The organism is Micromonospora sp. NPDC049051 (assembly GCF_043197575.1).
GTDB lineage: Bacteria > Actinomycetota > Actinomycetes > Mycobacteriales > Micromonosporaceae > Micromonospora.
On the sequence record NZ_JBICTL010000010.1, the window covers coordinates 1 to 57,671 of the forward strand.

Genomic DNA, 57,671 nt, shown 5'->3' on the forward strand with positions numbered 1-57,671 from the left:
CCGCCGCTCTCGCGCCAGGCACTTTTACTACGCTACCCACCGATTTCCGCCGTGTCAAACCGCTCTGCAGCGATCCGCACCACTTCAACCCATTTTCGCGGGCACCCCGACAATGCCGACTCTCGCCGACCATTCTCAGGGAAGTTCGGCAGACCGGCCGCTCCGCGGTAACCCGCGAGCTCGCCCGGCTCCCTGCCGACCGTGAACCTTACCCGGTCGGTTCCGCCTCGCCAAATCCGCCTCGCGGCGAATCCGGGGCACCACCCGGGACCGGGCACCGGCGGGCATGACGCCATCCGGGACCCGATTGCCGCGCCCGGCCTCCCGGAGCAATCGCCCCGTTCGTCCCTTCCGCGCTGGCAGAGAGAAAGTTACGCCCCGCCCCACAAGATCGTCAAATCCGGGGTGGGCGGTCCGCGTCACACCGTCCCGCCGGCGGCCAGCGCGGCGGCCGCGTCCCGGTCCAGGGCGCCGTCGGTGACCACCACCCGGTGCCGCCCGGTGCGGGTCGCACCGGCGGCGATCACCCTCGGCCGGTCGAAGGCGAACGCCACGCAGACGCCCGGGTACATGGCGGTGCGGACGAACCACCGGTCGCCCTCGGCGAGCCCCGCCAGCACGAGCGTGTAGGCGGCCCCGTCCGGCCCGGTGCCGCTGAAGGCCAGCCACGGCGCGGTGCTGCCGTTGACCGCGTCCTCCCCCTCGGCGGTGGCGGTGCACACCCGCGCGGGCGTGGCGCTGACGGCCCGCCAGAAGAAGCCGCCGTAGCCCGCGCCACCCGGGCGCCCGTTGGTGGCGGGGCTGCCCAGATGTACGTCCCGGTCGGCCGGGGCGGTCAGCGCGTACGCGATGTCGAGGGCCCAGGCCCGCTCGCCGACCCGCCGCGCCGCCAGCTCCCGCCGCTCGGTGAGCAGCACCGTAGCGTCCCGGTCGCGCCACTCCAGCCGGTGCGCCAGCCGCTGCGGGTCGCGTACCTCCCAGCGGGTGTGCGCGATCCGGCCGTGGTCGTCGCGCCAGGTGTAGCCGGCGTCGCGGACGTAGGTGCGCCCGCCCCAGAGGTTGGTGCCGTCGACGTCCTGCACGGCCAGGGACGCGCCGAGGTGCCAGAGGTGGTCGGCGGGGAACGCGTCGGTGACCACCGTCCCGCCGAGGGTCCGCACCGGGTGCAGGTACGGGCGGGGGCCGTGCCGGGGGTCGATCGCGGGGTCGACGACGTACCGCGCCACCGGCACGCCGTCGACGCTGAGCTGCCGGTCGTTCTCCGTCACGGCTGGGCCGTCCTTCCCGGTGGGCGGACCGTCGGGGCGAGCACGAGCCGCCGGGCGACCGCGTGCAGGGCGGCGACCGCGTACCCGGCGAGGATGGGCACCACGACCGGGGTGACCATGACGGCGAGCAGCGCGGCGACGGTGCTGACCCCGGCGGCGGCGGCCCAGGTGCCGGGCCGGGCCCGGCAGGCGCCGGCGGCGGCGCGCGCGGAGTCGCGCCAGTCGCGTCCGCCCCGGCGGCCCACCTCGACCACGACCAGCGCGGCGTAGCCGGCCAGGGCGGCGGCCACGGCGACGGTGAGCAGGAGCAGCGGCGCCCCGCCGGGGACCCGGCCGCCGGCCAGCGCGGCGACGTCCAGGGCGAGCAGCCCGAGGGCGGCGAGCGCCAGCAGGCTCACCCCGGCGCCGGGCAGCAGGGCGTGGCCGTACCGGATGAGGTTCTTCCGGATCGGGGGCCAGGATCCGGTGCTGTACCGGTCGTGCACCGCCGCGCTCGCGGCGGCGACGGCCGCCGCCGCGGTGAGCACGGGCAGGGCCGCCAGCGTCAGCACGATGCCGAGCAGCGCCAGGTCCGTGGCGTCGGTGAGCACGTCCCGCCAGTCACGGCGGGCCGGCGCGGCGTCCGGGCCCGGCCCGTCGTCACGCCGCGGCCCGGCCGCCCGGTGCGGCCTCATCCCTTGAGTCCGCTGGTGTTGATGCCCTCCACCAGCATGCGCTGGAAGGCCACGAAGAACAGGAACACCGGTAGCAGCGACAGCACCGACATGGCGAACATCGGGCCGACGGCGCTCTGGCTCGTCGAGTCGATGAACAGGGTCAGCGCCACCGGCACCGTGTAGTCCTCGAGGTCGGAGAGGAAGACGAGCTGGCGGAAGAAGTCGTTCCAGGTCCAGATGAACGAGAAGATCGCGGTGGTGACGAGCGCGGGCCGGCTCAGCGGCAGGATGACGTGCCGGAAGATCCCGAACGCGTTCGCACCGTCGATCTTGGCGGCCTCGTCCAGCTCACGCGGGATGCCCCGCATGAACTGCACCATCAGGAAGACGAAGAACGCCTCGGTGGCCAGGAACTGCGGGATCAGCAGCGGCAGGTACGGCCACTCGCCGCCGACCAGGCCCAGGCTGCGGAAGAGGATGTACTGCGGCACGATCAGCACGTGCCCGGGCAGCAGCAGTGTCCCGATCATGACGGCGAACCAGACGCCGCGCAGCCGGAACCGCAGCCGCGCGAAGGCGTACGCGGCGAGCAGGCAGGAGACCCCGTTGCCGACGACGGTCAGCAGGCTGACCATCGCGCTGTTGAGGAAGAACCGGCCGAAGCTGAGGTCGAAGTTGGTCCACCCGTCGGCGTAGTTGCCGGGGGTGAACTCGTTCGGCAGCAGGCCGATGTTGTTGACGATCTCCTCCTGGCTCTTCAGGGACGTACCGATCATCCAGAAGAGCGGGTAGAGCACGACCGCGACGATCGCGATCAGGACGAGCAGACGCACGGCCTGCCCACCGCCGCCGGCCCGGCGCGGGCCGGTCGCCGTGGCGTCCGCCGCCGGGGTTGCCGTCGCCGTCACCGGTCCTCCCCGTCGGAGTAGTGCACCCAGAACCGCCCGGTGCTGAAGAAGATCGCTGTGATGATCGCGATGGCGATCAGGAAGACCCAGGCCATCGCGGAGGCGTAGCCCATCTCCAGGTCGGTGAAGCCCGTGATGTAGAGGTTCAGCGTGTACATCAGGGTGGAGTCGACCGGGCCGCCGGTGCCGTTGCTGAGCACGAACGCGGCGGTGAAGCCCTGGAAGCCGTTGATGGTCTCCAGCACCAGGTTGAAGAAGATCACCGGCGAGAGCATCGGCAGGGTGACTGCGACGAACTGCCGCCACGTGCCGGCGCCGTCGACGGAGGCCGCCTCGTAGAGCTCGGTGGGCACCTGCTTGAGGCCCGCCAGGAAGATCACCATGGGCGCACCGAACTGCCAGATGGCGAGCACCATCAGGGTCTCCAGGGCCCAGTCGGGGTCGTTGACCCACGGCTTGCCCTCGATGCCGAAGAAGGCCAGCAGCGAGTTGAAGGCGCCCTCGCGATTGAACATGTTGACCCAGACGATGGCCAGCGCGACGCTGCCGCCGAGCAGCGACGGCAGGTAGAACAGGCCGCGGAACAGTCCGACGCCGCGCCAGGCGCGGTTGAGCAGCAGGGCGACCCCGAGCGCGGCGGCGAGCTTCAGCGGCACGGCGATCAGGGCGAAGGTGAGTGTCACCCGCACCGAGTGCCAGTACGACGGGTCGGCGGTGAACATCCGCTCGTAGTTGGCGAGGCCGACCCACTCGATCTCCGAGATGGGGGTGAGGATGTCGTAGTTGGTGAAGCTCAGGTAGAGCGACAGGAGCATGGGGATCGCCGTGACGGCCAGCAGGCCGAGCAGCCAGGGCGACAGGAAGACGTAGCCGGCCAGACCGTCGCCGTGCCGGGCCCGCCCGACCCCGCGCCTGCCGGCGGGGGTCGGGACGGATCCGGTACGTCGTCGGGTCGGGCCGGGCGCCGTGGTCAGGGCCACGAGCCGGTTCCTCTCCGTAGCGTCTCGGGTCAGACGATGGCGGACTTGCAGGCCGCGAGGAACTGCTCCGCCGCCTGGGCGGGGGTGACGCGGCCGTACTGGGCGTTCTCGGCGGCCTTGATCAGCTCAGACTTGACCTTGCTGTGGCCCTTGATCGGCACCTGCGGCGATTCGCCGAACTTCTGCGCCAGGTCGGACTCCACCTGGATCGACTGCTTCATCGCCGGGTCGGTGACGTCGTCGCTGACCACGCGGCGCAGGTCCAGGTTGGACGGCAGGCCCCGGTCGGTGCCGAGCAGCTTGACGGCCTCGGGGTCGTTGGCCAGGAAGTTGATCACATCGACCGCCACGTCCCGGTGCTTGCTGCCCTTGAACACCGACCAGTACATGGAGGCGCGGGCCCACTGGGCGCTCGGGTCACCGGGGTAGGCGATGACGCCCAGCTCGTCCTTTGTGTTCTTCTTCAGCTCCGGCATCTGGTTGACCCAGACCCAGCTGGTGGCGGCCTTGCCGGTCACCACGAGCTGCTTGGTGATGTCGGTGACGTTGCCCTCGTGGATGACGTCGGGAGTCGGGGTGGCGCCCCGGTCCCGGGCGCCCTTCCACAGCTCGAACCACTTCGTCGCGTCCTCGGCGGTGAAGCCGAGTTCCTTGTCCTTGTAGAGGTCCTTGCCCTGCTGACGCAGCCACACCCAGAACGCCTTGTAGTCGGCGCTCGGGTCCTGGGTGCCGGGCACCTTGGTCTTCTTGGCGACCTGCTCGGCCCAGGCGATGTGTTCCTCCCAGGTCATGCCGGTGGTCGGCTCCGGCAGGCCGTTCTTCGTCAGCAGCGTCTTGTTGTAGACCAGGCCCTGGGTGTTCTCCCCCGACGCCACGCCGGCGAGCTTGCCGTCGACCACGCCGTACTGCCAGAGGCTCTTGGGGAACCTCGACACGTCGAGGTCGCCGGCGTCCTTGTAGGACGTCAGGTCGAGGGTGGTGCTGCGGGAGGCGTACTCGGCCAGGTAGTTGTCGTCGATCTGGAAGAGGTCCGGCGGGTTGCCGCCGGCGGTGAGGGTGGCCAGCTTGTCGAAGTAGCCCTGGTTGGCCTGCCACGTCTTCTCGAAGGTGACGTTCGGGTGCTTCTTCGTGTAGAGGGCGAGGGCCTCCTCGGTCAGCTTCGCCCGGGCCTCACCGCCCCACCAGAAGACCGAGAGCTTGACCGGGGCGTTCGGGTCGGTGCTGGCCTGCTCGTCGTCGCCGCAGCCGGCGGCGCCGAGGACCAGGGGCAGGGCGACGACCGCGGCGAGCAGGCCGCGGATCAGGCGCCGTCGGGGGACGGGGGTACGGTGAACGGGCACGACCTTCGTGCCAGTGGTGGGGGGCGTTGCGGGGTGCATGTGCGCTCACTCCTTGGCGTTAGGAGGCGACGACGCCACCGGTGGCCGCGGTCGGGCGACCCGGGCCCGCAAGGCGATGCGGGCCCGGGGTGGCCAACCCGGCGTCGGGGCGGTGCCGACCGTCCGCCGGCGCGGCGGCGGTCGAGTCGCGGATGACCAGTTCGGTCTGGAGCATTACCTGTGCGGTGGTACGACGGTCGTCGCTCGCGACACCCCGACCGCCACGTGAGCCACGGGCGGCGACGGTGTCGTGTTGCAGGAGCATGTCGACGGCCGTCCGGCCGGCGGCCGCGTTGGGCGTGGCCACCGTCGTCAACTTGGGCCGGGTGAGCCGGCTGAGGGCGATGTCGTCGATGCCGACGACGCTCAGGTCCTGCGGGACGCTCAACCCGAGGGCGTCGAGCCCTTCGATCAGGCCGATCGCCATCAGGTCGTTGTAGGCGAGGACGGCCGTGGCCCCGCTGCGGCGGACCTGCTCGGCGAGGGCCGCCCCGCCGGTCTCGGTGGGCTGGTTGGGCCCGAGCACCGTGAACTCGGCCCCACCGGCCCGCGCGGCGGCGCCGGCCGCCCGGCGGATCTCCCGGCTGGTCCACGAGCCGCGCGGCCCGCTGAGCAGCGCGACGTGCCGGTGACCGAGGCCGAGCAGGTGCTCGATGGCCGAGCGTGCGCCCTGCCCGACGTCCATGGTGACGCAGGGCAGGCCGGCGACCTGCCGGTTGATGACCACCAGCGGCACCTCGCGGCTGAGCTGCTCGATCATGCTGTTGCTCATCCGCGGGCTGCACAGCAGCACCCCGTCCACCTGCTTCGCGAGGGCGTGGACCAACTCCTCCTCGGCGATCGGGTCCTCGTTGGTGTCGGCCACGAAGACGTGGTAGTCGCGCTGTCGGGCCTGGCTCTCCGCCGCCTTGATCAGCGGCGGGAAGAACGGGTTGGCGATGTCCGCGATGATCAGCCCCACGTTGTGCGTACGGCCGGTGATCAGGGCGCGGGCGGCGCGGTTGGGCCGGTAGCCGAGCTCCTCGGCACAGGCCAGCACCCGGCCCCGCGTCTCCGGGTTGACCAGGTGCGGGGCCGAGAACGTGCGGGAGACCGTGGAGATGTGCACGCCGGAGGCCCGGGCGACGTCTCGGATGGTGGCTGGCACGGCGGGCCCTTCGTCCAGTGTGGCTGGGGTCACGTCAGGTGTCGCCAATTAATGCAAACGGTTGCGCACGTGTCAACGGTCGATGGTTACAGATACATTTCCGGCGCGCTCCCATCCTATGGACAAATCGCCATCAAGGCGGATCTATGCCACCGGTTTGACATCGATCGTTGACGAATCGGCGCGGCCCGTGATTGGTTCGCTGCAAACCTTTGCAGCAACGCGGGAGGCGGTCGCCATGTCGTCCAGCACCGGTCAGCAGGTCCGCCACGCCGTCGTGGGCACCGGGTCGCGCGCCGAGATGTTCGTCCGGGCGCTGGTGCGCGACCACGCCGACACCGCCGAACTCGTCGCCTTCGCCGACGTCAACCAGGCCCGGATGGACGCGCACAACCGGTGGCTCGGCGAGCTGAGGCACCCGCCGGTGCCGACGTACCGGGCCGACGACCTGGCCGCCATGCTCGGCAAGGAGCGCGTCGACGTGCTGGTGGTGACCAGCGTGGACGACACCCACGCCGCGCACATCGACACGGCGCTGCGGGCCGGCTGCGACGTCATCACCGAGAAGCCGATGACGACCGACGCCGCCGGCTGCCGGCGGATCCTCGACGCGGTCGCCGACACCGGTCGGCAGGTGCGGGTGGCGTTCAACTACCGCTACAACCCGCTGCACGAGAAGCTGCGCGAGCTGCTCGCCGACAGCGCGATCGGCGAGATCGGCTCGGTGCACTTCGAGTGGCTGCTCGACGTGCGGCACGGCGCCGACTACTTCCGCCGCTGGCACCGCGACAAGGCGCACTCCGGCGGGCTGATGGTGCACAAGGCCGGCCACCACTTCGACCTGGTCAACTGGTGGCTCGACGCCACCCCCGTCGAGGTGTACGCCGCCGGCCGGCTGTTCTTCTACGGCGAGGCCGGCCGCCGGCACGGCTACGCCCGCGACTACGAGCGGGCGCACGGGTCCCCCGCCGCCGCCGACGACCCGTTCGCGCTGCGGCTCGACGCGCACCCGAAGCTGCGCGAGCTCTACCTCGACGCCGAGGCCGAGGACGGCTACCACCGCGACCGCAACGTCTTCGCCCCGGGCGTGAGCATCGAGGACGACATGTCGGTGCTGGCCCGCTACTCCACCGGCGCGACGATGACCTACCACCTCACCGCGTACGCCCCCTACGAGGGCTACCGGGTGATGGTCAACGGCAGCAGGGGCCGGCTGGAGCTGGAGGTCGTGGAGAGCGACCACGTCGACCCCGCCTCGGCGGGCGCGCTCAAGGGCGCGGCGCTGCACGGCGACGAGGCCGCCGCCGAGGCCGGCCACGCCACGCTGACCCTGCGGCCGTTCTGGGCGCCGCCGCAGGCCGTACCCGTGTCCGGGCACACCCGGTCCGGGCACGGCGGCGCCGACGCCCGGATGGCCCGGGTCCTGATCGGCGGCGAGACGGACCCGATGGGGCGGGCGGCCACCGCCCGCGACGGCGCCCTCGCCCTGCTCACCGGCCTGGCCGCGAACCGGTCCTTCGCCACCGGCGCCCCGGTGCGGGTCGCCGACCTGCTCGACCTGCCCTGAGCCGAGAACCCTTCCGAGGAGCCCCATCCGTGCCCACGACCGACCTGCTCTTCCCCGCCGACCCCGCGCAGCGGGCGGTGGCCCGACGGCTGTACGCGCTGGCCGCGCCCCAGCCGATCATCTCCCCGCACGGGCACGTCGACCCGGCGATCCTGGCCGAGGACCGACCGTTCCCCGACCCGGCTCGGCTGCTCATCGTGCCCGACCACTACCTCACCCGGATGCTGCTCAGCCAGGGCGTCCCCCCGGCCGAGCTGGGCGTGCCCACCGTCGACGGCAGCCCCACGGAGCCCGACGGGCGCACGATCTGGCGACGCTTCGCCGCGCACTGGCACCTGTTCCGGGGCACCCCCTCCCGGCTCTGGCTGGAGCAGACCTTCGCCGACGTGTTCGGGGTACGCACCCCGCTCTCGCCGACCACCGCCGACGCCGTCTACGACGAACTGGCCGCCCGGCTCGCCGAGCCCGGGTTCCGGCCCCGGGCGCTGTTCGAGCGCTTCGGCATCGAGGTGCTCGCCACCACCGAGTCCCCCCTGGACGACCTCGGGCAGCACGCCAAGCTCGCCGCCGACGGCTGGGGTGGGCCGGGCGGTCGGGTGATCACCACGTTCCGGCCGGACAACGTGGCCGACATGGAGTTCGACGGCTGGGCCGGCAACGTCGCGCGGCTCGGGGAGATCACCGGCGAGGACACCGGCACGTACGCCGGCTACCTGGCGGCGCTGCGCCAGCGGCGGGCGGCGTTCATCGCGGCCGGCGCCACCTCGACCGACCACGGCCACCCCACCGCGCGCACCCTGGCGCTGGACGCCGGCGAGGCGGCCCGCCTCTACGACCGGGGGCTGCGAGGGCTCGCCGACGCGGCCGACGCGGAGACGTTCCGGGCGCACATGCTGCTGGAGTTCGCCCGGATGTCGCTGGACGACGGGCTCGTCATGCAGCTGCACCCCGGCGCGGTGCGCAACCACAACCGCTGGCTGTACGCGCGGCACGGCCGCGACGTCGGCGGCGACCTGCCGCAGGCGACCGAGTACCTGCACGCGCTGACCCCGCTGCTCGACGCGTACGGCAACGACCCGCGGCTGCGGGTGGTGCTCTACACCCTCGACGAGTACACCTTCAGCCGCGAACTCGCCCCGCTGGCCGGCGGGTACGCCGCGCTCTACCTCGGCGCGCCCTGGTGGTTCCTGGACTCGCCGGAGGTGCTGCGCCGCTTCCGCGAGTCCGTCACCGAGTCGGCGGGCTTCTACAACACCGCCGGGTTCGTCGACGACACCCGCGCGTTCTGTTCCATCCCGGTACGCCACGACGTGGCCCGCCGGGTCGACGCCGCCTACCTGGCGCGGCTGGTCACCGAGCACCGCCTCGGCGAGGACGAGGCCGCCGAGACCATCGTCGACCTGGCGTACCGGTTACCGAAGAAGGTCTTCAAGATCGGAGAGAGCCTCCTGTGAGTGTCACCGTCACCGCCGTCGACGTGCACGACGTGCGGTTCCCGACCGCCGCCGCCGGCGACGGCTCGGACGCGATCAACCGGGGCGACTACTCGGCCAGCTACGTCGAGCTGCGTACCGACGCCGGCGTCACCGGGGCCGGGTTCACCTTCACCAACGGCCGGGGCAACGAGCTGACCTGCGCGGCGATCCGCGCCCTCGCCCACCACGTGACCGGCCGGACCGTCGAGGAGATCTTCGCCGACCCGGTGGCGTTCTGGCGCTCGCTCAGCGCCGACGTGCAGCTGCGCTGGCTGGGCCCCGAGAAGGGGGTCATCCACATGGCCACCGGCGCGCTGGTCAACGCGGTGTGGGACCTGCGGGCCAAGCTGGCCGGCAAGCCGATGTGGCGGCTGCTCGCCGAGCTGCCCACCGAGGAGCTGGTGGCCAGCGTCGACTTCCGCCACATCACCGACGCCCTCACCCCCGACGAGGCGGCGGCCATCCTCGACAGGGGACTCGTCGGGCTCGACGAGCGGCGCGCCGTGCTGGAGCGCGACGGCTTCCCGTCGTACACCACGTCCGTGGGGTGGCTGGGCTACCCCGACGACAAGGTCCGGGCGCTGACCCGACAGGCGTACGCCGACGGGTGGCGGGCGATGAAGATGAAGGTCGGCGGTCCGCCGGCCGACGACCTGCGCCGGGCGCGGATCATCCGGGCGGAGATCGGGCCGGACGCGCTGCTGATGATGGACGCCAACCAGGTCTGGGACGTCGACGAGGCGATCGCCAACATGACCGCGCTGGCGGAGGTGGATCCGTACTGGATCGAGGAGCCGACGCACGCCGACGACATCCTCGGGCACGCGCGCATCGCGCGGGCGGTGACCGGGCTGACCGGCGGCCGGTGCCGGGTCGCCACCGGTGAGGTGGCCGCCAACCGGGTCATCTTCAAGCAGCTGCTCCAGGCCGAGGCGATCGGCGTGATGCAGATCGACGCGTGTCGGGTCGGCGGCGTCAACGAGGTCCTCGCCGAGATCCTGTTGGCGGCGAAGTTCGGGGTGCCGATCTGCCCGCACGCCGGCGGCGTGGGCCTGTGCGAGTACGTCCAGCACCTCGCGGTCTTCGACTACCTGCGGGTCGGCACCAGCCTGGAGGGTCGGATGGTGGAGTACGTCGACCACCTGCACGAGCACTTCGTCGACCCGGTGCGCACCCGCGGGGGGCGCTACCTGCTGCCGGAGGCGCCCGGCTACAGCGCCACCATGAAGCCGGAGTCGATCGCCGAGTTCCGCTTCCCGGACGGGCCGGTGTGGCGATGAGCGCCGGCGCCGCCCGGCTCGGCCTCGGGACGCTGCGCCGGCTGCCGACCGACAGCCGCCCGCTGCTGCGTCCGGGCAGCGTGCCGGCGGGGATCGTCCACCTCGGGCTGGGCGCGTTCCACCGCGCCCACCAGGCCGTCTACACCGAGGAGGCGATGGCGCGGGCCGGGGGCGGCTGGGGCATCGTCGGTGTCGCGCCGCGCAACCCCGACGTGGTGACGACGCTGGCCGCGCAGGACAACCTGTTCAGCGTCACCACCAGCAGCGCCGAGGGATGCCACACCCGGGTGGTCGGCGCGCTGGCGGGCACCCGGCACGCCGCCGGTGACCCCGCCGCCGTGGTGGCGCTGCTGGCCGACCCGGCCATCCGGGTGGTCACCCTCACCGTCACGGAGAAGGCGTACCAGCTGGATCCGGTGACCGGGCGGCTGCGGCCGGACCCGGAGGTCGCCGCCGACCTGCGCACCGACCGGGCGCCGGTGACCGTACCGGGCCTGCTGCTGCGGGGGCTGCTCGCCCGCGCCGCCGCGCAGGGCCCACCGCTGGCCCTGGTCAGCTGCGACAACCTGCCCGCGAACGGCCGCCGGCTGCGCGGCCTGGTCGAGCAGTCGGCGGCGTACGCGGGGGTGCCGGAGCCGCTGGCCGGCTGGGTACGCGAGCACGTCAGCTTCCCCGGCACCATGGTCGACCGGATCGTGCCGGCCAGCACGGCGCGGACCCTCGCCGACGCCGAACGGGCCCTGGGGGTGAGCGACCTGGCGGCGGTGGCCGCCGAGCCGTACCGGCAGTGGGTCGTCGAGGACGACTTCCCCGGGGGCCGGCCGGCCTGGGAGCGGGCCGGGGCGGTGCTCACCGCCGACGCGGGCCCCTGGGAGCGGCTGAAGCTGCGTGCCCTCAACGGCGTGCACTCGGCCGCCGCCTACCTGGGCGCGCTCGCCGGCCGGGAGACCATCGCCGACGCGCTGGCCCTGCCGCACCTGACGACGGTGCTGCGTCGGCTGGTCGCCGAGGACGTGGCGGCCAGCTTCGAGCCGCCCGAGGGCGTCTCGGTGGTCGCGTACGGCGAGGAGGTGCTGGCGCGCTTCGCCAACCCGGCGATCCGCTACCGCACCCTCCAGGTGGCGACGGACGGCTCGCAGAAGCTGCCGCAGCGGGTCCTGCACACCGTCGCCGACCTGCGGGCCGCCGGGCGCCCGGCGCACTGGGCCACGCTGGTGGTGGCCGCCTGGCTGCGCTTCGCCCAGGGCCACGCCGACGACGGCAGCCCCCTGCCGCTGGCCGACCCGCTCGCCGAGCAGATCCGCGCGGCGCTCGCCGCCGGGCCACGCACCCCGGCGGGGGCGGTCGACGCGGTGTTCGCGCTGCGCGAGATCTTCCCCGCCGAGGTGGCCGCCGACGACGACGTACGCGCCGAGGTGACCGGGTGGCTGACCGCCCTGGAGCGGCACGGGGTGACCGCGACGCTGGCGGGCGCCCGGTGACGGCCGCCGGGTCCCCTCCGCCCGACGCCGTGCCGCGGGTCGCCGTCGTCGGGGCCAACGGGCACGGGCGCTGGCACCGGCGGGTCGTCGCGCCGCTGCACGACGCCGGGCGGCTGCGGCTGGTCGCCCTGGTCGACGTACGCCCGGTCGAGGACGACCCGGCGGCGCCGGTGCCGGCCGGCACGATGGTCTGCGCCGACCACCGGGAGATGCTGCGGGCGACCCGACCGGACGTGGTGGTGGTGTGCACCCCGCCGCACACCCACCTGCCGATCGCCCTGGACGTGCTCGCCGCGGGCGCCGACCTGCTGCTGGAGAAGCCCCCGGTGCTGTCCACCGCGGAGCACCACCGGCTGGCCGCCGCCCTCGCCACGACGGGCCGGGCGTGCCAGGTGGGCTTCCAGGCGCTCGGCTCGGCGGCGCTGACGCAGCTGACCGGCGCGGTGCGGGCGGGGCGGCTCGGTACCGTCACCGGCATCGCGACGGTGGCGGCCTGGCAGCGTTCCGACGCCTACTACGCGCGGGCGCCGTGGGCCGGCCGGCGTACGCTGCACGGCCGCCCGGTGCTCGACGGCGCCCTGGCCAACCCGCTGGCGCACGCGGTCATGCAGTGCCTCGCGGTCGCCGAGGCCGTCGGGGACGGGCCGGTGGAGCCCGCGCGGATCGAGGTGGAGCGTTACCGGGTCCGGCCGATCGAGGTGGACGACACCGCGACACTGCGGGTGCGGTCCCGCTCGGGGCCACCGATCGTCGCGGCGGTGACCCTGGCCGGCGAGGACTTCGTCGCCGGGGAGGTGCTGGTGACCGGCACCGCCGGCCGGGCCGTGCTGGAGTACCCGACCGACCGGCTGCTGCTGCCCGGCGACGCCGGCCCGCGCGAGGTGCCCGGCCGGCGCGGCCTGCTGGAGAACCTCCTCGCGCACCGGGCGGACCCGGCGGTGCCACTGATCGCGCCGCTGGCGCGGACCGCACCGTTCACCACGGTGCTGGAGGCCGTCACGGATGCCCCCGAGCCGACGTCGCTGGGCGGCGACCTCGTCACCGCCACGGGCGACGGCCCGCAGCGGGTGCTGACGGTACGCGGGATCAACCGGCTGCTGCGCCGGGCGGCCGACGAGGGGGCGCTGCTGTCGGAGCTGGCGGTGCCGTGGGCGGTGGCGCCGCACCGCAGGGACCTGACCGGGCAGGAGGGACCGCAACACGCTGCAACCGGGCCGCCCGCCTGACGCGGGTCCATATCGGACACGGGGGTGCCATCCCGACCGGAGGCGGTGGGGACGATGCCGGCTGATCGGATCAACTGCAACAATCCTGCATATGCTCGTCATTGACGCGCATAAATCGCGAAACCTACCGTTGCCGGTACCGAACCGGCGACGAACAGGTGGTCCGACAGATGTGGGAGAAGACACTGGGCGCGGCGATGGTCGCCGTCACGCTCGCGGCGACATCCACTGGCGCGGCGGAGGCGCTCCGCCCGCCACCGTGGACGGCGCGGCCGACGGGCTCTCCCGGGCCGCCCGACACCTCGGCCGGCAGGCGCTACCGGCCGGGGACGGCTGGGCGGCCGAGGGGGCCGGCACCACCGGCGGCGCGGCGGCCACGCCGGAGCAGGTGCACGTGGTCTCCAGCCGGGCCGGGCTGGTCGCGGCCCTCGGCGGCGACAACGCCACCAACCGGGGCAACGCCACCCCGAAGATCATCTACGTGCGTGGCGTGGTCGACGGCTTCGAGGGGCCCGACGGGACCCCGCTCGACTGCGCCGCCCTCGCCGACCCGGAGTACTCGCTGCCGGCGTACCTCGCGGCGTACGACCCGGCGGTCTGGGGACGGGTGCCGCCGAGCGGGCCCCTGGAGGCGGCACGGGTGCGCTCGGTGACGAACCAGACCCGGCAGACCCAGCTCAACGTCGGCCCGAACACCACCATCGTCGGCCTGCCCGGCGCCCGGTTGACCGGGCTGACGCTGATGCTCGACGGCGCGCACAACACGATCGTGCGGAACCTGACCTTCGACGACGCCCGGGACTGCTTCCCCGCCTGGTCCCCCACCGACGGCGAGGCCGGCAACTGGAACTCCCAGTACGACCAGATCTCGGTACGCCGCAGCGAGCACGTCTGGATCGACCACAACACCTTCACCGACGGCGACAACCCGGACAGCGCCCAGCCGGTGCACCTCGGCCGGCCGTACCAGGTGCACGACGGATCGGTGGACGTCACCCACACCGCGAGCCTGGTGACCATCTCCTACAACCGGTTCGTCGGGCGGGACAAGGTCATGCTGATCGGCTCGTCCAACACCGTCGGCCCGGACGTCGGGCGGCTGAAGGTCAGCCTGCACCACAACCTCTTCGACGGGGTACTCCAACGTTGCCCCGGGTGCGGTTCGGCCAGGTCGACGTGTGGAACAACCACTACCGGCTGGGCGGCGACGGGTTCGAGTACGCGATCGGCGTCGGGGTGCAGTCCGCCGTGGTGGCCGAGCACAACTTCTTCAGCCTCCAGGCCGGCGTCGGGGCCGACGACCTGCTGTACGACTGGGGCGGCACCGCCGTCACCACCCGGGGCAACTGGGTCGGCGCCGCCGGTGAGCGGCCCCGGCCGGTCGACCTGGTGGCCGCGTACAACGCCTCGCACGAGCCGGACCTGGCCCCGGACGCGGGCTGGACGCCGAGCCTGCGCCGCGCTCCGGTGCTGCCGGCGCCCGCGGTGCCGGCGGTCGTGGCGACGCTGGCCGGCGCGGGCCGACTGCCCCTGTAGGGCGTCGGCGGACGGCCCGGCGCGCACCGATGGACAACGTCACCGCGACCTCGACGAAGATGCTGGCCGGCATCGACACGAACTGGGGCGACACCGCCCGGTTCAGCCGGATCACCATCCTCAACGACCCGAACCGCACGACCCGCATCTGCGTCAGGTACAAGGGCGTGCCGAAGGTGGGGGGTCACCCTTTTCGCGGGGGCGTGCGACCGCGACGGTAGCGTGGCGCCTCAGCACAGCGGCGTGAGGCGGATCTCTCGCCGGCGTGGCGCTCGCGATCGTACGGAGGAGGATGCATGTCCCACGGCGACGACCCGTTCGCGGCACGCGAGGACGCGGCCTCGCGGCCGAGCTTCGACCTCGCGCTGCGCGGCTACGACAAACGGCAGGTGGACCGCTACCTCGAACAGGTCGACGGCGAGCGCTCGGCGCTGGCCGCCGAGCGGAACCGGGCCTCGGCCCAGCTGCGCGAGCTGACCGTCGAGGTGCACCGGCTGCGCGCCGAGACGACCGAGCTGCGGGACCGGCCGACGCAGCCGGACCGGGCGTCCTTCCGCGACCTGGGCCCGATGGTCGACCAGATCCTGGCCCTGGCCGAGAAGCAGGCCGACGCCATCACCGACGCCGCCGGGCAGCGGGCCGCCGAACTCGAGGCCGAGGCGGAGCGGCTGCTGACCGAGGCCCGCGAACAGGCCACCACGACGCTGCGGGAGCTGACGGAGGAGGCGGCCGCGCGGCGCGACGAGCACGACCGGGAACATGAGGAACGCCGCGCCAACGCCCAGGCCGAGCTGACCCGGATCCGGGAGGCGGCGGAGCGGTTGCGGGCGGCCGGCGAGGCGGCCCACGACCACGCGGTGCAGGAGGCGAAGCGGGTCGACGAGCAGACCGCCCAGCAGATCGAGGCGGCCCGCGCCGAGTCCGAGACGATCCTCGTGGCGGCCCGCACCCAGATCCAGCAGGAGGTGCAGGCGGCCCGCGCGAAGACCCAGCAGGAGCTGGGCCAGTGGCAGGCCAGCGTGGAACGGGAGATCAACGAGCGGCGGACCGCCGCCGAGCAGGAGATCGCCGAGCAGCTCGCGTCCGCCGAGCGTGAGCTCGGCGCTCAGCGTACGGCGGCGGAGCAGGAGATCGCCACGCTGATCGCCGAGGCCCAGCAGTACGCGGCCAAGGTGCGCCAGCACGTCGACGAGCAGGCCGCGACCCATCAGCAGCAGCTCGCCGCGACGCAGCAGGGCATCCGGGACCGGCGGGAGACGCTGGCCCGGATGCAGTCCGAGCTGGACACCGCGCAGCAGCAGCTGGCCCAGGCCCGGCAGGAGTGCGGAACGATCGAGCGCGAGTTCGCCGAGGTGCAGCAGCGCCTCGCCGAGACCCGGCAGGAGCTGACCGACGAGCTGCACCGCCTCGATGAGGCACGCCGGGCCGGTGACTCCGCCGAGCAGCACGCCAAGGAGGTCCGCGCCCGGGTCAAGCGGGAGGCGAAGCGGGTGGCCGACCTGGCCGCCGCGGCGGTCATGGCAGCCGCCACGGGTGGCGCGGAGACCGCCGAGTACCCGCAGGTCACGGCCCGGCCCCGGACCGCCCGACCGGTACCGGTGGCGGTGGCGGTGGCGGAACCCGCCGCCGGCGAGGCCGTGCCGGCGGAGACCGGCCACCCGGTGCCGGCCCTCACCGGCGACGACGACCAGGCCCCCGCCGGCGGGCCCACGCAGCAGCCGGCGAACCAGGTGGTGGCCGCCGGCTGACCCCCGGCTGTACTCGCCGCGCGGCGGGCCGGACGCCGGTGACACGACGGGGTGGTCGAACCGCGCCGTCGCATGGCTGCTGCTCACCGGGGCCTTGGGGTGCCCGGGCTCGTGGGAGGCGGGACGGGCAGCTCGGTTGCCCTACACTCGCTCGCGGCGGGCGGTAGCGCAGAGGTCGTCGCGCCTCCCTCTCAAGGAGGAGGACGCCGGTTCGAATCCGGCCCGTCCGCCGCCCCCGGGTCGTCCCCGCCTCGTGCGGGCCGTAGCGCAGCGGTCGTCGCGCCCGGTCTCCAAAACCGGGAGGACGCCGGTTCGAATCCGGCCGGCCCGCACCCCCTACACTCGCCGGCGGGCGGGGCGTGGCACCGTGGTCGGCACGCCCGCCGGCAGGATCGGGATGCCGGTCCGGTCCCGGCCGACCCGCTGACGACGGAACGGGGGGCGTCGAGATGCAACGCCGCCGCGAGCGGGAGAAGCGACTGCGGCTCCTGGCGTACGCCTCCCCGCCGGCCATGGTCGCCGCCGCCACCGACCGCCGGCTGGCGGGCGACTGGCGGGGCGCGTGCGCCGCCGCCCGGATCGACGCGCACGTCGACCTGCGGGACATCGCCACCCGGTACGGCACCGACGAGGCCGCCCGCGTCGAGGGCGAGTTGCGCGGCCTCGCCCCGGACCTGCTGCGCCGGTTCCTGCCCCGCACCGGGTCGCTGGCCCTGCTGCCACGGGCCGCCGTCGTGCTCTCCCGACTGCCCGACCCCGTCGCGACCGGCAGCCGGCCCCACCGGGCTGTCCCGCTACTGGTGGCGACGTTGCCGCCCACCGACCGCGCCCCGCAGCGGATCGGGCTGCGGGTCACCGACAGCCGGCACCTGCCGACCCGGTGGCACGACCTGCCCGGCTGGTGCTGGGACGCGGACGCGGTCGCCACCCGCCGCTGGGCCTACGGCGCCTCGGCGGTCCGCCTCGCCTGGCACGCGCCGGACGGCCGGGCGCACCCGCAGGGTGCCACGACCGCGCCCGGCCCCGCCGACGACCGCGCGACGGAGGTGGAGACGGTGGCCGCGCTGCTGGCCGCCCGGCAACCCGTCGCGGCGTACGAGGCGGCCGGGCTCGCCGTCCCCCCGAACGAGCACGGACAGCACTCCGCCTCGTTGGTGCACAGGCTCACCGCTAACGCGCCGACGCTGCCCGTGCTCGCCGGTGAGACCCGGCGACTGGCCCACCGGTACGGGGCGACGACGCAGTTCAGCGAAGACCGCCGGCTCGCCGTCGACGTCCACGCCGACGGCCGGCTGACCGTACGCGCGGCGGCGTGGAACGAGCCCTTCGCCGGGCCGTGCGCCTTCGCGGTGCCCGCGCCGGCCGACGTGGCGCTGCTGCGCTGGGGCGACCTGACCCCGGACGAGCTGCACCCGCTGGTGCACGAGGCACTGTTCCCCGGCCGGAGCCAGGCGTGGCGGGCCCCGCAGCCGGCGCCGCACCCGCCGATCCGGATCCGGTGCGGGCCACACTGGCACACCGTGCGGGTCTCGGCCGGTCGGCTGGTCACGCCACACCACACCGACGAGGAGCTGCGCCGGGAGTTCCTGCTCGCCGGGCTGGGCGGCCCCGTCAGCGGCTGCGCGGCGGCGGTGCGCGCCTGGCGTACCGGGGCGAAGCCGGTGCCGAAGGAGATCCGCAAGCTTCGGCAGGACCTCTTCGCCCGCGCGTTCCACGGCGACGCCGACGGACTGCTCACCCTGCTCGCCGACGGCATCGACCCGGAGCTGCGCGACAACCAGGGCGGCACGCTGGCGCACTGGCTGCCCTGGCTCGACGACCTCCGGGTGCTCCCGGCGCTCACCGCGGCCGGGCTCGACCTCGACGCACCCGACCGGGACGGCCGTACCCCCGCGCACTCCGCCGCCGCCGCGCTGGCTCCCGAGGTGATGGCGGCCCTGCTCGGAGCCGGCGCCGACCCGGACGCCGTGGACGAGCGGGGTCGCACCGCCGCAGAACTGCTCGCCTTCACGCGGACGCTGACCTGACGTAGCCGACCCGTTGTCGGTGCCCTTCGGTATGCTCCCGCGCGGCGAGGCCGTAGCGCAGAGGTCGACGCGCCTTGACAGCAAGCTGGAGGACGCCGGTTCGAATCCGGCCGGTCTCGCCCCCACCCTCCACGAAGGAGCATCGTGTCCGTCGACCGCGCCGAGCTGGCGGCCTGCCTGGCCGTCCTGGCCCGGCTCGACGACGCCGACCTGGACGAGGCGACCCGGCAGGAGTTGGAGCGCGCGGTCGCCGCCGCCCACCGGGGGGTCAAGCGGCGCGCCAAGGCCCGTCGGGACGCCGCGACCCGGGCAGCGGACCGCGCGCTGCTGGCCGCCGCCACCCGCTTCCGCACCGAGATCCCCGACCCCGCACCGCCCGACGTCGGCATCACAGCGCGCGACGCCGCAGCACCCGACGCCGGTCTCGCAGCACCCGACGCCGGTCTCGCGGCGCACGACGCGAACCTCGCACCACACGACGCGGGCAGCGTGGCGCGCGACGCCGCCAGCGCGGCACCCGACGCAGATCTCACGGCGCACGACGCCGGTCTCGGCGCGGCCGGGCGCGGGACGCTCGGCAGGGCGCGGCACTGCTACGTGTGCAAGCGGTCCTACCGGCAGGTGGATGTCGACTACCACCTGATGTGCCCACCGTGCGCGGCGGAGAACCGCGAGCGGCGCCACGCCCGCTGCGAGCTGACCGGCCGCACCGCCGTGGTGACCGGCGGCCGGGTGAAGATCGGCTTCCACACCGCACTCAAACTGCTCCGCGACGGCGCCGACGTGATCGTGACGACCCGGTTTCCCCGCGACGCGGCCCGCCGCTTCGCCGCCGTACCGGACGCCGACGACTGGGCCGGCCGGCTCTACGTGCACGGGTTGGACCTGCTCGACCTGGCCGGCACGCTCGACTTCGTCGCGCTCGTGGGGCGGCGCTTCGCCGGGCTGGACATCCTGGTCAACAACGCCGCACAGACGCTCCATCGGCCGGCGGCGTACCACCGGGAGGTCCGGGCGGCCGAGTCCGCGGCGTTGGAGGGGCCGGCGGCGCGGATCGCGATCGGCGCGGCGCCTCCCGCCGCCCCCTCGGCCGGGCTGCCGGACGCGTTCCTACCCGCCGGGCAGCTGGAGGCGTTCTTCCCGGCCGGGCGGGTCGACGAGACGGGCCAGCCGCTCGACCTGCGCGAGATCAACTCCTGGGTGCTCAGCGACGCCGACGTCAGCCCGCACGAGTGGTTGCAGGTGCACGTGGTGAACGCCTTCGCGCCCTTCCTCCTCACCTCCCGGCTGCGTCCGCTGATGCAGGCGAGCGCCCACCCGCAGCGGCACGTCGTGCAGGTCTCCGCGATGGAGGGCAGCTACTCCCGCGCCGGCAAGACCACCCGGCACCCGCACACCAACATGGCCAAGGCCTCGCTGAACATGCTGGTCCGCACGGTCGCTCCCGACTACCTGGCCAGCGGCATCCACATGAACAGCGTGGACACCGGCTGGGTCACCGACGAGCGGCCGCACCCCGGCAAGGCGGCCCAGCGCGACCTCGGCTTCCGGCCGCCGCTCGACGTCGTCGACGGGGCCGCCCGGGTCTACGACCCGATCGTGCGCGGCGTGCGCGGCACGCCCGTGAGCGGCCAGTTCCTCAAGGACTACCGGAGCGTGCCCTGGTGACCGACCCGACGCCGGTGCGCTGCCCGGCCATCGCCGACCCCGACGCCGGCCTCGCCGACCCCGGCGACTTCGACCCCCTGCTGGTCCGCCTCGCCGCGCCGGGCACGGTCGCCGGCCCCGAGGTGTTCCCACGCGGCACGGTGCAGCCCGACGGCCGGCTGGACCTGTGCAAGCAGGGCGTCGGCCCGGCGCAGACCGCGCGGATCGTGGCCGCCGCGGTCGACTCCCCGCTGGTGCGGCACCTGCTGCTGGGCACCAACGGCCTCGGCGCCGACGGCGCCCGGGCGGTCGCCGAGGCGCTGCGTCCGGGCCACCACCTCCAGACGCTCTACCTGGGCTGCAACCGGATCGGCCCCACCGGGATCGGCGCGCTCGCCGACCGGCTGGCCGGCGACGACACCGTGCGGGCCCTGTGGCTCAAACGCAACCCGGTCGGCGACGAGGGCGTCCGCCGGCTCGCCGACGCGCTCGCGGTGAACTCCGCCATCCGTACGCTCGACCTGGTCAACGTCGGCATGGGCGTACCCGGGCTGACCGCCCTCGCGGAGGCGCTGGCCGCCCGCGAACGCCCCGTGCGTCGGCTCTTCCTCGGCGGCAACGGCTTCGGGCCGGACGCCGTCGGGGTGCTCGGCACGCTGATCCGCTCCGCCGGTGTCCGGGAGCTCTACCTGGCGGCGAACCACCTCGGGGACGCCGGCGCGGCCGCCCTCGCCGAGTTGGCCGACGGGGTGGAGCTGACGCTCGGGCTGGGCGGCAACGGGATCACCCCCGCCGGGGTCGCGGCGCTGGCCCGGCACCTGGGGTCCTGGCGGGCGCTCGACCTGGCCCGGCCGCCGTCGGAGCGGGCCCTCGGGGCGCAGGGCAACGTGGTCGGCGACGAGGGCGCGGCGGTGCTCGCCGACGCGCTGCCCGCCGCCCGGCTGCGCCGGCTGGACCTGCGGCGTACGGAGATCGGCGGGCGGGGCGCCCGGCGGCTCGTCGAGGCCGTGGCGGAGCACCCGACCCTGGAATACCTCGGCATCAACGGCGGCGTGCCACGACGGCAGCGCCGCCTCGCCTCCGCGCTGCTCGCCGAGCGGCCGGTCAGCGCGCCCCACGAGGACATCCGGGCGATCGCGAGCGTCTACCGGTGAGTCCGCCCGTCATCGACGAGATCCGCACCTGGCAGCGCATCCGCCGGTACGCCGTGCCCGCCGAGATGATCGAGGCGTGCGGCGCGGCCCGGGAGGCCGGGGACTGGCGGGCCGCCTGTGCCGCCGGGCGGATCGACGTGGCGTTCGACCTGGCCGGGGTGGCCCGGGAGCACGGCCGGGCCCGGGCGGAATGGATCGAGGCGGACCTCGGCGTACTCGCCCCGGATCTGCTGCGCTGGCACCTGCCGCGCGTACTCGGCGGCCGCACCGGCGTCGCCACCCACCAGCAGCTCCTGCTGTCCACCATGGACGGGCGGTTCGGTGACGACGACGTCGCGCTGGTGGTGGAGACGCCGAAGACCGTGGACGGGTCGCAGCGCCTGCGGCTGACCGTGCGCCCCGTGCGGGCGGAGGACGTCGTCCGGCAGGACCTGCCGCCGGTGTACTGGAGCGCCGCGCACGTCGACGGTCTCGCCGTCGCGTACGGCGGCTCGCCGGCCCGGCTGCCGGGCTTCGAGGCCGACGGCACCCTCCGGCCGGCCGAGGCGTACGCGACGGTGGTCGACCCGGACGACCCGGCGAGCCGGGCCGAGGTCTTCGACCGGCTCATCGCCGCCGGCGAGGTGTCAGCGGCGTGGGGCGCGGCCGGCGTCGACCTGGGCCCGGACGTCGACCCCCTCGATCGCGGGGCCGCGGACGCGGAGCGGGGCCGCCTGGTCCCGCTGGGGCTGGACGCCGAACTCGCCCGGCTCCACGCCCGCTACGGCGCCGACCGGGTCATGATCGGCTCGGCGTGGCAGCTGGTGGCCGAGGTGCACCGGCTGGGCGACGGCACGGTGGGCGCCGCGTTCGTCGGGTACGACCGGGAGCACTACACCCGCCCCCGGTTCCCCACGGTGGTGCACGAGCGGCCCGTCGACCTGGACCTGCTGCGGCACGGCCTGCTCGACCCCGCAGAACTGCACCCCCTGGTGCGCCGGGCCCTGTTCCCCGCGACGCGATCCGGGTCGACGGCCGCAACGGTGGCAGCGGCCGGGCCGGCGCCGACGGCGCCCGGGGTGCGGGTGAGCGTCCCGGTGCGCTGCGGCAGCGAGTGGCACACCCTCCGGCACGGCGACGGCCGCCTCGACCCGGTCTCGCACACCGCCGAGGAGGTCGCCGCGGAGGAGTTGCTGCGCGCCCTCGGCGGGCGGTCGGCGGGCTGCTTCGCCGCCGCCCAGGCCTGGCGGGGCGGGGCCGGTCGGCTGCCCCGGCCGCTGCGCGGGCTGCGGCGCGACGCGCTGCTCCGCATCCAGCACGGCGGCGCGACGGCGCTGGCCGCGCTGCTCGACGCGGGGCTCGACCCGAGGATGGCCGACGGCCGGGGCGGGACCCTGCTGCACCAGATGCGCGCGGTGGAGGACGTCTCGCTGGTCCGGCGACTGTGTGACGCGGGCGTGCCGATCTCGGCGGCGGACCGTCGCGGACGTACCGCGCTGCACGTGGCCGTCGGCGACGGCGGCACCCCGGAACTGGTCCGCGCGCTGCTGGCCGCCGGGGCCGACCCGACCGTCGGGGACCAGGACGACCTCACCGCCCTCGACCTGGCGGAGGAAAAGGCGTACATGTACGAGGACGAGGACGAGGACGACGTGCGGCCGGTCTCCGAGATCCTGCGGGTACTGCGCGAGTGGACGGGTCGATGACGGCGCCCGCCCGGGCGCTGGCCGCCGCCGACGACCTCGTCGCCGCGACCCGCGCGTGGCGGACGGAGCCGGCCGCCGATCCGAAGGTCGAGGCGCTGGCCCTGGCGGTGTCGGCGAACCTGCCGGTGCTGCTGTGGGGCGAGCCGGGAATCGGCAAGTCCGCCACCCTGCAACAGCTCGCCGACGGGCTGGGCCTGCCGCTGGAGACGGTCATCGCCAGCGTGCACGAGCCGTCGGACTTCGCGGGACTGCCGATCGTCGGGGACTCCCCGGCCACCGACGGCGTGCCGATGGCCCCGCCGGACTGGGCGGTCCGGCTGGCGCGTACCGGATCGGGGCTGCTCTTCTTCGACGAGCTCTCCTCGGCGCCGCCGGCGGTGCAGGCCGCGCTGCTGCGGGTGGTGCTGGAACGCCGGGTCGGTAGCCTCCCGCTGCCGCCGACGGTGCGGATCGTGGCGGCCGCGAACCCGCCGACCAGCGCGGCGGACGGCTGGCACCTCGCCCCGCCGTTGGCGAACCGGTTCGTGCACCTGCACTGGACGCACGACGCCCGCACCGTGGCGCGGGGGCTGGCCGGCACCTGGCCGGCGGTGGTGGTGCCGGCGGTCCGGCCCGGTCGGGCCGCCACGGCGCTGTCCCGGGCCCGGGGCGCGGTGGCGGGTTTCCTCACCGCCCGGCCGGGGCTGACCCACCATCTGCCCGCCGACGCCGAGGCCCGCGGCGGCGCCTGGCCGTCCCCGCGCACCTGGGAGATGGTGTTGCGACTGCTCGCCGTCCACCACGCCGCCGGGGCCGGACCGGAGGCGCTGGCGCTGGCCGTGATCGGCGCGGTGGGCGACGGCGCGGGGCTGGAGTTCGTCACCTACCTGGAGAACCTCGACCTGCCCGACCCGGAGCGGGTGCTCGCCGACCCGGAGGCGTTCCGGCTGCCCGAACGCGGCGACCGGCAGTTGGCGTTCCTGACCGCGGTGATCTCGGCCGTGCAGGCGAAGGTCGACCGGTCGCGCTGGGAGGCCGGCTGGGTGGTGCTGGGCAAGGCGGTCGAGGCGGGGGTGCCGGACGTGGCGGCGCGCGCCGCGATGGATCTCGCGGCGCTGCGCGACACCTCCTGGCCGGTGCCGCCGGCCATCCACGCCTTCGCCGAGGTGCTCGGGCTCTCGGGACGCCTGACCGGATGAGTCCCGACGGTCCCCGGCTGGACCGGACGAAGCTGCTCGCGGCCCGGTTCCGGGCGGCGCAGGACCGGCCCTACCTGGCCACCGCGCTGTACAGCCTCACGGTGGTGGAGTCCCGGGACGTGTCCACCATGGGGGTGGACCGGCGGTGGCGCTGCCACGTCTCGCCGGAGTTCGTCGACCGGCTGCCGGTGCCGCAGCTCGCGGCGGTGTGGATCCACGAGGTCGCCCACCTGCTCCGCGACCACCACGGCCGCGCCGACCGTCTCCCGGCGGCGCAGCGGCGCGACCATCACCGGGTCAACGTCGCGCAGGACTGCGAGATCAACGACGACCTGGTGGCGGACCGCCTGCCGCTGCCGGCCGACCGGCTCGAGCCGGCGACCTTCGGGCTGCCGACGGGCCTGCTGTTCGAGGCGTACCTGCCGCTGCTGCCAGCACACGTGCGGGGACACGAGGCGCCGGACTGCGGTTCGGGGGCGCACGGCGTCGACCGGGCGTGGGAGACCGGCGGTACGGGCGGGGTCAGCGCGGTCGAGGCGGGGGCGATCCGTCGGGAGACGGCACACGCCGTCCGCGCCCACGTCCGGTCCCGGGGCACCGTCGCGGCCGGCTGGGAACGGTGGGCCGCCGAGGTGCTCGAGCCGCGGGTGGACTGGCGGCGGGCGTTGGCCGGTGCGGTACGCGAGGCGACGGCGTGGGCCAGTGGCGCGGTCGACTACACGTACCGGCGCCCCTCGCGGCGTTCCGGGGCGACGCGCGGCGTGGTGCTGCCCAGCCTGCGCCGGCCGGTGCCCCGGGTGGCGATCGTGGTGGACACGTCGGGCTCGATGGGCGACGGTCAGCTCGCGGCGGCGCTCGCCGAGGTGGCCGGGGTGCTGCGGGCGGTCGGGGTCGGCGGCAACCGCGTCACGGTGCTCTCCTGCGACGCGGCCGTGCACGTCGTACGGCGGGTGCACACCGTCGGCGAGGTCCGGCTGGCCGGGGGCGGCGGCACCGACATGCGGGTGGGGATCGACGCCGCGCTGCGCGACCGGCCGCACGTCGTGGTGGTGCTGACCGACGGACTGACGCCGTGGCCGGCCGCGCCGTTGGAGTCCGTGCGGGTGATCGCGGGGCTGATCGGCGGCGGCGCGCCACCGCCCCCGTCCTGGATCACCAGCGTCACCATCGACGACTGAGGCAGCCGCTGACCGGCTTACTGGTCCAACCAGTTGACGGGTTGATGTGTGCCGCGCCACACTCCTCGGCATGGCCTTCGCTCCCGTCCCCCGCTCCTCGGTCTCCGACCACGTCTTCGGCCAGATCCGTGACGCGATCGTCAGCGGCGTCTACCAGCCGGACGAGGCGCTGCCCGGCGAGCGGGAACTGGCCGCCACCTTCGGCGTCAACCGGCACGCCGTGCGGGAGGCCCTGCGCCGGTTGCAGCAGCTCGGCCTGGTGCGGGTCAGCCAGGGCGGCGCCACCCGGGTGCTGGACTGGCGGGTGCACGCCGGGCTCGACCTCGCCCTGTCCCTCACCCGCTTCCACGACAGCCTCCCGGTGCACACCCTGGTCCGCGACATGCTGGAGATGCGGGCCTGCGTCGGCGTCGACGCGGCCCGGCTCTGCGCCGAGCGCGGCGATCCCGCGGTCCGGGCCGCGATCCTGCGGGCCGTCGAGGGGTACGCCGACCTGGCACCCGACCTGGACGCGATGGGCGAGGCCACCATCGTGCTCTGGCGGCACATCGTCGCCGGCTCCGGCAACACCGCCTACCTGCTGGCCTTCAACAGCCTCGTGGCCGGCGCGCTCGCCGTCGGCGAGGTGCCGCCGGAGCGGCGCGCCGCGGAACTGCTCGACGTCGCGGGCCACCGCCGGCTCGCCGACGCCGTCGTCACCGGCCGGGCCGCCGACGCCGCCCGCGAGGCACGGGCACTGCTCACCGCCGCCCTCGCCACCCCCGCAGCAGCAGCGAGAAGGGAAGCCCGGACATGATCCCCGCCGTGCTCTACGCCGTACCGGCGTTCCTGCTCCTCATCGTCGTCGAGGCGCTGTCCTACCGGTTCGCCCCCGACGACGACGAACGCGGCTACGACGTGCGCGACACCGCCACCAGCCTGACCATGGGCGCCGGCAGCCAGGTCATCGGCGTGCCGTGGAAGCTGGCGACGATCGGCCTCTACGCCGCCGCGTACACGCTCTCGCCGTTCCAACTCTCCCCCACCAGCGTCTGGACGTGGGTGCTGCTGTTCTTCGCCGACGACCTCGCCTACTACTGGTTCCACCGCTGCCACCACGAGGTACGGCTGCTCTGGGCCGGCCACGTCGTGCACCACTCCAGCGTCTTCTTCAACCTCTCCACGGCGCTGCGGCAGAGCTGGACGCCGATGACGTCGGTCCCGTTCTGGCTGTGCCTGGCGCTGCTCGGCATCCCCCCGTGGATGATCTTCCTTCAGCAGTCGGTCAGCCTGCTGTACCAGTTCTTCCTGCACACCGAGAGGGTCACCATGCTGCCCCGTCCCGTCGAGTGGTTCTTCAACACACCGTCGCACCACCGGGTCCACCACGGCGCCAACGCCGAGTACCTCGACCGCAACTACGGCGGCATCCTGATCGTCTGGGACCGGCTGTTCGGCACCTTCGAGCCCGAACGGGCCACCGTCCGCTACGGCCTGACCAAGAACATCGGCACGTACAACCCGCTGCGGGTGGTGTCCCACGAGTACCAGGCGATCTGGGCCGACGTACGGGCCGCCTCGTCCTGGCGGCACCGCCTCGGTCACGTGTTCGGCCGGCCGGGCTGGCAGCCCACCGGGCAGGAGCAGCCGGCGGTGGCCCGATGAGGCGCCTGTGGCCGTTCGGCGTGGTCGCCGCCGTCGAGCTGGTCGGCGTCGCGGCCGACTCCGCCGTCCTGCAGTGGTTGGCCAAGCCCCTGCTCGCGCCGGTGCTGCTGGTGTACCTGCTGCGGGCGCGCCGGCGCGTCGACCCCGTCGCGGTCGGGCTGGTCTTCGCGACCGGCGGCGACATCGCGCTGCTGCTCTCGGGTGACACGGCGTTCCTCGTCGGCATGGGCTGCTTCCTCGTCACCCAGGTGGCCTTCCTGACCGCCTTCCTGCGCCACTCGCGGCCACCCGCGGTCGGCCTGATCATCTACCTCTCCCTGTGGGCGATGGCCAACCTGCTGCTGTGGCAGGCCCTCGGCCCGCTGCGGCTGCCGATCCTCGGCTACAGTCTCGCCCTGAGCCTGATGGCCGCCGCCGCGAACGGCGTCTCCCGGCGGGTGGCCCTGGGCGGGGGCCTGTTCCTCCTCTCCGACATGCTGATCGGCCTGGACGTCGCGGACCTGCGGGTGCCCGGCCACGGACTGGCGGTGATGGTCACCTATATCGCGGCCCTGCTGCTCATCACCGTCGGTTGGGTGGCCGCGTCCGACCGCCGCGACCGGAGCGCGGCCGGCGCCGGCCGCACCACCCCCACCCCCGGACCGATCGCCGACGGCGTCCGGTAGCCGCACCCGACGACGAACGCCCCGCCGCCTCGTGGTTGACCGGTGGGCGTTCGTCGTTCCAGCAACGGCGCCGCATGATCATCGCGAATTCACAAGGCATCCACACGTCACCCACAGGTTCGCGGGTTTGGCTGGCACCTGGCCTCGTCCACCTACGAGATCGGTTGCCTCATGCGCCTTTCCTTCCGTGCCCGGCCGGCACCGCCCGGCGCCGTCGGGAACGAACCGCCGGTCCCGGGCGATCGCCCGCCCGCGCCGGCCCGCGACGCCGACCGGGCCGGGCACGGCCTGCGGGCGCCGAGCCGGCTGCACGCCTTCAACCGGTACGAGATCAAGTATCTCGTCGACAGCGCCGCCGCCCGTGCGCTGCGCGAGGAGTTCGCGGGCCGGATGGACCTCGACAGCCACGGCGACGCCAGCGGGTACGGCGTGTGGAGCGTGTACTACGACACGCCTCAGCTGCGCTTCTACTGGGAGAAGATCGAGGGCCTACGGTTCCGCCGCAAGCTGCGGATCCGGCACTACGGTGACCGCTTCGCCGTCACCGACGACACCGTCGTGTACGTCGAGATCAAGCAGCGGGTGAACCGGGTCACCCAGAAGCGCCGCATCGCCCTGCCGTACCGGCTCGCCCGCGACCTGTGCGACCGCCGCGTGCCGGTCGACCACGACGAGTCCCAGCGCGCCTTCGTCGAGGAGGTCCTCGAACTGGTCGGCGGCCTGGACCTGCGGCCGGTCGCGATGACCGGCTACCAGCGGGAGGCGTTCGTCGGCCGGGACGCCGACACGGGCCTCCGGGTCACCATGGACCACCGCGTCCGGGGCCGCGACCGGGACTTCCACCTGGGCGCCGACGCGGAGAACCGGCTCATCGTGCCGGCGAAGCTGTCGGTGGTGGAGATCAAGGCCAACGAGCGGGTGCCGTACTGGCTCACCGACCTGGCGGCCCGGTCGAACATGTCGGTCGTCCGGATGTCCAAGTACTGCCAGGGCGTCGAGGCCTTCGGTCGCGCCCCCCGCTCCGTGTTCCACGTCGTCGACGACGATCCCGCCGCCGACCTGTCCCTGACCACCACCGTCACGAGCGAGGCCTGAGAACACCATGGACTTCACCTTCCAGGACCTGTCCGGCACGTTCAGCATCGCGGACGTCGCGATCGCGTTGTCGCTGTCCTTCCTGCTCAGCACGGCCATCGGCTGGGTCTACCGGTTCACCCACCGCAACATCTCCTACAGCCAGTCCTACGTGCAGACGCTGGTGATCCTCGGCATGCTCATCTCACTGATCATGCTGGTGGTGGGGTCGAACATCGCCCGGGCGTTCGCGTTGGTCGGCGCGTTGTCCGTGGTGCGTTTCCGCAACGCCATCAAGGAGACCCGGGACGTCGGCTTCATCTTCCTGGTGATGGGCGTCGGCATGGCCTGCGGCACCCGCTTCTACACGCTCGCCGTCGTCGCCGCCGTCGCCATCGGCCTGGTCATCCTGGTGATGTACCGCTTCAACTGGTTCGCCTCGCAGGTCCAGCGGCAGGTCGTCAAGGTGCAGGTTCCGCCGGACGGCGACCACACCGCGGCCATCCAGGACGTCCTGATCCGGCACACCAGCGAGTTCGAGCTCGTCAGCATGGAGACGATCCGCGGCGGCGCGCTGACCGAGATCATGTACACCGTGCGGCTGCGCAAGGGCCACGAGCCGGGCCAGCTGATCGCGGCGCTCAGCGAGCGTACGTCCGGCCAGCGGGTCACGGTGCTGACCGGCTACGACCAGACGGATCTGTGATGCCGGCGCCCTCCGTCGGCCCGCTCCGGAGACTGCGGCGCCGGATCCCGGTCCGCGTCCGGCAGTACTGGCGGCTGCTGGCCGGCTGCGTCGCGTTCGTCGCCGTCCTGACGGTCGGGTTCAGCGCGGTGCGCGTGCACCCGTACGTCACCAGCGGCGGCGGCCGGGCCGGCGACGAGGTCACCCAGAACCTCGCCGGCACCCGGGACCTGTTCGACCCGACCGTCGCGCACAGCATCGCCCTGACGTTCCGCGAGGCGGACTACGAACGGATGGTCGACGCCTTCGCCAAGGAGGGCGAGAAGGAGTACGTGGAGGCCGACCTCACGATCGACGGCACCACGGTCCCGAGCGTGGGGATCCGGCTCAAGGGCAACTCGACGCTGGCCGGGCTGACCCGGGACGGGGAGAACATCGGCAGGGCCGGCGGACGACCCGGCGGACAGGCCGGCCCGGCCGGGGACGGCGAGCCCGCCGGGGGCGGACCCGGCGGCGCACGCCCCGGCGGGCAGCGGCAGGGCGCCACCCGGCCCGGCGGCGCCACCCAACCCGGCGGCGCCACCCAACCCGGCGGCGCCACCCAACCCGGCGGCGCTGCCCAACCCGGGGGCGGTTTCGGGCCCGGCGGCGGGCGGGCCTCCCTGAAGACCGAGGAGCCCGAGACCCTGCCCTGGCTCATCCGCTTCGACGAGTTCGTCGAGGGCCGCCGCTACCAGGGGCACCGGGAGATCGCCGTACGCGTCGGCGGCATGGGCGGCGGGTCGACGGTGCTCAACGAGGCCGTGTCCCTGAGCGTGCTCGCCGAGGCCGGCGAGGCCTCCCCGGCGTACGCGTACTCGCGGTTCGTCGTCAACGACCGGCCGGCCACGGCCCGCCTCGTGGTGGAACACCCGGGCGGCCCCTTCGCCGACGACCTCGACGGCGACGGCGTGCTCTACAAGTCCCTGGCCACCGGGAGCTTCACCTACCAGGGCGACGACCCCACGGACTACCTGGACGACTTCAGCCAGATCACCGGCAAGGGCGAGCAGGACCTCCAACCCGTCATCGACCTGGTGCGGTGGGTCGCCGACAGCAGTGACGCGGAGTTCGACGCGCACCTGGCCGACCACGTCGACGTGGACTCCTTCGCGCGTTACGTCGCGGCGCAGAACCTGCTGCTCAACTTCGACGACATGGCGGGGCCGGGCCGCAACTACTACCTCTGGTACGACCTGACGACGAAGAAGTTCACGGTCGTCGGGTGGGACTACAACCTCACCTTCAGCGGCAGCGCCGACCAGGGGCCGCACGACACGGGCCGGATGGGCGGCGGTTTCCCGGGTGGCCAGTTCCGGCCGCCCGGCGGCCAGGCCCCACAACCCGGCCAAGCCCCACAACCCGGCCAGGCCCCGCAACCCGGCCAAGCTCCGGAAGCCGGCCAGGACCCACAACCCGGCCAAGCCCCACAGCCCGGCCAAGCTCCGGAAGCCGGCCAGGCCCCACAAGGCGGCCAAGTCCCACAGGGCGGCCAGGCCCCACAACCCGGCCAGGCCCCACAGGACAGCCAGGCCCTGGAAGCCGGCCAGGCGCCGCAGGGCGCGCGGACGACGGGTCGCATGCCCGGCCAGGGCGACGGGGAACGGGCCGGCGGCGGGCCCGGCGGCGGGCACCGGCTCAAGGAACGCTTCCTCGCCAGCGCCGCCTTCAAGGCCGCCTACGAGAAGGCGTACCGCGAGCTGTACGGCGAGATCTACGCCGACGGGACAGCGCTCACGGCGCTGGACGACCTGGCCGGGGTCGTCGCCACCATCGACGGGCACGACGCGCAGAGCCTCGCCACCGATGCGGAGCGGCTGCGCACGCTGATCCGGGAGCGCACCTCGTCCCTGGCCACGAACGAGGTGATCACGAAGGGCTGACGCGGTGGCGGGGGGGGGGGGCCCGCCCCGGCCCCCCCCCCCCCCCCCCCCGGGCCGGGCCCCCGCCCCCCCCCCCCCCCCCCCCCCCCCCCCGCCCCCCCCCCCCCCCCCCCCCGCCCCCCCCCCCCCCCCCCCCGCCCCCCCGCCCCGGTGGGGGTGCGCGGCCCCCGGTTCAGCGGGCGCCCCACCCCGCCCCGGCCCCGCACGGGGGTGGCGGGGGCGGCGGGGGGGGGGGGGGCCCCGGGCCGCCCGGCGGGCCCCGCCACCACCCCGGTCAGTTGTACGGCATCGTCGGGAACCATCCCACGCCGAAGATCGCCGGCACGCGCAGGTCCCAGTAGACGACGGTGAAGACGCCCAGCGCGACCAGCAGCGAGCCGGTCACCGTGGCGGCGCGGCGCGGCGACGCCATCCAGCTGAGGAAGCGCCCCCGGCTGGCCACGATGATGATCGCGAAGAGCGCCGCCACGATGAGGATGTTGCCCAGCGACTGGAGAGCGAAGGCGAGCGCGCCGTACCCCGGGTTGCCGGTATCGACCGCCCAGTGGAACAGCTTGTTGAACAGCGGGTACGGCCGGCCGACCAGGAAGCCTCCGACCAGGGCGCCCATGACGACCACCCGCGCCACCGGCCGGGTCGCGAAGACGTCGGGCAGCAGCCCCAGGGCCGCGAGCCCGAGGTACGCCAGCACCAGGCCGATCAGGCCGAAGACCACCGAGGACTGGATCAGGCGGACCGGCATACCGCCGACGGTGTCGGTGGAGAGCTGCGGCAGACGTTCGCCGAGGAGCACCCCGACCGCGCCGTAGGTCGCCGACACCGCCAGCATGCCGACCGTCAACCAGGCGACGGGACGCAGCAGCGCGCGTACGCCGTGGCGGTGGCCCGTCGCGCCGGCCTGGCTCATCGGGCCCACCGAGGCCGCCATCGCGATGTTGCAGGCGGTGAAGGTCCCGGCGAAGCCGGACACGAAGGCGAACAGCAGCCCCGCCGCCGTACCGCTGATGGCGGTGCCCTTCGCGTCGTGGCCCAGCAGGGTGTCGGCGACGGTGTCGCCGATCACCGAGTCGACCAGCTCGAACGACCAGAGCACGGCGAGCAGCACGCCCGCCGCGGCACTGATGACCGCCGTCCGTCGGCGGTTGGCCGGCGGGGGCGCGGATGCCATCGGTGCACGTCGCGGTGGGGCCTCGGGGGTGGGGTGCACGCCAGATCGCCTCGCTTTCCGTCTCTGGTGCGCTCCGGTGGGTGTCACGCGGACGGCGGTGCCGCTCCTGCGCGGCCGGGCCCGCCCGGTGGCTGTCGCGGCGCGCACACGTCTGCGCCGGCGGGGTGTCCCGGGCCGGTGCCCGGGTCCCGCCGGCGCTGTTCAGCATGCTGCGGTGCCTCGCGTCACCGCGTCTTCAGATGTGCTCGATTTCCGCGCGCCGCCGGGAGATCCGCGCCGCCGCGCGGGTGTCGTGTCACCGGCGGTGGGGCCACCGGGCCCGTCACGGCCGTCGCCGGCGACCTCGTCGGAGGCCGCCGGCGACGGAACCGACCGTGCGTCAGGTGACGGCGGGCCGCACCGCCGGCGTGTTCTCCCGCCGGGAGCGGTCGCGCAGCCAGATGCCCCACCAGAGCAGGCCCCGGGCGAGACAGACGATCGTCACGGCGAAGAAGAGCGTGTAGACGACGTTGAAGGTGATCAGCACGCCGTACACGGTCGCGACGCTGGCGCCGAACATGAACTGCGCCCGGCCCGAGGTGGGCGTCGTGCCCGGGTCGGTGATCATGTAGTTGGTGAACAGCACGAACGCCACACCGGTGATCGGCAGCAGGGCCGCCCAGAGCGCGACGTCCCAGATGAAGTGCCGCACCAGCGCCTGGATCACGAAGCCGCCCACCCAGCCCACGACGAGCGGGATCTTCTTGGTCAGCACCCCGTTGAGCACCGTGCCGGCCGTCAGGATGACGAGCGGCACCAGGATCCGGATCATGTCCGGGACGTCCTCGGTGAAGTGGTACGGCGGGGCGATGTTGACCCAGGAGAAGGCGACCAGGGTCACCGTGATGCCGAAGTTGGACGGGTTCATGAAGTGCCGCATACGGCCCTTGATGGGCGCCTGGAAGATGGCCTTCTGACCGATGGCGACCACCACGGCGAAGGCGATGGGCCAGAAGTTGTCGTTGGCGTAGAGCAGCATGTTCGCGGCGAGCGCGGTGATGTGGGTGGGCAGCAGGAACGTGTACATGCCCCAGGCGCCGTTGCCGGCGAAGGCGGGTCGACGCTTGTTCGACCGCGCGGTCACCACCTCGACCACGATCTCGGTGGCGTAGCCGATGGCGAGGGCGAAGAACGGCCAGGTCCAGGGCTGCTCGAAGCCGAGCACCGTGTACCCGAGGATGTTGAAGATGCTCATGGAGATGGCGAAGTTGCGCAGGGCCAGGTAGCGGGGGTCCCGCCGGTTGACCCGTGGCGTGCCCGGGGTTTCGGTCGCCACCGGCGCGTGCCGGTCGAAGGTGACGACCGGGGCGGCGTCCGTGGCGACCGTCGCCTCCCGTACGCCGACGGCGCTACGCGTGTTGTCTCGGACGTCGGTCATTTCGCGCTCATCTCCTGGGCCTTGTCGGTGAGCATGATCGTGTGCCAGCCGGCGGCGAGGTCGAGGGTCTGCCTGTGCACGCCACCGTTGAGGTCGCGCCAGGCGATCTCCGCCGAGACCGGCTTGTCGCCGGCGTCGCCGAGGCCGAAGAAGACGTCGAAGCTGCGCTTGCCCGAGTGACCGCTGCCCCCGTCGAGCTGGGCGATCCGGGTGCGACCGTCGGCGGTCTTCACCCGCACCTGGGCGCCGTAGGCGGGCGTGCCGCGGCCGTCCTCCGCCGGTCGGCACAGGCGCAGGCCGAGGAAGTTGCCGCGGCCCGGCTTGTCGTTGCGGTAGTACGAGGGAGCGGCCCACTGGCGGGCCACCGCGAAGTCCTGCCCCCCGTCGCCGTTGGTGTCGGCGACGGCCACACCGCGGCTCGGGGTGCTGTCGGTCATGCCGAGTTCGGCGCCGATGTTGGCGTAGCGCCCGTTCTTCTCCCGCACCCAGAAGGCGAAGGGCTCGGCGCCGGCGATGTCGTCACCCGGCCCCGCCTTGGGCCACATGGCCGGATTGCGGAGCATCAGGTCGTTGCTCATGGCCAGCTCCTGCAACCACGACCACCGGTTGATGTCGCCCTTGACGAACCCGGCGGTCTGGACGACCGACATCTCGCCGCTGTTGTCGAAGTCCGCCATCTTGGCGTCCCAGCCCCAGCCGACCCAGGCCATGTTGAGCTCGGCGGCCTTGTTGTCGAAGACGGCCTTGCCCTCGCTCAACCGCTTGCGGGCGTCGGCCAGGCTCGACGAGTTGTTACGCCAGACGAAGTTGCTCTCCTCCAGCCCCCAGGAGGTGGTGATGTTGCTGACGAACATGTCGAACTTGCCGGTGCCGCCGAGGTCGCCGAACTCGATGGACATGCCCTTGAACGAGTCGTGGCCGACCACCATGGACTTCGGGGTGAGCGCGCCACGGCGCCCTTCCGCCAGGGCGAACTTGATCTCGCCGGGGCGGGAGACGTTGTGGAAGAAGCGGTCCCGCCCGAAGTCGTTGGCGAGGTACAGCTCGGGCAGCAGGTCACCGTCGATGTCGGCGGAGCCGGCGCCGAGCGTCCAGCCGGTCGCGTACTCCGGCGGGATCGCCGTCTGTTCGACGTACGTCACGGTGGGGTTGTCGCCGCTGGTGGCACCGGTCCAGCGCAGCACGTGCGCGCCGCCCGCGTTCTGCGCCCGGGACAGCGAGTGGTTCATCTCGACGTTCGGCTGGCCGGCCGGGTCGAGCACCTGGCTGTCGGGGAAGTAGTTGAAGATCCCGATGTCCGGCCGGCCGTCGCCGTCGAAGTCCGCGACCGCGACCGCGTTGGTGTTCCAGAACTTGCCCTGGTACTCGCCGCTTGAGGAGGCGGACGGCCGGCCGACCAACTCGGTGGGCAGGAAGGTCCCCTTGGTCAGCGGCGCCTTCGCGGAGGTGCGGTGCAGGAACACCACCGGCGTCCGGCCCCAGTAGTAGACCAGCAGGTCGGTCAGACCGTCGCTGTTGAAGTCGCCGGGCACGCAGCCCATGGGGGCCATGGCCTTGTGGGTGGGCAACGGCGCCGGGTCCAGCACGAAGGGCGCGTACCGGGCGGGTCCGTCGGGCGACGGCGTGACGACCACGCTGTCGCTGCGGGTGTCGACGAGGCACAGGTCGTTGGCGATCATGTCGCCGTCGAGGTCGTTCGCCGCGACTGCGGCGCCGACCGACGACACCCAGGCCCGGATGTGCTCGTACTCGGGGTTGACCGTCCGTACGGTGCGCTCCGGCAGGCCGGGCGGCAGCGCGATCGGCAGCTCGGTGAAGCCGAACCGCGACGCCAGCGTCTGCCGCTCCTCGGCCGACGCGCTGGGCAGCCGGGCGACGACGAAGAACGCGGCCACGAGGACCAGCACGAAGACGGCGGGAATGATTCGGCGGATCGCGCCGACGGGTTGGGATGGCAAGGGTTTTCCCTCCAGATTCGGCCACCACCCGGATTCGTGCGACGGCTGATACGCCGTACGGCCGGGTTTGGCGACGGGCAGTTGTCGGCGGCTGAAGAGTGGAGCAATTTTCCCGGCGGCAATTATCCTGCCGTCATCCTTCGGCAGTTGATTGCCGTCGGATCGGGACGTCCACCACGCGGAGCGCTACGGCTTACGCGGTCGGCGCTGCCCATTCTCAACCAATCGAGGCATGACGTGCGGTCCCTTCACGATGCCTGGCGAACCGGGTGCGAAAGTCGCCGCCGGCTCACTTATGGTCGCGGGAGCACGGCCCGAGTTCTTCTCAAAAGTTGCTCAGTGGCCGACTACGCCGGATGTGTGACCGCCGCCCGATCGGACCCGTCACCCGTTAGACACCCGCACTCAACCACCGTGAGTGGGAAATCGCAGCGCGACGTGGCGCTCGTGCGCCATACGGCGCAGGGCGGACAGGGCGACGCCGAACAGGACGCTGCGGACGAGTGCGGGGCCCTTCTCGGTTTCGCCCTCGTCGGCGGCCAGGTCGAACTCCGTCATGACGAGCTGCTCGGCGGCGCGGGCGTAGGGAACGAAGAAGGTCGCCTCGGCCGCGCAACCGAGGCTGCGCAGCCCCGCCAGGACGTGGGCCAACACCTCGCCGGCGGGGGTGGCCTCATTGGACCAGCCGAGGGCGTCGGCGAGGTCCGCCACCTCCGTGCGTGCGCAGTCCACGGCGGCGCGGCCCAGCGTCGTCGAGCCGTCCAGGTAGAGAGTCCGGTCCAGGACCTTGTAAGCGTCCCGCATAGTGACATCTTCGTCGTCGATGGCGGCCAGGATCTCCCGGACGGAGGACAGGTCCAGTCCCCCTATCCCGGTCAGCGTCCGGATCAGACGGATCCGCCGCAGATGCCGATCGCTGTAGTCGGCCTGGTTGCGGCCGGTGGGCAGGCCGGCCGGGAGCAATCCCTCACGCAGATAGAACTTGATGGTCGGGACCGACACGCCACTCTGCCGACTGAGCTCCGAGATACGCACGCGTCCTCCGCCCCTGGCGAACGTTTGGGCAATCTTGCCATAGAGATCGACCGGGAGCCATTGATGATTGCCGACTCCTGATGGCGGCAGACGCGACGCGGACCGAACCGGGCGGCCGGCCGACCACTTCAGATCGGCGCACACCACGGATGTCCGAAAAATTATGCTAAGGATTGATAAGCCGCAGCACGGATACTGGCGAGTTCCACAATACAATGAGCAATCCTAGCGATCTTCATCTCGATCGTACAGTGGCACGTGCCAATTCTGGGCAAGAAATGATAAGCCCACGGCCGTCACTCCTGGCTACGCTCCGAACGCAGAACGTGTTGACCGGGCAGCCGGCCTCGGCTAGCATCGACTGCGGTTAGCGGGGAATGGTGGCAGTCGACACCCCAGAATTGTTCGGCCGAATTCGCCACGTCCACACAATGTGATTGTCCGCAATCCGGGGGAGACAAATGCACGACACAGCAGAGCAGGCAGTGGAACGCGCCATCGACACCATGCGGAGCAATTTATCCGAGCAGTTGACGGTGGATGACATGGCGCGTGCCGCCATGTTCAGCAAGTTTCACTTCACGCGAATCTTCCAGCGGGTCACCGGAATCTCCCCAGGTCGATTCCTGTCCGCGATCCGCCTCCAGGAGGCCAAACGGCTGCTCACCACGACACGGCTCAACGTCACCGACATCAGCCTCCGGGTGGGATACAACAGCGTCGGGACTTTCAGCACCCGCTTCACCAAGAGCGTCGGTCTGCCACCCACCACCTACCGACGAATGGGAGGCTTCGCTCCTCGCATTCCCACCCAACGCCCGACGGGCGTGACGCAGGGCGTCATCACCGGCCGGATCAGCGCGCCCCTCGACGGGCCCGTACCCGGGCTCATCTTCATGGGCCTGTTTCCGCACCGCATCCCCGAGGGCCCGCCCGCACGGTGCGCCATCCTGGAATCCCCCGGCGTCTACCGCTTCGCGAACGTGCCCGACGGCACCTGGCACCTGCTGTGTCACTCGGTCTCCGGTGACGTGCTCCGGCTCCAGCAGGACAGGGTGATGGTGTCCTCGGTGGGCCCGCTGACCGTCCGCGGACAGCTGACCCTGACCGCCGACGCCCATCTCAAGCAGGTGTCCAAGATCGACCCGCCGGTGCTCCTGGCCCTGCTCGACAGCCGCAAGGCGGCGTTCGAACGGCAGAACCAGTCCAAGGTGTACGCAGCCTGACCCATCCGGGGGCACGCAGCCCTCGGCGGCTTCCCAACACCGGGCCGCCGGCGCCATCAGGCGCCGGCGGCCCGCTGCCGTGCCCGCTGCCGCCCGCTGCCCTGCCGCCCCTGGTGGATGGGCCACCGTCGGCGCTCTGTGGCCTGCACCCGCCGCAGCGCTCTCGCCGGGACCACCGTGGCGATCGCGCCGGCGCCGCTGACCGGCGGAGCCGGGGGTGCCGCACGGGCACCGGGAGCGGGCTCGACGGACCACGGTGGGCGGCCCGGACATGCGCCCCGCTCCGAGCTCCGCGAGAGGGGTGGGCGGGCCGGGAATGCGCCCCGCCCGGAACTCCGTGGGGGTAGGCGGCCCGGGAGTGCGGCCGCACCGCGCTTCGTGCGGGTGCCCGGGCGGACAGCGACGGTCCCGCGGACGCCGGGGCGGCCGCGGGACCGGTGGACGCGGATCAGTTGACCTTGTGGACCGTCATCGGCAGGCCGCCGCGCACCCGCAGCGACAGCATCGGCTCGGGCACCACCGGCCGGCCGGGGAGCCCGACCAGGCGCACGTCCCGCACCAGCATGGCCAGCACCAGGGTGGCCTCCATCATCCCCAGGTTGTTGCCCACGCAGAACCGCGGTCCGGCGCCGAAGGGGATGTACGCGTACCGGGGCCGCTCCGAGCTGCGCTGCGGGTCGAAGCGTTCCGGGTCGAAGCGTTCCGGCGCGTCCCAGAACCGGGGATGACGGTGCAGGGTGTACGGGGAGATGAGGATGTCCGCCCCTGCCGGCACGTGGTACCCGCCGATCTCGTCGGCCTCCTGCGCCTTGCGGGGCAGCAGCCACACCGGCGGGTAGAGCCGGATGGCCTCCTCCACCACCATCGCGGTGTACCGCAGCCGGTGCAGGTCCTCGTAGCCGGGCAGCCGGTCGCCGAGCACCGTCACGGCCTCCTCCCGGACCCGCTGCCTGATCTCGGGGTGCCGGTCGAGCAGGTGCAGGCTCCAGCCCAGCGTGCTCGCGGTCGTCTCGTGCCCGGCCAGCAGCAGCGTGACCAGTTCGTCGCGCAGCCGCTGCCGGGCCACCCGTGGGTCGCTCTCACGCCCGGTCGAGAGGATCAGGCGGGAGAGGACGTCGTCGCGCCCCTCCACGTTCCGCCCCCGTCCGGCGACGAGCTCGTCGACGACGTGCTGGAGGTGCCGGCGGGCATGCCGGAACCGGCGCTGCCGGGGCAGCGGGATCCAGTGCGGCACGGCGCTCAGCGTCTCCAGCTCGAACATGGCCTGGTCCTGCACGGCCGCGAAGGACCCGCCGATGCCGTGGAAGCCGTTCAGCTCCGCGTCGAGCAGGGTCCGCCCGAGCACCCCGAGGGTCAGCGTCGTCATCTCCTCCAGCACGTCCACCGGGGGACCGTCGATCCGGGCCGACAGCCGCTCCACCAGCAGGGCGGCCTCCTCGCCGACGACGCCCGCGTACTGGGCGAGGCGGCGGTTCTGGAACGCCGGCTGGATGACCCTGCGCTGCTTACGCCACAGCTCGCCCTCGCTGGTGAGCAGGCCGTCCCCGAGCGCCCGGCGGGCGTGCACCAGGCCGATGCCCTTCTGGTAGTTGGCGCTGTTGTCGGCCAGCACGTGCTTGGCGTGCTCGGGGTGGTTGAAGAAGTAGAGCTTCTTGTGCCCGACCGGCAGCCGGGCCGCGTCGCCGTACCGCTCCGCCGCCAGGGTCATCATCCGCAGCCGGTCCCGGCCCATCAGGATCAGCATGCTCAGGGCGTGGGAGCGCGGGGGGCCGTGTGGCGTACGCCGGGCCCCTCCCTCGATCGTCGTCATGCCGCCTCACTCCGCTCGCGCTCGACCTGACGGAACCGCCCGGAGAGGAAGAGCAGGGCCTCCCCGTCCGCCCGGCGCTCCAGGGAGAGCAGCCGGCCGAGGAAGATGGTGTGGTCGCCGCCGTCGTAGACGCGCCACACCTCGCACTCGAAGTGGGCGAGAGCCCCGCTGATCAGCGGGGCCCCCGTCGTCGTGCCCGGGCTCCAGTCCACCTGGTCGAACTGCTCGCCGCCGAGCGGTCGCCGCCCGTCGGCGAAGTACCGGGCCACCCCCTCCTGGTCGTCGGTCAGCACCGAGACCGCGAACTCGCGCGTCTGGGAGAGGCAGGCGTGCATCACCGCGTTGCGGTCGACGCACACCAGCACCAGCGGTGGGTCGAGCGACACCGAGGTGAACGAGTTGGCGGTCATCCCGTGCGGGGTGGCGCCACCGACGGTCACCACCGTGACGCCGGTGGCGAACGCGCCGTACGCCCGCCGCAGTGCCGTCACGTCGGACGTGCCGACCGTGAGTGTTCGCTGTACGTCCACGACGTCTCCTTCTCGCGCCGTCAGGAACGCCGCGCCGAGGTGTACGGCGCGAGCGCCGTCACCAGTGCCTCCGGCACCCTCGCCGGCGCGGTGCGGGTGTTCGGGCCGCGCATGCAGGCGATGCGCTGCCGGCCCCGGGCCACCAGCGTCTCGCCGCCGTCCCGGTCGAGCTTGACGTAGTCGAAGCTGAACTCCAGCTGCGTCTGCGCCAGCTCCACCAGGCGCATCCGGATGGACAGCTCGTCGAACGCGGTGATCTCGGCGAAGAACTCGCAGTCGACGCGCAGGGTGAACAGCTTCAGGTCGTCGCGTACGTCCGCCAGCACGTCCGGCGCCCGTTCCTTCAGGAACATCTCCCGGCAGCGCCCCTGCCAGCGCAGGTAGTTGACGTAGTACACGTTGCCGACGAGGTTGGTCTCCTCGAAGCCCACCGTGTGCAGGTACTCGAAGTACTTGTCCATCCCTAGGCACGTCCTTCCGTGAGGATCGCGAACGCCATCGGCTGCGGCACGTCCCGCACGGTGGTGACGAGCGTGGCGATCCGCAGGTCGCCGGAGGCGAAGACCAGCCAACCGGCCCGCTCCGAGGGCACCGCGACCAGCGGCGCCCGGTGCGAGAGCCCCGCCTTGCGCAGGCACTCGATCGCCGCCCACACCCGCGTGGCCGCCGCGTCCAGGGACTCCCCGCCGTCGGCGGAGCAGAGCCGGGCGAGGTCGACGTGCGCGCCGAGGAGCCCGCGCCAGACCGACTCCTCCCGGTCGCGTACCGCCTCCACGTCGCAGGCGAGCGGCCCGGTGCCGACCACGCACAGGGTCAGGTCCTCGGCGTGCGCGGCGGAGAGGGACCGCCCGTCGCCCAGTTCGGGGCGGCCGTCCGGCCGGTACGCGACCTCGACCGGCCCGCCCGCGGCCCGGCCGGCGGCCAGGGCGGTGCGGGCCCGCCGGCGGCGGATCCCGTCCGGCGTGCCGGGCCCGGCCGGCTCGCCGCCCCCGGCCGGGGCCGCCGGGGCCGGCTCGACCGCGACGGCCACGTCGCCGCCGACCAGGTCGCCGAGGGTCCGCTCCAGGTACGACCCGAGCAGCGGGGCCACCCACGGCCCACGGCCGTCCTTCTTGCGTACCGCCCGCAGCCGCAGGCCCTCCCACCGCTCCACGACCTCACCGTCGGCGGAGCGCAACGCGATGTCGTAGACGTAGGTGTCACCGTCGCGGCTGCGTTCCTCGGCGCAGTAGCGCAGTTCCTCCGTCTCGGTCAGCCGGGGCCCGGCGGGGTGGAGCCGCTCGATCCCGGCCGGCAGCAGCGTCGCGTCGGGGACGCAGACCTGGTTGCCGTGCATGAGGGCGTCCCGCACGCCGGGGTCGCCGAGGAGCAGGCTGTCGGGCAGGTAGTCGGCGAACCACCGCGTCTGCGGCACCGTGACGACGTCGGCGTCGACGTGCCGGGCGGCCGACCGGTGGTAGCGGCGCAGCCGCTGGAACCGGCCGCCCTGAAACAGGATGTCGCCGTACAGGTCGGTGGCGGGGTCCAGCGGCACGGCCGGCAGCCCGGCGGGCACCTGCTCGGGCGGACCGGCCGGCGGTCGCGTCCCGGTGAAGTGCAGCCGCGCCCGGAAGTGCGCGGCGCTGAACTCCGTCTCCGCGCTGTAGACGACCGCGTCCACGAGGTCGTCGTCGACCACGAGGGTGGCGATCCGAATGGTGGTGCTGCCCTCCGGCGGCACCACGACGGGCCGCAGGAACTCGGCCCGCTCGACCACCGGCGTGTCGGTCCGTCCGGTCACCGCGGCGGCGACCTGGGCCATCGCCTCCATACCGAACACCGCCGGGAACAGCAGGTTTCCGTCCAGCCGGTGGTGGTCCAGGTAGAGGTCGGTGACCGGCTTGAGTTCGGTCTCGGTGACCAGCTCGACGCCGTGGTAGCGGACGAGCGGCCGGTCCACGAACCGCAGCAGCGGCAGCTCCGGAAGGTCCATCCGGACGGTGTCGATGCCCTCGGTACGCCCACTGACGACCACCACCGACGGTGCGTGCGCGTCGGCGAGCAGCCGCCGGAGCATCGCCACCCCCTGGTCGGGGGTGACCGGGGTGATGCCGTCGCGGGTCAGCGCCTCGACGACGGAGAGCCGCTCGCCCATGCCCACACCGGACCAGACCGACCACTCCAGGCAGAGGCTGCGGCAGTTCGGGTGGCGCCGGCCGAAGTCGACGGTCAGCTCCGCCAGCCAGTCGTTCGCCGTCGCGTAGTGGGCCTCGCCGCGCAGGCCGGCCCGGCCGATGATGCTGCCGAACGTCACCAGCAGGCGCAGCCGGTCGGGGTCGACCGCGTCGAGCACCGCCCGCAGGCCATCGACCTTCGGCGCGAAGGTGCGGCGGAACGCGTCCATGGTCAGACCCGTCAGTGCCGCCGGCTCGTTGCGGCCCGCGCCGTGCAGCACCGCCGTGACCGGTCCCCACTCGGCGACGAGGCCGTCGACGGCCTGCCGTACCTGCTCGGGGTCGGCCACGTCGGCCCGGGCGTAGCGCACCCGCACGCCGGCGTCGGCCATCCGCTTGAGGTTCGCGGCCAGCTCCTCGTCGGCGGCGGGGTCCGAGCGGCCCAGCACGGCGAGGCGGGCGCCACTGTCGACGGCCATCGCCAGGGCGCACTCCGCGGTGATGCCCTTGCCGCCGCCGGTGACCAGCAGCAGGTCCTCGGCACCCAGCGGCTGCCGCGTCTCGGTCGGCCGCACCGGCAGCCCGCGCAGGGTGGGCACCCGCCGCCGCCCGGCGGCGTCGTGGTGCACCTCGGCGAATCCGTCGGTGGCGGCGACCTCCGCCGTCACCCGGGCCACGGCCTCCGGCACGGGCGGGGTGTGCACGATCGTGGTCCGCAGGTGCGGCGCCTCCAACCGCAGCGTCCTGGCCAGCCCGGCCGCGCCCGCGCCCTGCTGGACGAGGACGAAACGGGTGCCGGGGGCGGCGGCCGTCGCCGCCTGCGCGCCGCGCAGGGCCAGCTCGAGATCGGCCTGCGCGTACCGCTCCGGCAGGCACACCAGCACTCCCGCGCCGACGCCCGCGCTCTCCAGGGCCACGCGCAGCGGCTCGGCGAACGGGTGCCCGGCGGGGGCGAACAGCTGCCAGGGCCCGTCGGGCTCAGCCCCGGCGACCGCCGGCGCCGACAGGTCGTCGAACTCGACCGACCAGGCCCGGCACCAGTCGGCGACGCCGTGCACGAAGGCCGGGCCGGCGGTGTCGGCGTCCCGGCCGGTGCTGGCGAGCTGCTCCAGGGCCTCGGCGAGCTGCCCGACGGTGGCCGTCGCGAAGTTGGTCGGGGTCTGCGCGGCCGGCACGCCGAGCTGCTGCGCCGCCTGGTTGACCAGCTGACCGACCGTGATCGAGCTGAGGTGCAGGTCGTCGAGGAGTTGGCTGGCGTCGTGGACCATCTCCAGCGGCAGCTCGGCCCGCTCGGCGGCCAACCGCCGCAGCAGTTGCAGGCTCGACTCGCCGGCCGGCCGCTCCGGCTCCGGCCGGTGCACCTCTTTCTGCGACGGGGTCGTCGCCCGTACGCCGGTGCCCCCGGCCAGGCCCACCACCGGGGCGGACTCGCAGGGGCTGGCGAAGAAGCGGAAGTGCTGGCCCACCTCGAGCGGCCGGACCAGCCGGTCGTGGAAGAGCGCCCCCTCCACGCCGCCGGCGCCGACGACGTACGCGGCCGCCGCGACACGCAGCAGGCCCGCCAGCGACTCGTCGTCGGTGTTGAGGGCCACCGCCGGCAGGTCGGTGCTGCTCGACGCGAGGCCGGAGAGCACCTGCCCCGGGCCGATCTCGACGAAGAGGTCGACCTCCTTGGCGGCGAGCGCGACGGCCTGGCTGAACAGCACCGGGTCGGTGATCTGGCGGCGCAGGAGGGCGGCGACGTCGGTGTCGTGGGCGAGTGGCTCGCCGGTGACAGTGGAGACGACCCGCCGGTTGACGGACCCGAACCGCTCCCCCGCCAGCGCCCCCAGGAAGGCGTCGGCGGCCGGCTCGACCAGCGGCGAGTGGAACGCGTGCGACACCGGGAGCCGGGTGGTCCGCAGCCCGGCGGAGGTGGCCCGCTCGCAGGCGTCCTGCACGGCGGCCTCCGAGCCGGCGATCACGGTCTGCTCCGGCCCGTTGTACGCGGCGATCACCACGGACAGGCCGGCGATCAGCCCGGCCACCCGCTCCGGCGGGGCGCCGATGTTGGCCATCGTGCCGGAGGCGCTGTGCTCCCCCATGGTCCGGCCGCGCACGCCGGCGACCCGCAGCAGGGTCTCCTCGTCGAGCACGCCGGCCCAGTGCAGGGCGGCGATCTCGCCGAGGCTGTGCCCGACGGCGACGGTCGCGTCGAGGTTGAGCAGCGCCATCGCCCGCAGGCCGGCCAGCGAACCGGTGACGATCCGCGGCTGGGCCACCGCCGTGGCGACCATGTCGCCGCTGCGCGGCAGCGCCGCGCGCTGGTAGACCTCCTCCACGTCGGCGAAGCGCCGGCGCAGCGCGCCGCCGGAGGTGCCCCGGCCGGACCCCTGCCCGGGGAAGAGGAAACCGATGCGACCCGGCCCGCTCACGTGGCCCAGGAAGCAGCGGCCGTCGGCGGAGAAGAGTCGTACCTCGCCGGCGTCGAGGGTGTCGCAGACGCGGCGCAGCTGCCGCTCGGCGTCCTCGGGCGAGGAGACCACCACACCCGCCCGGTAGGGCAGGTCACGCAGCTCCCGGTGCAGGGTGGCGGCGAGGTCGCCCAGCTGGGCGTACGACACCGTGGGTGCGAACTCGACGAGGCGTTGCAGCCGCTCGCGCAGCTCCTGCGGGCTGCCGCCGTCGACGAGGAGCAGCTCCACGTCCTGCATCGACGCGGCGAGATTACGGAAGCGGCTGTCCAGTCGGGACGAGCGCCGCGGCTGCCCCTTGTCCAGCACGATGTGGGTGTTGATGCCGCCGAAGCCCATCGCCGTCACGCCGGCGCGTACCGGCAGGTCGCGCGGCCACGCCTCGGCCCGGCGCAGGGCCCGCAGCGCGGACTGCTCGGCGGTGAGGATCTCGTGCGGATCGACGCAGCCGATGGTCGGCGGCAGTACCTCGTGGTGCACCGCCATCGCGGCCTTGATCAGGCCGGCGACGCCGGCCGCCGCCTTGGTGTGCCCGATCATGCCCTTGATGGAGCTGATCGCGGCCTGCGGGGAGTTCGCGTCGGCGTTGCGCCGGGCCAGCGACAGCGCCTGGAGCTCGGTGGCGTCGCCCACCGCCGTGCCGGTGCCGTGGCCCTCGAAGAGCCCGACGGTCTCGATGCCGAACCCGGCCCGCTCGTACGCCCGACGCAGGGCGAGCTGGTAGCCGGCGACCTCCGGGCGGGTGATGCCGCCCTTGCCGTCGGAGGAGATCCCCCAGCCCGCGACGGTGGCGTAGATGCGGTGGCCCGCCTGACGGGCCTCGGCCTCGCGCATCAGGACCACCATGCCGCAGCCCTCGCCCGGCCAGAAGCCGTTCGAGCCACGGTCGTAGACCCGCATCTCGCCGCGGGCCAGCGCGCCGGTCTTGGCGAAGCCGATGATCTCGAAGGGGTCGATGGAGAGGTCCACGCCGCCGGCGATCGCCACGTCGACCTCGCCGTCGGAGAGGGTCTTGCACGCGGTGGCGACGGAGAGCAGCGACGAGGAGCAGGCGCCGTCGACGGTGTAGCCGCCGCCCTTGAAGTCGAAGTGGTTGCAGATGCGGCCGGCGATGGTGTTGGAGAGGCCACCGGCGAGGGTGTCCTCGTCGACCTCCGGGAACGGGCCCTTGAACGTCGCCTCGAAGTCGTCGAGGAAGCCGGTGAGCTGGTCGTCGTCCCAGTCCTGTTCCTTCAGCGCGGCGGCGACCATGCGGCGCACGTACGGCCAGCGCAGCCGCAGCTGGTTGGCCCGGGAGAACTCGCCGGTCAGCGTGTTGCCGACGACCACGCCGGTGCGCTCGCGGGGCAGTCCCTCCCCCATCGGGAACCCGGCGTCGGCCAGCGCCATGGCCGCCATGTCGAGGGCGAGCCAGTGGGTGAGGTCGGTGGACCGGTAGGTGCTGCCGGCGACCTTGTACGCGATCCGGTCGAACTCGTAGCCCTCGATCACCGCCGCGTTACGGGCGTAGAAACGGTCGGGCGCGGCGGGGTCGGGGTCGAAGTAGTCGTCGAGTCGCATCCGTTCCTCGGGCAGCCGCCGGAAGGCGCGGCGCCCGGCGATGGCGTTCTCCCACAGTTCCCGGGGGGAGGTGGCATCCGGGTAACGGCACGCCATCCCCACGACAGCGATCCTGGTCACGAGGTTTCTCCTTTGTCGCGCATGGTGGTGGACCGCCGGGGCGTGGAACCGATCTGGCCTCGGGACGCCACGCTCAGCACCACCCCTCGAATTCCGCGGCGATGGCGCGCCGCCACCGCTCGTAGGCGGGTTCCTCGCCCTCCCGCTCGGCGGGCAGGGTGACGTCGGTGGCCTTCGCCGCCTCGGCGGTGGACACGCCGCAGAACACCTGGGTGGCGATCTCGTTGTGCGGGACGACCAGACCCGCGCGTACCCGGGCCCCGGCCGCGAAGGCGCTGCCCTGGGCCAGGTCCACGCGGTAGTCGCCGGCGTGGTCGCGGAAGCGGTGCAGCTCCGCCTCGGTGACGCCCCCGGCGTAGGTGGCGGCGAGGCCGGCCCCGGCGTACAGGTCGGCCCGCCGGTGCGCGGGGAACGCGCTGAAGATCTGGGTCACCCGGTCCACGTCGGTGCCGCCGACGAACCAGGTGGCCCGGCCGATGCCCTGGTCGATGACCCGGTCGGCGTACTCGCGCGGGCCGTCGGCCGGCCAGGGGAAGCGCGGGTGACGGTACTGGCCGTACACGTACCGGTCGGTGTGGAAGTACGCCTGGTGGAAGCCGTAGCCGTCGAGCACCAGCCAGCGCAGCAGCGGATCCGGGGCGTGCAGCTGGCCCCAGCGCATCCGGGGCAGCCGGGCCATCGCCCAGCCCACACCCACGTAGATCATGTAGAGGTGCGCGTCGCCCCGGCCGGCGAGCAGGTCGGCCACGTGCCGGGGGCGGCCCGGCCGCAGCGCGTCCCGGACGGCGAAGCCCATCCCGGCGCCCTCGTACGCGAAGCCACGGAAACGCTTCGGCACCGTCTCCAGGCGGCGTTCGGCGGCTGCGGCGCTCGGCGCCTCGGCGGCGTATCCGTAGCCGGAGAGGAATGAGGCGCCGACGGTTTCGAGTAGCGCCTTCGATTCCTCGTTCTTCACGTGGAATCCGCGCACATCCATTTTGGTCTCGGAGATATTTGGCGTCAGGATTCTGCGCCGCAGATCACGCAGGCTCTGCATCGCACGTTCCCCCAAAGGGTCGGTGTTGCCGCTGAACAGGGATGGACAGCTATTTCGATGATGGCAAGAGCGCGAACGGTTGATTTCTTCAACCTTGCGCATTCATCGCAACAATTCGAAGCGTGCACCTGGACCGCGGACTCGTCGATCCACGGGCGTGCGGCGGCGCCACGGCGGGCGACGCGGGCGGTCCTCAGTGGTCGTGACCGACGCCGGCCGGCTCGAAGTGCGCACGGACGTTGCGCCGCCACAGCTCGTACGCCGGCAGCCGCCCGGCCGTCTCCGCGCGGACCGCCACGTCGTCGGCGAGGGCCGCGGCGGCGGCCACGCTACGCCCGCCGAACGCGTGCATCGCCGCCTCGCTGTGCGCCGGCACGTGGCCGGCGTGGCTGCGGGCCTTGGCGGCGAAGACCGCGCCCTGGGCCAGGTCCGGCGCGCAGTCGCCGGCCTCGGCGCGCAGCGCCGCGAGCGCCTCGGCGTCGGCGCCCCCGGCGAAGGTGGCGGCGAGCCCCACCCCGCTCCACAGGTCGCCGTGCCGGTCCGCGGCGAAGGCCCGCACGGCCCCGGCCACCTCGGCGGTACGGGCGCCGTGGATGAACCACAGCGCCCGCCCGAGGCCCTGGTCGGTGGCCCGCGCGAAGTAGTCCCCGTGGCCCTGCCAGGGGTACGCCGCCAGCCGCTCCTGCCGGGTCACCCACCGGTCGAGGTCGAAGTAGGCGCGGTCGAATCCGTAGCCGTCCACGGCCAGCCAGGTCATCGTCGGGTGGTACGGGGAGCCCGTGAGGTCGGGTACCACGTGCCGCCAGAGGGGCCGCGGCAGGCGCGCCATGGCGAACCCGATGCCGATGTAGGCGAGGAAGAGGTGCGGCGCGCCGGGCCCCCGCAGCAGGTCCCGGGTGCGGGTGCCGCGTCGAGGGCCCATCACGTCGAGGATGGTGCAGGCCATCGTGGCGCCCTCGTACGCGAAGCCCAGCAGTTCCCGGTCGACGAGCGCGAGGCGGCGCTCCAGCTCCCACGGGTCGCGGGTGTCGATGCCCCACTCGAACCCGCAGACCACCGACTGCGGAACCGCCTCCAGCCGGCGCGTGACCTCCGTGGCGGGGCCGGGGAAGCCCCGGTGCGCGAAGGTCACCTCCGCGAGCGTCGGCGCCATCAGCAGTCGACGCACGGAACCCAGTACCGTCGGCATGGCAGATCCCCCTGTCGGTACGACGACGCCGGCCCCGGCCGGCGGGTGACTTCATCGTCGCCGCGCGCCGGCCGGGGCCGCCTCTTCTGCTGTGCGCTCATCCGCCCGCCGCAGCGGGGTGGTGGGGGCTGCCGCGCGGACCGTGACCGGCCGCCGCGTCGCCGCCGACGTGGTCGCCGTCGGCCCCGGTCACGGGCCCGCGACGGGGCCCGTCCCGCGTCGCGGACGCAGGAACATCAGCAGCAGTGCCACCCCGACCAGACCCAGGTCCAGCAGGAGGAGCACGCCGTTGATGCCGTCGATGCGGGCGTGGTCGTGGCCGCCGGTCGCGTCGTCGATCGGTGCGGCGACGGAGCCGGCCGGGACGGCGCCGGGGGTCACCGTGAACCCGGCCAGGCCGGCGATCTGCCGGCCGTCGGGCAGCTGGGCGCGGTAGCCGACGCGGTAGGTGCCCGGCCCGGCGTCGCGCACGGGCACGACCAGACGACCGTCGCGGACGGCGGGTCGCCCGGTCGAGACGGTCGCCCCCGACGGTCCGGTGACGGCCAGGTGCAGGTTCTCGGCCGACTCCGCGCCGCCGAGCGTGAGCGTCACCTCGGCGGGCGCGGCCCCGACGACCGACCCGTCGCCCGGGTCCAGCATCAGTTGCCGGCTCTCGGCCGGGCTGCCGAAGAGAAGCAGCGCCAGGACCGACAGCACGACGCCGGCCGCCACGACGATCGCCGCCCGCTGCACCGCCCCGACCGACGTCGGCGGGGTGGGCGGTTCGGGTGGACGGGCGTCGTCGACGGCGGTCACGACAGCTGCGCCGCGGCCTCGGGCTGCCGGCAGCTGCACCACATCCGCTCGGCCTCCGCCGCGGAGGGTCGCAGGTGCAGGTACATCGCGATCACCATCGGCACGAAGACGACCGTGTTGTAGAACAGGTGCAACTCGACGCGGGGGATCACGACCTGGAGCAGGCTGGTGGGCACGGGGCTGTCGAACAGGTGCCGGCCGGTCTGCGCCTGCAACAGCAGCAGCAGGTGCTCGATGTGGTGCCAGAACTGGATCGCCACGGCGAGGGTCCACCAGCTCCGGCTGCGCCCGACGAAGCCGGGTCGCAGCATCCACATCCCCACGAGCATCACGATCGCGTAGCCGTAGTGCAGCCACTCGGAGCTGACGAGCCACGGGAACGGCATGCCGAGCACGCCGCGCGCCTCCGGCCGCGACCAGCCCAGGCCCCAGATCTGGTACGCCTGCACCAGGTGCTCGGCCCAGTGGGCCAGCACGACCAGGAGAAAGAGATTCAGAGCCGTCCGATGGTGCGCTCCGTTCAGGGTCGCCCACCGCCCGGACGTCCCGGGCAGCCTCGTCTGATTGCTGGTCACGTTTCCTCCTTGAGGGGTGACGGGCGCGCGAGAACGCCTCGCCTTCGCCCAGCGTCCCGACCACGCCACGCCGGCACGTCTCCGATGTTGCTGAGTTCGGGTCGGGATTCCGTCAGACCGGCTCCGGCGAGCCGGCGGGGGCGTACCACGCGCCGACCCGTCGGGCCGCCGCGAAGCTGGCCCAGGCGACCGCGTCGACCAGCGCCGCGTCGCCCGGCTGGTGGCGGCGGAACTCCGTGACCACCTCCTCGTCGACCTGGTAGGAGGCGAACGCGGTCAGCAGGGCCAGGCGGCCGGCGGCCCGCTCCGCCTCGGGCAGCGGCGCGATCAGTCGTTCGCACCACTGTCGACTCAGGCCGGTCTCCTCCCCCCGCCAGGCGTCGAGGCGTTCCGCGACGAGGTCCCGGACGGCCGGCGGGACCGCCCGCTCGCCGGCCGCCTCGAACGCCGCGTAGGCGCGGGCCATCGCCTCGGCCACGTGCGGACTGCCCACCGCCCAGCCGGCCTCCGCCGGCAGCGGCGCCGGTGGCAGCAGCCGTACGGAGCGGCCCGGTTCCCTGGCCTCGCGCAGCGTGCCCTGCAGGACCCAGCCGATGCCGCGCTTCAGGCGCCGCCGTGCCCGTGGCGCCAGCCCCGGCGGGAGCAGGAAGTTGGAGAGGAACACGTTGACCACGCGGGCGACGTAGTGGAAGCCCACGACCACGCCGACGAACTCCGGGCGGTCCCGCTCCGGAAACGGCAGCACCGGCCGCGAGGTCTGCGGCTGGTGCGCCGTACGGGCCCACTCGGCCGCGTCGCGGATGCGCCGGTCGGTGATCTCGGTGAGCCGGTCGGCCACGATCGCCTCCGCGTCGTGCTCCGTGGAGAGCTCGTAGAGCCCGACGCTGTGCATGTCCACGCAGTACGGGCAGATGTTCGCCACCGACACGGCGGCGGCCACCGCCTCCTTGGTCGCCCGGTCCACGGTCTGCGTCGGCAGCAGCGGCTCCCGCATGACCATCCAGTACGCGGCCAGCACCTCCGGCGACGGGGAGTGCAGCTGTGCGGGCGGCACGACGAGCTGCATCTCCTGCGCGACCTGGGTGTAGACGCTCTCCACCAGCCCCTGTGCGGCGCCCTGCGGAACCGGCGTGACGTAGTTGACCTGGCGCTGGACCACCGACGAGGCCACCCGACGAGCGATCATGATCTGCCTCCTGCTCTTGCGCCGCCCCGCCGGGCGGTCACGACGACGGCTCCCACGACTGCGGCAATGCCAGTATTGGGAGTCCGACGGCGCAGGCCACGCGTTCGGCGCCGGTTGAGCACCCTCGGAGAAGGAGCCCTGGCCGGGGCCCGCTGATGATGGGCGACGACCCAGTCCCCCACGTGCGGGAGTCGCAATGCTGGTCCTGGTAACCGGTGGCACCGGATTCATCGGCTCCCACTCGACGGCGGCCGTCCTCGACGGCGGCCACCGCGTCCGGATGCTCGTACGCGACCCGGCCCGCGCCCGCCGGGTGCTGGCCGCGCTGGGCGTCGACGCCGGCCGGGTCGAGCTGGCCACCGGGGACGTCACCGACCCCGTCGCCGTGGCCCGGGCCGCCGACGGCTGCGCCGCCGCTCTGCACGCCGCCGGTGTGTACAGCTTCGACTCCCGGGACCGGGCGCGGATGGCGGCGGTCAACCTGCGCGGCACCGAGGTGGTGCTCGGGGCGGCGCGGACGGCGGGCCTCGACCCGATCGTGCACGTCTCCACCTTCGGGGCGCTGCTGCCGGCCACCCGGTCGCCGCTGACCGTCGACTCGCCGGTCGGCGCGCCCCGGGAGGCGTACCTGCGCAGCAAGGCCGCCGCCGAGCACGTCGCCCGCCGGCACCAGGAGGACGGCGCGCCGGTGGTCATCACCTACCCGCTGGCCTCGCTCGGGCCTGACGACCCCCACCTGGGCGACCAGACGACGCGGGTACGCAACGTGCTGCGCGGGTTCATGCCGCTGTGGCCGACCGGTGGCTTCCCCGTCGGCGACGTGCGGGACGTCGCCCGGCTGCACGCGGCGATGCTCGAACCCGGCCGCGGTCCCCGCCGCTTCCCGGCCCCCGGCCGCTACGTCACGACCCGCGAGTTCGTCGAGGCGCTGCGCCGGGTCACCGGGCGGGCCCTGCCCACCCTCCGGCTCCCGGCGTCGGCGCTGCTGCCGATGGGTCACCTGGTCAGCGCGGCGCAGCGGCTGTCGCCCGTACATCTGCCCGCCGAGCACGGCGCGATCTATCTGTGCGCCGCCGCCCGCCCGATGGACGCCACGCCCACCGAGGAGCTGCTCGGGCCGACGGGCCGGTCGCTGGACGAGACGATGGCCGACACCGTGCGCTGGCTGCACCGGACCGGCCGGCTGAGCCGACGCCAGGCCGGACGCGCCGCCCTCCCGGCGACCGCCGCGCCGCACCGGACCACCGACCGGGCCTGACCGGCAGGCGCCGTCCGCGCCGTCGTTGGCGCGTCGGGGGGACGGGCGAGGAGGTCGCGCGCGCCGGCGGGGCGGCCGGAAGCCGCGCGCCGGGTAGTTCCGCGCGCCGGCCCGCCGGCGGGAATTGTCGTGCCGCGCCGCCGGCGGCAATTCTTCCGCGCCGACCGGCCCCGGCACCGAAAGACGTTCCTCAGCAAAACAGAAGATGCGTCCCACCTGCGTCGGTAGCCACGATGATGCAGAACTTTTCGCCCACCATCCGCACCGCGCGGGACCATTCCGCGCGACCACCATTCAATTCCTTGTTTCCGTCGCCCTTACCGGGCGGCGGTCAAGGCTGCCCGAAAAACGATTCGGCGGGACCGGGAACCGACGTGCCCGCCCAGAAGGAGGTAGCCGCCGTGCAACCGGAGACACCCGAGGAACAGCAGGCACGCGTACTGACGCTGGAGGCGTTCGCCGACACCATCATCCCCGGGGCGAAGCGGTCCGCCGACGACCGGGCGATCGCCGGCGTCTCGTCCGACGGCGGCGCCGTCGAGTCGGGGGCGCTGGCCCTGATGGAGGACCCGGCCGGCGGGGTGTCGCTGATGCTGGGGACGCTCAGCGAGGCCCTCAACGCGCACGCCACCGGGTACGCCGAGGCGAACGGCCTGCCCCTCGACCCGGCGGTGCCGCCCTTCGTCGCCCTCGCGTTCGACCACCGCACCGCGTTGCTGAGCCACCTGCTCGCCCCGGACAACCCCGAGAAGGAGATGTGGGTGGGGCTCGCGCTGTTCAGCAACATGGCCTACGACAGCGCAGCCCACATGAACACGCGCGACGCGCTCGCCGCGGGGCATCCGGGGCTGCTGGCGATCGGCATCACCCGACCCGACGACGACGGGCTGTGGCGGTTTCCCGAGTACTCGTACGGACGCCCGCTGTCGCGACTGCACCCGCACACCACCCCCACAGGGAGCCCGGCATGACCAGTAGCGCAAGCACCGACGTCGTGGTGATCGGCAGCGGCTTCGGTGGGGCGATCCCCGCGTACCACCTGGCCGCGGGCGGGGCGCGGGTGGTGGTCCTGGAACGTGGACCGTGGCTGTCCAGCGAGGAGTTCGACCACGACTTCAAGCTCGGCTCGTCGTACACCCGGATCTTCGACTTCACCGTGGGCGACGGGATGAGCGTGCTCGGCGGCAACTGCGTCGGTGGCGGCAGCGTCGTCTACTTCGCCACCATGCCGCGCGCGCCGCGGTTCGTCTTCGAACGGCAGGGCAGCATCGGCCGGCGGATGTGGCCGGCGGCCATCACCCGCGACAGCCTCGACCCCTGGTACGACCGGGTCAGCGAGGCGCTCCCCATCACGAAGCAGAGCTGGGACAAGGTGCCGTACGCCGGCGGCCTCTTCGCGGCGGCCTGCGCGCACGCCGGGCGCACGGCCAACCCGGTGCCGTCGGCCGTGGACGTCGACAAGTGCACCAACTGCAACTGGATGATGGCCGGGTGCCGCTTCGACGCGAAGCGTTCCCTGCTGCTCAACTACCTGCCGGGGGCCCTGGCGCACGGCGCGGAGATCCGGCCGCTGCACGAGGTGCAGCACCTCTCCCGCACCGATGACGGCGGCTACCGGGTGCACTACCGCATCGTCGACGCCGAGGACTACCGGATCCTGCACGACAGCGGGACGATCGACGCCAAGATCGTCATCGTGGCCGCCGGGGCCGGGGCCACCCCGGTGATCCTGCAACGCTCGGAGCCCACCCTGGGCACGATGCCCACCGCCGTCGGCCGGTACTTCTCCGGCAACGGGGAGCGGCTCAACACGGCCGTCTTCGACGACGACCGGGTCCGGGAGGTGCTCGGCCTCAGCCGGCCCGACGGCAGGGGCTACGACGCCAACCAGATCGGCCGCGGGCCGACGGTGGCGACCTGGGACCGGCTCGACCCGGACCTGCCCGAGTACGAGCGGTACTCGCTGGAGCAGCTCTTCTTCCCGCTGGGGCTGGGCACGATCCTCGCCCAGGTGCCCGACGCGCAGGGCCCGAGCTGGTTCGGCCTGGAGAAGAAGGAGATGCTGCGCCGCTGGCAGTCGTGGCTGACGCTTTTCACGATGTCGGAGGACGACAACGAGGGCGTCTTCGGGCCGCCGCCGGCGACCGGCAACGCCGACCGCATCTCCCAGCAGATGCTCGGCCGGGGTCCGCTGCGCTACCGGCCCACCGCCAACACGCTGCGGGGCTGGGCCGCCGCCGACGCGGACGCCAGGGACATCCTGGAACGCGACGGGCTGGCCCGGGTGATGCCGTGGACCAACGACGTGGTGGGCGCGTACACGGTGCACCCGTTGTCGTCCTGCCGGATCGGCGACGACCCGGCGACGTCGGCCCTCGACGACCGGCACGAGCTGCGCCAGCACCCCGGCATCTTCGTCACCGACGGCTCGGCGGTGCCGGGCGCGCTCACCGTCAACCCCGCCCTCACCATCGCCGCGCTCGCCGAACGCGCCGTGCCCGGCATCGTCCGCGCGGCGCAGGAGCGCGGCGTGCCGGTCACCTACCACGGCTCGCTGCCCGAGGGGACGGCCAGCGCGGTGCCCCAGGTCGTGCCCAGCTAGGACCACGACGGGCCGGGGGCGCCGTCCCGCCCCCGGCCCGTCGCCCGCCCGACCAGGAAGGAAACCGATGGGCAGGCGACTGGCTCGGGTGACGAGCCGCACCATGCTGACCCACGTCCGGCACGTGACTCCCGTCGCCCCGCGAGCCGCCGACGGGCCCGTCGCGCGGGTCTACCGGCAGATGGCCGACGACTTCGGCGTCCTCGCGCCCCCGGTGCTGCTGCACTCCCCCGCCCCCGACGTGCTGCGCGCCTGCTGGCTGATGCTGCGCGAGACGCTGCTCGCCGAAGGGCTGGTCGGCCGCGACGCGAAGGAGGTGGTCGCCGCCGCCGTCTCCGAGAGCAACCGGTGCCCGTACTGCGTGGAGGTGCACGGCGTCACCGCGGCCGGGCTGCTCCGCGACACGGACGGGTGGCTGGCGGCCGAGATCGGCGGGATCGGCGACCCCCGGCTGCGGGCGCTGGCCGAGTGGGCCCGGCACAGCGGGGCCGTCAGCCCGGCGCGCCGCCGCCCGCCGCCCTTCCCGACGGAGCACGGGCCGGAGCTGATCGGCGTGGCGGTGGCCTTCCACTACCTCAACCGGATGGTGAGCGTCTTCCTCCAGGACTCCCCGTTGCCGCCGGCGCCAGCCGGGATCCGCTCCGGGGTCCGGCGCACGGCCGCCCGCATCATGGGGGCGCTGGCCCGGGCCGGACGGCCACCCGGACATTCCCTGGAGCTGCTGCCGCCCGCGCCGCCGGAGCCCGACCTGGCCTGGACCGTCGGGCAGCCGCACGTGGCCGCCGCCTTCGCCCGCGCCGGTCAGACCGTCCGACGCGCCGGCGAGGCCGCCCTGCCGGAGCACGTCCGGCAGCGGATCCTGGCCTGCCTGGACGACCCGCCACCCCCCGAACCGGGCGGGGGCCGGTGGTTCGACGCCGCCGTCGCCGAGCTGACGCCGGCCGAGCGACCCGCCGCCCGACTGGCGCTGCTGACCGCGCTCGCGCCGTACCGGGTCACCGACGCCGACGTCGCCGCCTGTCGCGACGGCGGCACCGACGACGCCGCCCTGGTCACGGTCACCGCCTGGGCGAGTCTGGCCGCCGCCCGCCGGATCGGCGCGCGGCTGCACGCGGACGGCGTGGTGCCGGCCCCCGGCGTCGACGCCGCCGTCGGGGAGGAGGCCTCCCGTGCGGGCGAGTCGTGACGCGCCGCGGGCCGTCGACCCGCCGCCACCGCGGCCGGGCGCCGGCAACCCGTGGGCGGCCCTGCTGGTGCTGTGCCTCGGCAACTTCCTCATCCTGCTGGACACGAGCATCGTCAACACCGCCGTGCCGGACATGATGCGGTCGCTGGACACCGGGATCGACAGCATGCTGTGGGTGCTCAACGGCTACCTGCTGGCGCTGGCGTCCCTGCTCATCGTCGCCGGGCGCCTCGGCGACCTGTTCGGCCCGCGTACCGTCTTCATGGCCGGCATGGCGGTGTTCGCGGTGGCCTCGGTGCTCTGCGGGGCGGCCCAGTCCCCGGGGCAGCTCATCGGCGCGCGGGTGGTGCAGGGCGTGGGCGCCGCGGCGCTGCTGCCGCAGGCGCTGGTCCTCATCTCCGGCATCTTCCCGGCCGCACGGCGCGGCGCCGCCTTCGGCATCTTCACCGCCGTCGCCGGCGTGGCCGCCGTCAGCGGCCCCACCCTCGGCGGGCTCGTCATCACCCGGTTCGGCTGGGAGTGGATCTTCTACCTGAACGTGCCCCTCAGCGTGGCGGGCGTCGCCCTGGCCTGGTGGCTCGTCCCGGACCTGCGCACCCGCCGGCCGCGCCACCTCGACGTGGTCGGCGTGCTCCTGGCCACCGCCGCGCTGCTGGGCCTCATGTACGCCCTCATCGAGGGCGAACGGCACGACTGGGGCACGGTGTGGGGGCCCGTCGGCATCCCGGCGATCCTGGCCGCCTCGGCGGTGTGCGCGGCGGTGTTCGTGCTGCGCGAGCGCCGGCAGCGGGAGCCACTCGTGCCGCCCGGCCTGTTCCGCCTCGGCAACTTCGCCCCGGCGACCCTGATCACGCTCGTCAGCTCGTTCGGGCTGTACGGCTTCCTGCTGGTCTTCGTGATC

General features: G+C 73.7%; 45 protein-coding genes, 3 tRNA genes and 1 pseudogene (1 of these 49 running past the window's edge). 30 read left to right on the top strand and 19 right to left on the bottom strand.

Features of this window, described 5'->3' with window-relative positions; translation table 11 throughout:
• Nucleotides 1–419: 419 nt before the first annotated feature.
• The 6 genes from ACGFIR_RS28890 to ACGFIR_RS28915 form a co-directional block, all read right to left on the bottom strand.
• Nucleotides 420–1,268: a PmoA family protein gene (locus ACGFIR_RS28890; protein WP_393148372.1), complete on the bottom strand. Its 849-nt coding sequence runs from the start codon at nucleotides 1,266–1,268 to the stop codon at nucleotides 420–422.
• Nucleotides 1,265–1,942, bottom strand: coding sequence for a hypothetical protein (locus ACGFIR_RS28895; protein ID WP_393148374.1), 678 nt, complete (start codon nucleotides 1,940–1,942; stop codon nucleotides 1,265–1,267). The genes ACGFIR_RS28890 and ACGFIR_RS28895 overlap by 4 nt, the downstream gene beginning before the upstream one ends.
• Nucleotides 1,939–2,700 carry a carbohydrate ABC transporter permease gene (locus ACGFIR_RS28900; RefSeq protein WP_393008202.1) on the bottom strand — a complete coding sequence of 254 codons (762 nt, stop codon included), beginning with the start codon at nucleotides 2,698–2,700 and terminating at the stop codon, nucleotides 1,939–1,941. Before ACGFIR_RS28900 ends, ACGFIR_RS28895 begins: the two co-directional genes overlap by 4 nt.
• 128 nt (nucleotides 2,701–2,828) lie before the next feature.
• Complete coding sequence (locus ACGFIR_RS28905; RefSeq protein ID WP_393148376.1) at nucleotides 2,829–3,812, bottom strand: carbohydrate ABC transporter permease; 984 nt, start codon at nucleotides 3,810–3,812, stop codon at nucleotides 2,829–2,831.
• Nucleotides 3,813–3,841: 29 nt separating this feature from the next.
• Nucleotides 3,842–5,191 carry an ABC transporter substrate-binding protein gene (locus ACGFIR_RS28910; protein ID WP_393148378.1) on the bottom strand — a complete coding sequence of 450 codons (1,350 nt, stop codon included), beginning with the start codon at nucleotides 5,189–5,191 and terminating at the stop codon, nucleotides 3,842–3,844.
• Nucleotides 5,192–5,210: 19 nt separating this feature from the next.
• The gene (locus ACGFIR_RS28915; RefSeq protein ID WP_393008178.1) at nucleotides 5,211–6,338 is read right to left on the bottom strand and encodes a LacI family DNA-binding transcriptional regulator; all 1,128 of its coding nucleotides are present in this window, start codon (nucleotides 6,336–6,338) and stop codon (nucleotides 5,211–5,213) included.
• Between the two features lie 238 nt (nucleotides 6,339–6,576).
• Here ACGFIR_RS28915 and ACGFIR_RS28920 point away from each other — a divergent pair, with 238 nt between their 5' ends.
• From ACGFIR_RS28920 to ACGFIR_RS29035, 24 genes and pseudogenes are all read left to right on the top strand, one after another.
• Nucleotides 6,577–7,905, top strand: a complete 1,329-nt coding sequence (locus tag ACGFIR_RS28920; RefSeq protein ID WP_393148380.1) for a Gfo/Idh/MocA family protein — start codon at nucleotides 6,577–6,579, stop codon at nucleotides 7,903–7,905.
• 29 nt (nucleotides 7,906–7,934) lie between these two features.
• Nucleotides 7,935–9,359, top strand: coding sequence for a glucuronate isomerase (gene uxaC, locus ACGFIR_RS28925; RefSeq protein WP_393008174.1), 1,425 nt, complete (start codon nucleotides 7,935–7,937; stop codon nucleotides 9,357–9,359).
• Nucleotides 9,356–10,660: an enolase C-terminal domain-like protein gene (locus tag ACGFIR_RS28930; RefSeq protein WP_393008172.1), complete on the top strand. Its 1,305-nt coding sequence runs from the start codon at nucleotides 9,356–9,358 to the stop codon at nucleotides 10,658–10,660. The genes uxaC and ACGFIR_RS28930 overlap by 4 nt, the downstream gene beginning before the upstream one ends.
• Nucleotides 10,657–12,141, top strand: a complete 1,485-nt coding sequence (locus tag ACGFIR_RS28935; RefSeq protein WP_393008170.1) for a mannitol dehydrogenase family protein — start codon at nucleotides 10,657–10,659, stop codon at nucleotides 12,139–12,141. The genes ACGFIR_RS28930 and ACGFIR_RS28935 overlap by 4 nt, the downstream gene beginning before the upstream one ends.
• Nucleotides 12,142–12,170: 29 nt before the next feature.
• Entirely contained in the window at nucleotides 12,171–13,367 is a 1,197-nt protein-coding gene (locus ACGFIR_RS28940; protein ID WP_393008168.1) for a Gfo/Idh/MocA family protein, read from the top strand.
• Nucleotides 13,368–13,458: 91 nt separating this feature from the next.
• Nucleotides 13,459–14,460 (top strand): annotated as a pseudogene (locus ACGFIR_RS28945) (hypothetical protein); the annotation flags it as partial.
• Nucleotides 14,461–14,522: 62 nt separating this feature from the next.
• Complete coding sequence (locus tag ACGFIR_RS28950; protein ID WP_393148500.1) at nucleotides 14,523–14,903, top strand: hypothetical protein; 381 nt, start codon at nucleotides 14,523–14,525, stop codon at nucleotides 14,901–14,903.
• Nucleotides 14,807–15,124, top strand: coding sequence for a pectate lyase (locus ACGFIR_RS28955; RefSeq protein WP_393008200.1), 318 nt, complete (start codon nucleotides 14,807–14,809; stop codon nucleotides 15,122–15,124). The genes ACGFIR_RS28950 and ACGFIR_RS28955 overlap by 97 nt, the downstream gene beginning before the upstream one ends.
• A gap of 75 nt (nucleotides 15,125–15,199) precedes the next feature.
• Nucleotides 15,200–16,651 (top strand): hypothetical protein, encoded by a 1,452-nt coding sequence (locus tag ACGFIR_RS28960; protein ID WP_393008164.1) that lies wholly within the window; start codon nucleotides 15,200–15,202, stop codon nucleotides 16,649–16,651.
• Between the two features lie 157 nt (nucleotides 16,652–16,808).
• Nucleotides 16,809–16,881: transfer RNA gene (locus tag ACGFIR_RS28965), tRNA-Glu, on the top strand.
• Nucleotides 16,882–16,907: 26 nt separating this feature from the next.
• A tRNA-Trp gene (locus ACGFIR_RS28970) sits at nucleotides 16,908–16,982 on the top strand.
• Nucleotides 16,983–17,100: 118 nt separating this feature from the next.
• The gene (locus ACGFIR_RS28975) at nucleotides 17,101–18,678 is read left to right on the top strand and encodes an ankyrin repeat domain-containing protein (RefSeq protein ID WP_393008162.1); all 1,578 of its coding nucleotides are present in this window, start codon (nucleotides 17,101–17,103) and stop codon (nucleotides 18,676–18,678) included.
• Nucleotides 18,679–18,724: 46 nt separating this feature from the next.
• Nucleotides 18,725–18,797: transfer RNA gene (locus ACGFIR_RS28980), tRNA-OTHER, on the top strand.
• 25 nt (nucleotides 18,798–18,822) lie between these two features.
• Nucleotides 18,823–20,346 carry an SDR family NAD(P)-dependent oxidoreductase gene (locus ACGFIR_RS28985; RefSeq protein ID WP_393148382.1) on the top strand — a complete coding sequence of 508 codons (1,524 nt, stop codon included), beginning with the start codon at nucleotides 18,823–18,825 and terminating at the stop codon, nucleotides 20,344–20,346.
• The gene (locus tag ACGFIR_RS28990; RefSeq protein WP_393148384.1) at nucleotides 20,343–21,479 is read left to right on the top strand and encodes a gala protein; all 1,137 of its coding nucleotides are present in this window, start codon (nucleotides 20,343–20,345) and stop codon (nucleotides 21,477–21,479) included. The genes ACGFIR_RS28985 and ACGFIR_RS28990 overlap by 4 nt, the downstream gene beginning before the upstream one ends.
• Complete coding sequence (locus ACGFIR_RS28995) at nucleotides 21,476–23,164, top strand: ankyrin repeat domain-containing protein (RefSeq protein WP_393148386.1); 1,689 nt, start codon at nucleotides 21,476–21,478, stop codon at nucleotides 23,162–23,164. Before ACGFIR_RS28990 ends, ACGFIR_RS28995 begins: the two co-directional genes overlap by 4 nt.
• On the top strand, nucleotides 23,161–24,342 hold the full coding sequence (locus tag ACGFIR_RS29000) for an AAA family ATPase (RefSeq protein WP_393148388.1): 1,182 nt from the start codon (nucleotides 23,161–23,163) through the stop codon (nucleotides 24,340–24,342). The genes ACGFIR_RS28995 and ACGFIR_RS29000 overlap by 4 nt, the downstream gene beginning before the upstream one ends.
• Nucleotides 24,339–25,520, top strand: coding sequence for a VWA-like domain-containing protein (locus ACGFIR_RS29005; RefSeq protein WP_393148390.1), 1,182 nt, complete (start codon nucleotides 24,339–24,341; stop codon nucleotides 25,518–25,520). Before ACGFIR_RS29000 ends, ACGFIR_RS29005 begins: the two co-directional genes overlap by 4 nt.
• A 70-nt stretch (nucleotides 25,521–25,590) precedes the next feature.
• A complete protein-coding gene (locus tag ACGFIR_RS29010) occupies nucleotides 25,591–26,316 on the top strand; it encodes a FadR/GntR family transcriptional regulator (RefSeq protein WP_393008150.1) in 726 nt (241 codons plus the stop codon).
• Nucleotides 26,313–27,164, top strand: coding sequence for a sterol desaturase family protein (locus ACGFIR_RS29015; protein ID WP_393148392.1), 852 nt, complete (start codon nucleotides 26,313–26,315; stop codon nucleotides 27,162–27,164). Before ACGFIR_RS29010 ends, ACGFIR_RS29015 begins: the two co-directional genes overlap by 4 nt.
• The gene (locus tag ACGFIR_RS29020; RefSeq protein WP_393148394.1) at nucleotides 27,161–27,829 is read left to right on the top strand and encodes a lysoplasmalogenase; all 669 of its coding nucleotides are present in this window, start codon (nucleotides 27,161–27,163) and stop codon (nucleotides 27,827–27,829) included. Before ACGFIR_RS29015 ends, ACGFIR_RS29020 begins: the two co-directional genes overlap by 4 nt.
• 171 nt (nucleotides 27,830–28,000) lie before the next feature.
• Nucleotides 28,001–28,924: a polyphosphate polymerase domain-containing protein gene (locus ACGFIR_RS29025; RefSeq protein WP_393148396.1), complete on the top strand. Its 924-nt coding sequence runs from the start codon at nucleotides 28,001–28,003 to the stop codon at nucleotides 28,922–28,924.
• Nucleotides 28,925–28,931: 7 nt separating this feature from the next.
• Nucleotides 28,932–29,609: a DUF4956 domain-containing protein gene (locus ACGFIR_RS29030; protein ID WP_393148398.1), complete on the top strand. Its 678-nt coding sequence runs from the start codon at nucleotides 28,932–28,934 to the stop codon at nucleotides 29,607–29,609.
• On the top strand, nucleotides 29,609–31,510 hold the full coding sequence (locus ACGFIR_RS29035) for a CotH kinase family protein (RefSeq protein ID WP_393148400.1): 1,902 nt from the start codon (nucleotides 29,609–29,611) through the stop codon (nucleotides 31,508–31,510). Before ACGFIR_RS29030 ends, ACGFIR_RS29035 begins: the two co-directional genes overlap by 1 nt.
• Nucleotides 31,511–31,784: 274 nt before the next feature.
• On the opposite strand, the gene ACGFIR_RS29040 is transcribed toward ACGFIR_RS29035, so the two are convergent.
• From ACGFIR_RS29040 to ACGFIR_RS29055, 4 genes are all read right to left on the bottom strand, one after another.
• Nucleotides 31,785–32,678 (bottom strand): hypothetical protein, encoded by an 894-nt coding sequence (locus ACGFIR_RS29040; RefSeq protein WP_393148402.1) that lies wholly within the window; start codon nucleotides 32,676–32,678, stop codon nucleotides 31,785–31,787.
• Nucleotides 32,679–33,057: 379 nt separating this feature from the next.
• Complete coding sequence (locus ACGFIR_RS29045) at nucleotides 33,058–34,095, bottom strand: enediyne biosynthesis protein (protein ID WP_393008136.1); 1,038 nt, start codon at nucleotides 34,093–34,095, stop codon at nucleotides 33,058–33,060.
• Nucleotides 34,092–36,002, bottom strand: a complete 1,911-nt coding sequence (locus tag ACGFIR_RS29050) for a CRTAC1 family protein (protein ID WP_393008198.1) — start codon at nucleotides 36,000–36,002, stop codon at nucleotides 34,092–34,094. The genes ACGFIR_RS29045 and ACGFIR_RS29050 overlap by 4 nt, the downstream gene beginning before the upstream one ends.
• Nucleotides 36,003–36,458: 456 nt before the next feature.
• On the bottom strand, nucleotides 36,459–37,088 hold the full coding sequence (locus ACGFIR_RS29055) for a MerR family transcriptional regulator (protein ID WP_393008134.1): 630 nt from the start codon (nucleotides 37,086–37,088) through the stop codon (nucleotides 36,459–36,461).
• 461 nt (nucleotides 37,089–37,549) lie between these two features.
• Between ACGFIR_RS29055 and ACGFIR_RS29060 the strand changes: the two genes are divergently transcribed.
• Nucleotides 37,550–38,314, top strand: coding sequence for a helix-turn-helix domain-containing protein (locus ACGFIR_RS29060; RefSeq protein ID WP_393008132.1), 765 nt, complete (start codon nucleotides 37,550–37,552; stop codon nucleotides 38,312–38,314).
• Nucleotides 38,315–38,762: 448 nt separating this feature from the next.
• Here ACGFIR_RS29060 and ACGFIR_RS29065 read toward each other — a convergent pair whose 3' ends face one another.
• The 9 genes from ACGFIR_RS29065 to ACGFIR_RS29105 all read right to left on the bottom strand — a co-directional run bounded on the left by ACGFIR_RS29065 (nucleotide 38,763) and on the right by ACGFIR_RS29105 (nucleotide 51,724).
• A complete protein-coding gene (locus ACGFIR_RS29065) occupies nucleotides 38,763–40,124 on the bottom strand; it encodes a cytochrome P450 (RefSeq protein WP_393148405.1) in 1,362 nt (453 codons plus the stop codon).
• A complete protein-coding gene (locus tag ACGFIR_RS29070) occupies nucleotides 40,121–40,654 on the bottom strand; it encodes a flavin reductase family protein (RefSeq protein ID WP_393008128.1) in 534 nt (177 codons plus the stop codon). The genes ACGFIR_RS29065 and ACGFIR_RS29070 overlap by 4 nt, the downstream gene beginning before the upstream one ends.
• 20 nt (nucleotides 40,655–40,674) lie before the next feature.
• Complete coding sequence (locus tag ACGFIR_RS29075) at nucleotides 40,675–41,115, bottom strand: acyl-CoA thioesterase (RefSeq protein ID WP_358092072.1); 441 nt, start codon at nucleotides 41,113–41,115, stop codon at nucleotides 40,675–40,677.
• 2 nt (nucleotides 41,116–41,117) lie between these two features.
• Complete coding sequence (locus ACGFIR_RS29080) at nucleotides 41,118–46,940, bottom strand: SDR family NAD(P)-dependent oxidoreductase (protein ID WP_393148407.1); 5,823 nt, start codon at nucleotides 46,938–46,940, stop codon at nucleotides 41,118–41,120.
• A 73-nt stretch (nucleotides 46,941–47,013) separates the two neighbouring features.
• Nucleotides 47,014–47,976, bottom strand: coding sequence for a DUF1702 family protein (locus ACGFIR_RS29085; RefSeq protein WP_393008196.1), 963 nt, complete (start codon nucleotides 47,974–47,976; stop codon nucleotides 47,014–47,016).
• A 193-nt stretch (nucleotides 47,977–48,169) separates the two neighbouring features.
• Nucleotides 48,170–49,165 (bottom strand): DUF1702 family protein, encoded by a 996-nt coding sequence (locus tag ACGFIR_RS29090; protein ID WP_393008124.1) that lies wholly within the window; start codon nucleotides 49,163–49,165, stop codon nucleotides 48,170–48,172.
• A 189-nt stretch (nucleotides 49,166–49,354) separates the two neighbouring features.
• Complete coding sequence (locus ACGFIR_RS29095) at nucleotides 49,355–49,963, bottom strand: copper resistance protein CopC (RefSeq protein WP_393008122.1); 609 nt, start codon at nucleotides 49,961–49,963, stop codon at nucleotides 49,355–49,357.
• On the bottom strand, nucleotides 49,960–50,538 hold the full coding sequence (locus ACGFIR_RS29100; protein WP_393008120.1) for a hypothetical protein: 579 nt from the start codon (nucleotides 50,536–50,538) through the stop codon (nucleotides 49,960–49,962). The genes ACGFIR_RS29095 and ACGFIR_RS29100 overlap by 4 nt, the downstream gene beginning before the upstream one ends.
• A gap of 112 nt (nucleotides 50,539–50,650) precedes the next feature.
• Complete coding sequence (locus ACGFIR_RS29105; RefSeq protein ID WP_393008118.1) at nucleotides 50,651–51,724, bottom strand: carboxymuconolactone decarboxylase family protein; 1,074 nt, start codon at nucleotides 51,722–51,724, stop codon at nucleotides 50,651–50,653.
• A gap of 196 nt (nucleotides 51,725–51,920) precedes the next feature.
• Between ACGFIR_RS29105 and ACGFIR_RS29110 the strand changes: the two genes are divergently transcribed.
• The 5 genes from ACGFIR_RS29110 to ACGFIR_RS29130 all read left to right on the top strand — a co-directional run.
• Entirely contained in the window at nucleotides 51,921–52,982 is a 1,062-nt protein-coding gene (locus tag ACGFIR_RS29110) for an NAD-dependent epimerase/dehydratase family protein (protein ID WP_393148409.1), read from the top strand.
• Nucleotides 52,983–53,383: 401 nt separating this feature from the next.
• Nucleotides 53,384–53,953: a DUF5987 family protein gene (locus tag ACGFIR_RS29115; RefSeq protein ID WP_393008194.1), complete on the top strand. Its 570-nt coding sequence runs from the start codon at nucleotides 53,384–53,386 to the stop codon at nucleotides 53,951–53,953.
• Nucleotides 53,950–55,584: a GMC family oxidoreductase N-terminal domain-containing protein gene (locus ACGFIR_RS29120; protein ID WP_393148411.1), complete on the top strand. Its 1,635-nt coding sequence runs from the start codon at nucleotides 53,950–53,952 to the stop codon at nucleotides 55,582–55,584. The genes ACGFIR_RS29115 and ACGFIR_RS29120 overlap by 4 nt, the downstream gene beginning before the upstream one ends.
• A gap of 103 nt (nucleotides 55,585–55,687) precedes the next feature.
• Nucleotides 55,688–56,770 (top strand): hypothetical protein, encoded by a 1,083-nt coding sequence (locus tag ACGFIR_RS29125; protein WP_393148493.1) that lies wholly within the window; start codon nucleotides 55,688–55,690, stop codon nucleotides 56,768–56,770.
• Nucleotides 56,754–57,671, top strand: partial view of a DHA2 family efflux MFS transporter permease subunit gene (locus tag ACGFIR_RS29130; protein WP_393008112.1) — the 5' portion only. It continues 771 nt past the right edge of the window; 918 of the gene's 1,689 nt are visible here — the first part of the coding sequence; the start codon lies at nucleotides 56,754–56,756; its stop codon lies beyond the right edge, outside the window. The genes ACGFIR_RS29125 and ACGFIR_RS29130 overlap by 17 nt, the downstream gene beginning before the upstream one ends.

Coding starts and splice junctions, on each gene's coding strand:
- ACGFIR_RS28895 (WP_393148374.1), bottom strand. CDS start 1,942: ATGAGGCCGCACCGGGCGGCCGGGCCGCGGCGTGACGACGGGCCGGGC.
- ACGFIR_RS28900 (WP_393008202.1), bottom strand. CDS start 2,700: ATGATCGGTACGTCCCTGAAGAGCCAGGAGGAGATCGTCAACAACATC.
- ACGFIR_RS28910 (WP_393148378.1), bottom strand. CDS start 5,191: ATGCACCCCGCAACGCCCCCCACCACTGGCACGAAGGTCGTGCCCGTT.
- ACGFIR_RS28920 (WP_393148380.1), top strand. CDS start 6,577: ATGTCGTCCAGCACCGGTCAGCAGGTCCGCCACGCCGTCGTGGGCACC.
- ACGFIR_RS28935 (WP_393008170.1), top strand. CDS start 10,657: ATGAGCGCCGGCGCCGCCCGGCTCGGCCTCGGGACGCTGCGCCGGCTG.
- ACGFIR_RS28960 (WP_393008164.1), top strand. CDS start 15,200: ATGTCCCACGGCGACGACCCGTTCGCGGCACGCGAGGACGCGGCCTCG.
- ACGFIR_RS28975 (WP_393008162.1), top strand. CDS start 17,101: ATGCAACGCCGCCGCGAGCGGGAGAAGCGACTGCGGCTCCTGGCGTAC.
- ACGFIR_RS29000 (WP_393148388.1), top strand. CDS start 23,161: ATGACGGCGCCCGCCCGGGCGCTGGCCGCCGCCGACGACCTCGTCGCC.
- ACGFIR_RS29005 (WP_393148390.1), top strand. CDS start 24,339: ATGAGTCCCGACGGTCCCCGGCTGGACCGGACGAAGCTGCTCGCGGCC.
- ACGFIR_RS29010 (WP_393008150.1), top strand. CDS start 25,591: ATGGCCTTCGCTCCCGTCCCCCGCTCCTCGGTCTCCGACCACGTCTTC.
- ACGFIR_RS29015 (WP_393148392.1), top strand. CDS start 26,313: ATGATCCCCGCCGTGCTCTACGCCGTACCGGCGTTCCTGCTCCTCATC.
- ACGFIR_RS29020 (WP_393148394.1), top strand. CDS start 27,161: ATGAGGCGCCTGTGGCCGTTCGGCGTGGTCGCCGCCGTCGAGCTGGTC.
- ACGFIR_RS29025 (WP_393148396.1), top strand. CDS start 28,001: ATGCGCCTTTCCTTCCGTGCCCGGCCGGCACCGCCCGGCGCCGTCGGG.
- ACGFIR_RS29030 (WP_393148398.1), top strand. CDS start 28,932: ATGGACTTCACCTTCCAGGACCTGTCCGGCACGTTCAGCATCGCGGAC.
- ACGFIR_RS29035 (WP_393148400.1), top strand. CDS start 29,609: ATGCCGGCGCCCTCCGTCGGCCCGCTCCGGAGACTGCGGCGCCGGATC.
- ACGFIR_RS29040 (WP_393148402.1), bottom strand. CDS start 32,678: ATGGCATCCGCGCCCCCGCCGGCCAACCGCCGACGGACGGCGGTCATC.
- ACGFIR_RS29045 (WP_393008136.1), bottom strand. CDS start 34,095: ATGACCGACGTCCGAGACAACACGCGTAGCGCCGTCGGCGTACGGGAG.
- ACGFIR_RS29060 (WP_393008132.1), top strand. CDS start 37,550: ATGCACGACACAGCAGAGCAGGCAGTGGAACGCGCCATCGACACCATG.
- ACGFIR_RS29065 (WP_393148405.1), bottom strand. CDS start 40,124: ATGACGACGATCGAGGGAGGGGCCCGGCGTACGCCACACGGCCCCCCG.
- ACGFIR_RS29075 (WP_358092072.1), bottom strand. CDS start 41,115: ATGGACAAGTACTTCGAGTACCTGCACACGGTGGGCTTCGAGGAGACC.
- ACGFIR_RS29085 (WP_393008196.1), bottom strand. CDS start 47,976: ATGCAGAGCCTGCGTGATCTGCGGCGCAGAATCCTGACGCCAAATATC.
- ACGFIR_RS29090 (WP_393008124.1), bottom strand. CDS start 49,165: ATGCCGACGGTACTGGGTTCCGTGCGTCGACTGCTGATGGCGCCGACG.
- ACGFIR_RS29105 (WP_393008118.1), bottom strand. CDS start 51,724: ATGATCGCTCGTCGGGTGGCCTCGTCGGTGGTCCAGCGCCAGGTCAAC.
- ACGFIR_RS29110 (WP_393148409.1), top strand. CDS start 51,921: ATGCTGGTCCTGGTAACCGGTGGCACCGGATTCATCGGCTCCCACTCG.
- ACGFIR_RS29120 (WP_393148411.1), top strand. CDS start 53,950: ATGACCAGTAGCGCAAGCACCGACGTCGTGGTGATCGGCAGCGGCTTC.
- ACGFIR_RS29125 (WP_393148493.1), top strand. CDS start 55,688: ATGCTGACCCACGTCCGGCACGTGACTCCCGTCGCCCCGCGAGCCGCC.